Origin of the sequence: Paraburkholderia graminis C4D1M, assembly GCF_000172415.1 — a bacterium.
Classification (GTDB): domain Bacteria; phylum Pseudomonadota; class Gammaproteobacteria; order Burkholderiales; family Burkholderiaceae; genus Paraburkholderia; species Paraburkholderia graminis.
In genome coordinates this window covers 1-57,671 of record NZ_ABLD01000013.1, presented here as the reverse complement: position 1 = coordinate 57,671, position 57,671 = coordinate 1, and the positions used below count along the sequence as shown (strand labels likewise).

General features: G+C 62.5%; 48 protein-coding genes and 2 pseudogenes (1 of these 50 running past the window's edge). 38 read left to right on the top strand and 12 right to left on the bottom strand.

Annotated elements, in window-relative coordinates; genetic code table 11:
* From BGRAMDRAFT_RS20220 to BGRAMDRAFT_RS20100, 25 genes and pseudogenes are all read left to right on the top strand, one after another.
* Positions 1-226 carry the 3' portion of a porin gene (locus BGRAMDRAFT_RS20220; RefSeq protein WP_006050670.1) on the top strand. Its footprint begins 809 nt before the window's first position, so 226 of the gene's 1,035 nt are visible here — the last part of the coding sequence; the start codon falls outside the window, past its left edge; its stop codon occupies positions 224-226.
* 675 nt (positions 227-901) lie between these two features.
* Complete coding sequence (locus tag BGRAMDRAFT_RS33780; protein WP_044021476.1) at positions 902-1,144, top strand: helix-turn-helix transcriptional regulator; 243 nt, start codon at positions 902-904, stop codon at positions 1,142-1,144.
* The gene (locus BGRAMDRAFT_RS20210; protein ID WP_044021475.1) at positions 1,141-1,443 is read left to right on the top strand and encodes a hypothetical protein; all 303 of its coding nucleotides are present in this window, start codon (positions 1,141-1,143) and stop codon (positions 1,441-1,443) included. Before BGRAMDRAFT_RS33780 ends, BGRAMDRAFT_RS20210 begins: the two co-directional genes overlap by 4 nt.
* A gap of 482 nt (positions 1,444-1,925) precedes the next feature.
* On the top strand, positions 1,926-2,774 hold the full coding sequence (locus BGRAMDRAFT_RS20205) for a ParA family protein (protein WP_006050668.1): 849 nt from the start codon (positions 1,926-1,928) through the stop codon (positions 2,772-2,774).
* Positions 2,767-3,342, top strand: coding sequence for a hypothetical protein (locus BGRAMDRAFT_RS20200; RefSeq protein WP_006050667.1), 576 nt, complete (start codon positions 2,767-2,769; stop codon positions 3,340-3,342). Before BGRAMDRAFT_RS20205 ends, BGRAMDRAFT_RS20200 begins: the two co-directional genes overlap by 8 nt.
* Positions 3,339-3,986: a lytic transglycosylase domain-containing protein gene (locus tag BGRAMDRAFT_RS20195; RefSeq protein ID WP_006050666.1), complete on the top strand. Its 648-nt coding sequence runs from the start codon at positions 3,339-3,341 to the stop codon at positions 3,984-3,986. Before BGRAMDRAFT_RS20200 ends, BGRAMDRAFT_RS20195 begins: the two co-directional genes overlap by 4 nt.
* A 36-nt stretch (positions 3,987-4,022) precedes the next feature.
* On the top strand, positions 4,023-4,364 hold the full coding sequence (locus BGRAMDRAFT_RS20190) for a TrbC/VirB2 family protein (protein WP_006050665.1): 342 nt from the start codon (positions 4,023-4,025) through the stop codon (positions 4,362-4,364).
* A gap of 49 nt (positions 4,365-4,413) precedes the next feature.
* On the top strand, positions 4,414-4,734 hold the full coding sequence (locus BGRAMDRAFT_RS20185) for a VirB3 family type IV secretion system protein (protein WP_044021523.1): 321 nt from the start codon (positions 4,414-4,416) through the stop codon (positions 4,732-4,734).
* A gap of 1 nt (position 4,735) precedes the next feature.
* A pseudogene (locus BGRAMDRAFT_RS20180) lies at positions 4,736-7,202 on the top strand (VirB4 family type IV secretion/conjugal transfer ATPase).
* Entirely contained in the window at positions 7,202-8,359 is a 1,158-nt protein-coding gene (locus BGRAMDRAFT_RS20175) for a TrbL/VirB6 family protein (protein ID WP_006050661.1), read from the top strand. Before BGRAMDRAFT_RS20180 ends, BGRAMDRAFT_RS20175 begins: the two are co-directional and overlap by 1 nt.
* Positions 8,356-9,063: a P-type DNA transfer protein VirB5 gene (gene virB5 / locus BGRAMDRAFT_RS20170; RefSeq protein ID WP_006050660.1), complete on the top strand. Its 708-nt coding sequence runs from the start codon at positions 8,356-8,358 to the stop codon at positions 9,061-9,063. The genes BGRAMDRAFT_RS20175 and virB5 overlap by 4 nt, the downstream gene beginning before the upstream one ends.
* Before the next feature lie 190 nt (positions 9,064-9,253).
* Positions 9,254-9,997, top strand: coding sequence for a VirB8 family type IV secretion system protein (locus tag BGRAMDRAFT_RS20165; RefSeq protein ID WP_006050659.1), 744 nt, complete (start codon positions 9,254-9,256; stop codon positions 9,995-9,997).
* Positions 9,998-10,014: 17 nt separating this feature from the next.
* Positions 10,015-10,833, top strand: a complete 819-nt coding sequence (locus BGRAMDRAFT_RS20160) for a TrbG/VirB9 family P-type conjugative transfer protein (protein ID WP_006050658.1) — start codon at positions 10,015-10,017, stop codon at positions 10,831-10,833.
* Complete coding sequence (gene virB10 / locus BGRAMDRAFT_RS20155) at positions 10,826-12,043, top strand: type IV secretion system protein VirB10 (RefSeq protein WP_006050657.1); 1,218 nt, start codon at positions 10,826-10,828, stop codon at positions 12,041-12,043. The genes BGRAMDRAFT_RS20160 and virB10 overlap by 8 nt, the downstream gene beginning before the upstream one ends.
* Positions 12,040-13,191, top strand: a complete 1,152-nt coding sequence (virB11, locus tag BGRAMDRAFT_RS20150) for a P-type DNA transfer ATPase VirB11 (protein WP_006050656.1) — start codon at positions 12,040-12,042, stop codon at positions 13,189-13,191. Before virB10 ends, virB11 begins: the two co-directional genes overlap by 4 nt.
* Before the next feature lie 14 nt (positions 13,192-13,205).
* Entirely contained in the window at positions 13,206-13,607 is a 402-nt protein-coding gene (locus BGRAMDRAFT_RS20145) for a hypothetical protein (RefSeq protein ID WP_006050655.1), read from the top strand.
* Positions 13,604-15,397 carry a type IV secretory system conjugative DNA transfer family protein gene (locus BGRAMDRAFT_RS20140; RefSeq protein WP_006050654.1) on the top strand — a complete coding sequence of 598 codons (1,794 nt, stop codon included), beginning with the start codon at positions 13,604-13,606 and terminating at the stop codon, positions 15,395-15,397. Before BGRAMDRAFT_RS20145 ends, BGRAMDRAFT_RS20140 begins: the two co-directional genes overlap by 4 nt.
* The gene (locus BGRAMDRAFT_RS20135; RefSeq protein ID WP_006050653.1) at positions 15,394-17,292 is read left to right on the top strand and encodes a PriCT-2 domain-containing protein; all 1,899 of its coding nucleotides are present in this window, start codon (positions 15,394-15,396) and stop codon (positions 17,290-17,292) included. The genes BGRAMDRAFT_RS20140 and BGRAMDRAFT_RS20135 overlap by 4 nt, the downstream gene beginning before the upstream one ends.
* A gap of 50 nt (positions 17,293-17,342) precedes the next feature.
* Positions 17,343-18,890: an LPD7 domain-containing protein gene (locus tag BGRAMDRAFT_RS20130; protein WP_006050652.1), complete on the top strand. Its 1,548-nt coding sequence runs from the start codon at positions 17,343-17,345 to the stop codon at positions 18,888-18,890.
* Positions 18,891-18,900: 10 nt separating this feature from the next.
* A complete protein-coding gene (locus tag BGRAMDRAFT_RS20125; RefSeq protein ID WP_006050651.1) occupies positions 18,901-19,422 on the top strand; it encodes a hypothetical protein in 522 nt (173 codons plus the stop codon).
* A 1-nt stretch (position 19,423) separates the two neighbouring features.
* Entirely contained in the window at positions 19,424-20,467 is a 1,044-nt protein-coding gene (locus BGRAMDRAFT_RS20120) for a relaxase/mobilization nuclease domain-containing protein (RefSeq protein ID WP_006050650.1), read from the top strand.
* Positions 20,468-21,232: 765 nt separating this feature from the next.
* A complete protein-coding gene (locus BGRAMDRAFT_RS20115) occupies positions 21,233-21,511 on the top strand; it encodes a type II toxin-antitoxin system RelE/ParE family toxin (protein WP_006050649.1) in 279 nt (92 codons plus the stop codon).
* Positions 21,483-21,806 (top strand): HigA family addiction module antitoxin, encoded by a 324-nt coding sequence (locus BGRAMDRAFT_RS20110; RefSeq protein WP_332309989.1) that lies wholly within the window; start codon positions 21,483-21,485, stop codon positions 21,804-21,806. Before BGRAMDRAFT_RS20115 ends, BGRAMDRAFT_RS20110 begins: the two co-directional genes overlap by 29 nt.
* 911 nt (positions 21,807-22,717) lie before the next feature.
* A complete protein-coding gene (locus BGRAMDRAFT_RS20105; protein ID WP_006050647.1) occupies positions 22,718-22,951 on the top strand; it encodes an AbrB/MazE/SpoVT family DNA-binding domain-containing protein in 234 nt (77 codons plus the stop codon).
* Complete coding sequence (locus BGRAMDRAFT_RS20100) at positions 22,938-23,351, top strand: PIN domain-containing protein (RefSeq protein WP_006050646.1); 414 nt, start codon at positions 22,938-22,940, stop codon at positions 23,349-23,351. Before BGRAMDRAFT_RS20105 ends, BGRAMDRAFT_RS20100 begins: the two co-directional genes overlap by 14 nt.
* A 934-nt stretch (positions 23,352-24,285) precedes the next feature.
* Here the strand turns inward: BGRAMDRAFT_RS20100 and BGRAMDRAFT_RS20095 are convergent.
* The 6 genes and pseudogenes from BGRAMDRAFT_RS20095 to BGRAMDRAFT_RS20070 form a co-directional block, all read right to left on the bottom strand.
* Positions 24,286-26,763, bottom strand: coding sequence for a hypothetical protein (locus BGRAMDRAFT_RS20095; protein ID WP_006050645.1), 2,478 nt, complete (start codon positions 26,761-26,763; stop codon positions 24,286-24,288).
* Between the two features lie 466 nt (positions 26,764-27,229).
* Positions 27,230-27,763, bottom strand: a complete 534-nt coding sequence (locus BGRAMDRAFT_RS20090; protein WP_044021472.1) for a GNAT family N-acetyltransferase — start codon at positions 27,761-27,763, stop codon at positions 27,230-27,232.
* Positions 27,764-27,920: 157 nt separating this feature from the next.
* Positions 27,921-29,080: pseudogene (locus BGRAMDRAFT_RS20085) on the bottom strand (IS30 family transposase).
* A 460-nt stretch (positions 29,081-29,540) separates the two neighbouring features.
* Positions 29,541-30,710 (bottom strand): IS91 family transposase, encoded by a 1,170-nt coding sequence (locus BGRAMDRAFT_RS20080; protein WP_006050642.1) that lies wholly within the window; start codon positions 30,708-30,710, stop codon positions 29,541-29,543.
* Positions 30,711-30,733: 23 nt separating this feature from the next.
* Positions 30,734-31,609 (bottom strand): tyrosine-type recombinase/integrase, encoded by an 876-nt coding sequence (locus tag BGRAMDRAFT_RS20075; protein ID WP_006050641.1) that lies wholly within the window; start codon positions 31,607-31,609, stop codon positions 30,734-30,736.
* Positions 31,610-31,961: 352 nt separating this feature from the next.
* The gene (locus BGRAMDRAFT_RS20070; RefSeq protein ID WP_006050640.1) at positions 31,962-32,864 is read right to left on the bottom strand and encodes a beta-keto acid cleavage family enzyme; all 903 of its coding nucleotides are present in this window, start codon (positions 32,862-32,864) and stop codon (positions 31,962-31,964) included.
* Positions 32,865-33,041: 177 nt separating this feature from the next.
* Here BGRAMDRAFT_RS20070 and BGRAMDRAFT_RS20060 point away from each other — a divergent pair, with 177 nt between their 5' ends.
* Positions 33,042-34,085, top strand: a complete 1,044-nt coding sequence (locus tag BGRAMDRAFT_RS20060; RefSeq protein WP_006050639.1) for a phosphotriesterase family protein — start codon at positions 33,042-33,044, stop codon at positions 34,083-34,085.
* An 18-nt stretch (positions 34,086-34,103) separates the two neighbouring features.
* On the opposite strand, the gene BGRAMDRAFT_RS20055 is transcribed toward BGRAMDRAFT_RS20060, so the two are convergent.
* Complete coding sequence (locus BGRAMDRAFT_RS20055) at positions 34,104-34,991, bottom strand: TetR/AcrR family transcriptional regulator (protein WP_006050638.1); 888 nt, start codon at positions 34,989-34,991, stop codon at positions 34,104-34,106.
* A 272-nt stretch (positions 34,992-35,263) separates the two neighbouring features.
* Between BGRAMDRAFT_RS20055 and BGRAMDRAFT_RS20050 the strand changes: the two genes are divergently transcribed.
* The 4 genes from BGRAMDRAFT_RS20050 (at position 35,264) to BGRAMDRAFT_RS20035 (ending at position 40,677) form a co-directional block, all read left to right on the top strand.
* Complete coding sequence (locus BGRAMDRAFT_RS20050) at positions 35,264-36,349, top strand: porin (RefSeq protein ID WP_006050637.1); 1,086 nt, start codon at positions 35,264-35,266, stop codon at positions 36,347-36,349.
* Between the two features lie 55 nt (positions 36,350-36,404).
* Positions 36,405-37,706 carry an MFS transporter gene (locus BGRAMDRAFT_RS20045; RefSeq protein WP_006050636.1) on the top strand — a complete coding sequence of 434 codons (1,302 nt, stop codon included), beginning with the start codon at positions 36,405-36,407 and terminating at the stop codon, positions 37,704-37,706.
* Between the two features lie 81 nt (positions 37,707-37,787).
* Positions 37,788-39,149 (top strand): aspartate aminotransferase family protein, encoded by a 1,362-nt coding sequence (locus tag BGRAMDRAFT_RS20040; RefSeq protein ID WP_006050635.1) that lies wholly within the window; start codon positions 37,788-37,790, stop codon positions 39,147-39,149.
* Positions 39,150-39,153: 4 nt separating this feature from the next.
* Positions 39,154-40,677: an amidase gene (locus BGRAMDRAFT_RS20035; protein WP_006050634.1), complete on the top strand. Its 1,524-nt coding sequence runs from the start codon at positions 39,154-39,156 to the stop codon at positions 40,675-40,677.
* A gap of 1,232 nt (positions 40,678-41,909) precedes the next feature.
* Here the strand turns inward: BGRAMDRAFT_RS20035 and istB are convergent.
* The 3 genes from istB to BGRAMDRAFT_RS20020 all read right to left on the bottom strand — a co-directional run bounded on the left by istB (position 41,910) and on the right by BGRAMDRAFT_RS20020 (position 45,906).
* A complete protein-coding gene (gene istB, locus BGRAMDRAFT_RS20030; protein ID WP_006046815.1) occupies positions 41,910-42,686 on the bottom strand; it encodes an IS21-like element helper ATPase IstB in 777 nt (258 codons plus the stop codon).
* Positions 42,676-44,202 carry an IS21 family transposase gene (istA, locus tag BGRAMDRAFT_RS20025; RefSeq protein ID WP_044020281.1) on the bottom strand — a complete coding sequence of 509 codons (1,527 nt, stop codon included), beginning with the start codon at positions 44,200-44,202 and terminating at the stop codon, positions 42,676-42,678. Before istA ends, istB begins: the two co-directional genes overlap by 11 nt.
* A gap of 693 nt (positions 44,203-44,895) precedes the next feature.
* On the bottom strand, positions 44,896-45,906 hold the full coding sequence (locus BGRAMDRAFT_RS20020; protein ID WP_006050633.1) for a substrate-binding domain-containing protein: 1,011 nt from the start codon (positions 45,904-45,906) through the stop codon (positions 44,896-44,898).
* Positions 45,907-46,362: 456 nt separating this feature from the next.
* On the opposite strand from BGRAMDRAFT_RS20020, the gene BGRAMDRAFT_RS20015 reads away from it, so the two are divergent.
* The 8 genes from BGRAMDRAFT_RS20015 to BGRAMDRAFT_RS19975 all read left to right on the top strand — a co-directional run bounded on the left by BGRAMDRAFT_RS20015 (position 46,363) and on the right by BGRAMDRAFT_RS19975 (position 53,926).
* Positions 46,363-47,952, top strand: a complete 1,590-nt coding sequence (locus BGRAMDRAFT_RS20015) for a glycoside hydrolase family 68 protein (RefSeq protein ID WP_006050632.1) — start codon at positions 46,363-46,365, stop codon at positions 47,950-47,952.
* 86 nt (positions 47,953-48,038) lie between these two features.
* Positions 48,039-48,290, top strand: coding sequence for a GntR family transcriptional regulator (locus BGRAMDRAFT_RS20010; RefSeq protein WP_006050631.1), 252 nt, complete (start codon positions 48,039-48,041; stop codon positions 48,288-48,290).
* Positions 48,291-48,418: 128 nt separating this feature from the next.
* Positions 48,419-50,017, top strand: a complete 1,599-nt coding sequence (locus tag BGRAMDRAFT_RS20005) for a glycoside hydrolase family 32 protein (RefSeq protein ID WP_232292306.1) — start codon at positions 48,419-48,421, stop codon at positions 50,015-50,017.
* Positions 50,018-50,280: 263 nt separating this feature from the next.
* Positions 50,281-50,568: a helix-turn-helix domain-containing protein gene (locus tag BGRAMDRAFT_RS34595; RefSeq protein ID WP_044021468.1), complete on the top strand. Its 288-nt coding sequence runs from the start codon at positions 50,281-50,283 to the stop codon at positions 50,566-50,568.
* Positions 50,569-50,594: 26 nt separating this feature from the next.
* Positions 50,595-50,969 carry a hypothetical protein gene (locus BGRAMDRAFT_RS34590; RefSeq protein ID WP_157140633.1) on the top strand — a complete coding sequence of 125 codons (375 nt, stop codon included), beginning with the start codon at positions 50,595-50,597 and terminating at the stop codon, positions 50,967-50,969.
* A gap of 1,066 nt (positions 50,970-52,035) precedes the next feature.
* The gene (locus BGRAMDRAFT_RS19985) at positions 52,036-52,488 is read left to right on the top strand and encodes a hypothetical protein (protein WP_006050628.1); all 453 of its coding nucleotides are present in this window, start codon (positions 52,036-52,038) and stop codon (positions 52,486-52,488) included.
* A 9-nt stretch (positions 52,489-52,497) separates the two neighbouring features.
* Positions 52,498-53,202, top strand: coding sequence for a nucleotide-binding protein (locus BGRAMDRAFT_RS19980; RefSeq protein WP_006050627.1), 705 nt, complete (start codon positions 52,498-52,500; stop codon positions 53,200-53,202).
* Positions 53,195-53,926: a hypothetical protein gene (locus tag BGRAMDRAFT_RS19975; protein WP_006050626.1), complete on the top strand. Its 732-nt coding sequence runs from the start codon at positions 53,195-53,197 to the stop codon at positions 53,924-53,926. The genes BGRAMDRAFT_RS19980 and BGRAMDRAFT_RS19975 overlap by 8 nt, the downstream gene beginning before the upstream one ends.
* 343 nt (positions 53,927-54,269) lie before the next feature.
* Here the strand turns inward: BGRAMDRAFT_RS19975 and BGRAMDRAFT_RS19970 are convergent, their stop codons facing one another.
* Together BGRAMDRAFT_RS19970 and BGRAMDRAFT_RS19965 are read right to left on the bottom strand one after the other, a co-directional pair.
* A complete protein-coding gene (locus BGRAMDRAFT_RS19970; RefSeq protein ID WP_006050625.1) occupies positions 54,270-56,531 on the bottom strand; it encodes a ParB/RepB/Spo0J family partition protein in 2,262 nt (753 codons plus the stop codon).
* A gap of 125 nt (positions 56,532-56,656) precedes the next feature.
* Positions 56,657-57,490 (bottom strand): DUF932 domain-containing protein, encoded by an 834-nt coding sequence (locus tag BGRAMDRAFT_RS19965; RefSeq protein WP_006050624.1) that lies wholly within the window; start codon positions 57,488-57,490, stop codon positions 56,657-56,659.
* Positions 57,491-57,671: the final 181 nt, after the last annotated feature.

The window sequence follows — 57,671 nt, the reverse complement described above, 5'->3', positions numbered from 1 at the left end:
GGTGGGGGCGAGCGCCCAGGCCGGCACGGGTAGCATCCTCTTCTCCTGGGCGGGTACACTCCGGCGGCCTGCACAGGGCGCAGATGTTCGCTGGTCCACAGTGGTGCTCGGATACGACTACCCGCTCTCGAAACGCACGGACGTCTATGCCGCGTGGCGGTATGACACGATGACCAGCGTCTCGTCTGGCAACAGCGTGGGTGCAGGCATCAGAATGAAGTTCTAGTCGACCGTTGCAGCATGCAGGCATGCCCGGAAGACCGGGCTTGCGGCAAGGCCGTATGCCGGCGAAAGAAAACTGGCGGGTCGGGCACACCGGAATCCCTCCATAGCGCGCCCGATGACGTCTCGGATCCGGGCGGCGCGGGTTGCAACGCGTCGCAATCACGCCGCGAGCGCAGTCGAAGCGTGACGAAAGATCCCGGGAGCGCAGCCGCGCGGCGTCGCTGGCGATTTCTCTGAGGCGCGCATGAATCGCTTTGGGGGGTGCGCTCGGACCGCTCTGCCGGCCTGCGATGCCCTGTAGCTGTTCCCGTGTCGCATGCTGATGCTCAACTGCCTGCTGACGCAACAATACATCAGGCGCCGTTGCCGTCGTTGTTGCCTGCGGGCAAGCACCCGATCAGACCGGACATGGCCTTAAATTCGTACCCGCAGTCTTCGCACACATATTCCTGGTAGACAGTGCAGGCGGCTACCGCACAAGCCCCCATCGTGACATTGATCGCGAGAATTATCGCCGTCGAAGGCGGATACCGTACGCGTCGCCCGCGCGCCGTTGGCAACCCCCGACGGGAGTTTCCCGTCGATAAGACGGGTTTGGAAACCGCACGCGAGTGCTGCTTGAATTCCCCCATGCACCGGCAAGCCGAGGCCGGCATTTTTTGTCGGGGGGAAGGCCATGTCAACTGCAAACAGTGAGGCACGGAGAATCCTGCGCCGCAAACAGGTGGAAGAGAGAACGGGCCTGTCGCGCTCAACGATTTACCGTCGCATGCAGGCAGGAACGTTCCCGCGCGCGATTGCACTGGGCGGCCGCCTGGTGGGATGGCGTGCGGCAGACATAGATCAGTTTCTGGAGAATCCCGCGCGTTACCGGGCACCTGCGCCTGTGCGCGAGCAGAGCGTGGATGGCGCGTCATGAGTCGCGACCTCGCTTTGGCACCTCTCCGCCAGCGGCTCGAGAACTGGGGTAACGCATCGCGCGGCGCCTATGATCCGGTCGATGCGGCCCGGATCACGAAAGCCTGGCAGACACTCCACATCCGGCATCGCGACATGCTGCGCATGGTCTATCTGTGGCACGCGCCCCGGGAGGTGGTCTGCCGTCGGCTGCGTATTCCGCGGCGCCCCGCCCAATGCTTCGAGCTTGAGCTCGCCGCTGCCCAGGCGGCGCTCGCGCGGGCCCTGGAAGGCGCGAGCCGGGATCGTGGAGGCGGCTGATCGCCGGGACCCAAACAGATAGTGGGCGCATCGCCGGGCCAATTCGTGCAGATGCGCAGCCGGCAGGTTGTGTCAGTGGCTGACGCCGCTTTGTACGGAACATTGGCATGACGGCTGGACGTTAAAATTTTTTCGGGATGCCGTGCGACGACCTGAGAACACGTGGGTAGAGGCAGTTCCAGCGGTGCGCCTGAGGGCACTTGCATAGCGCCCCGCGCTCGCCTAGATTGAAGCCAACAATCTGATCCGGTCAACGTGCGTAGCACGACCGAGTACGCGTTAGCGGCCCCGCAGTTCGATGTCTGTGCGACGACGTGGTGCGTGTGACGCATTCGCAAAAAAGCCTGCATGTGCAGGCTTTTTTGCTTTCTGATGCCGATCCAGTGATCCCCCGTTGAGCCCGCGGTCAGCCTCACGGGCGCCGCGGGCTTCTTTTTCTTCGCAGGTTCATCGACAGAGGGTGCGGCTGAGGATGATGAACCATGAAATCGCTTGCGATGGTTTCTACAAGGAGTAATTCGGGCAGGACGATGCTGACCTGTCTGCTTGCCCGTCACCTGCATCGTGAGAACCACTGGCGCGTGCTCGTGCTGGAGCTCGCTGAGCCGCCGCGCTGCGCACAGATGCTCGCCAGATGCGGACATGACAGGACAGCCTCCGGCAATCGCGTGCCCGGTCTGCCTGAGTGCGCCCAACCGATAACCGGTGGATGCCTTCGCGTCCTCAGCGCCGACGCCATCGACGCTCTGCGCTCGCGTGATGACCCCGCACGCACCCGCTATTACGCGAACCTTCGTCATCTGCTGTCTGCGGTAGCGCCGTGGTTCGACGTGTGCCTGATCGATGCACCCCTCCTGCCGGACCTGCGTGCTGTGTGTGCGGAGGCGCTGGCCGATGCGGTGCTGAGTCCGCTCGCGATATCGCCGGAATGTGTCGAATGCGCGTGCGCGGTGATCAACGGCACATACGGAATCCGCAATGTGCGCGCGCGACTGAATCCGGCCCTGTGCTTTGCCGGGCTTGTGCCGGTGGTCGACATCTCTTCGCCGATGGACGAAGCGTGGGTCAAGGTAGTGGAAACGACGCTGCGTGAATGGCTGATCGTGGACCGGGTCTTTCCCCGCGGATACGCCTGGCTGCCCCGTGTGACGTCCATCCGGCGTAATGCAAAACGTCCGGCGCTGCACAGCCGGGCCGCCGCACAGGACGCGCGGATACCCGAGGCCTCACCGACGGTGACCGCCTGTCTGGATGCGCTCTCACGGCGGCTTGATGCAATCGGGAGCGGTGCGGTGCACACCCTTCACGATACGCAGGTGTGCGATGCGTGACGCGGCCATCTCATTCGACATTGCGATCACCGGTCACGCGCTGCTGCGGGCGTTGCGCCGCTGGGCTACCGTCATCGCTGTATTCGTCGCTGGGTCAACCCTGGTGCCTGGCACTGCCCGTGCCGACGACTGGGGCTGTCAGGTGATCCTGTGCCTGTCCAATCCTGGCGGCCCTGAACAGTACGGCGAGTGCGTCCCGCCAATCGAGAAACTGTGGGCGGCCTTGCGCCGCGGCGACCCTTTTCCGGCCTGCGACTTCCGAGCAGGCGGCTTAGATGCCACATCGGCGGTGAACGTCTTTGCGAATGCCGGTTACTGCCGTGAGGATCTGCTGTACTGGGGTGGCCCTGAGCGCAGCGAGCTGCTGTGCAATGCGCGTGGCGCGATCAACGTCGAGATCAACGGCGCACTGTACACGCGGGTCTGGTGGGATGCGAGAGGCGCGGACCGCACGATCACGGAATTCTATGGGACCGGCAGTTCGGCTGTTCCTTATGACCCGACCCGGTCGGCACGCCTCTTTCTCGGGCGGGACGGGAGTTCTGGCGGACAGGGAGGTGGCCAATGATTCCGCTCGCCGCATTTCTCGCGCTGACACAGCAGTGCGCGCCGCCCGTGGCGCCCTCGACGATGGCAGCCGTCGTGCGGGTCGAGTCAGGCTTCAACCCGTACGCGATCGGCGTGGTAGGGGGACGCCTCGAGCGGCAGCCCGCAAATCTCGATGAGGCTGTTGCGACGGCACGCGCACTGCAGAGCGGCGGATGGGACTACAGCGCAGGGCTCGCACAGGTGAACCGCTCGAACTGGGTCAGGCTGGGGCTGACGCCGCAGGCCGTTTTCGATCCTTGCCTCAATCTCGCCGCCGGTGCTGCCATTCTGCAGGGCTGCTTCGAGCGCGCGAGCCCCAGATATCCGCAGGTGCAGGACGCATTGCGCGCGGGCCTTTCATGCTATGCGAGCGGCGACTTTTCCACGGGTTTTCGTACGGGCTACGTGCAACGGGTCGTCGCTGATGCCGCGCGCCCGGAACTTTTGGTTCCTCCGACGACCGCCCGCGTTCCACCCATTCGCGTGATTCCGTCCGGTCGGCAGGGCGCACCCTCCGATGCGTCGCGCGTCCCGCGTCCAACGCCATCGACCAGGAACGGGGAGCGAAACAGCCCGACCGGTGTAGTGGATGACCTGACGCAGGAAAGTGCCGTCGTCTTCTGACGGAGTAGAGCACGATATGTGCAGCAGGAGTATTTCATGAAATCAGGACTACAGATCAAGTGTGCGGCGATGGCGAAGGCGACGCGGGTTCCCGCGTCGGCGCGAGCCGGCCGGAACGGGCTCGGGATTGCGGCGCTATTGACGGTGACAGTAACACCGGCATACGCGCAGCTCTCGCAGGTCAACACACTGCTTACGACGATCCAGACCACGCTGCTCAGCGTGGGTGCGGTGGTGTGTTCCATCTCGATCATCTGGGCGGGCTTCAAGATGATGTTCCAGCACGCACGCTTTGGCGACATCGCCAACGTGTTCATCGGGGGCCTCTTTGTGGGCTGCGCCACGGTGATCGCAGCGATGCTGATCCCGACGAGCTAAGGCGCAGGCGCATATGAAGCCGCATATGAATCCGGATACGAATCCGCGCATGAATCCACTGTGCGATCCGGTCTTCAAGGGCTGCACACGACCGGCGATGCTCTGGGGGGTGCCGCTCGTGCCGTTCCTGATCGTGGGCGGCAGCATCCTGATTCCCGCGATCTGGGCGCTGCTCGCGAGTCCGCCGGTGGGTGTCGGCATTGTGCTGCTGCTGATTCCCGTCTTCGTCACGATGCGCTCTGTCACGCGCCACGATGACCAGCGCCTCACGCAGCTCGCATTGTGCATCCGTATGGTGTCTCGCCAGCGCAACCGCCGCTTCTGGGGTGCGCACGCCTACGTGCCGTTGCGCATCAGGAGGAGGTGCTGACATGCGCGTACAGCCGCAACTTGCCGACGTGGCCGGACGCGAGGTCGTGCTCGCGGACTTCGTGCCGTTTTCCTCGCACGTCACCGACCACGTGATCCGCACGCGCGAAGGGGACTATCTGCGTGTCTGGAAGATCGCGGGCATCGCCTTCGAAGCGGCTGATCCAGGCGACATCCTTGTGCGTCACGAAGGATTTAACCAGCTGGTGCGCAGTCTGCCGGGTGGCCACACGGGGCTCTGGTCGCACCGGATACGCCGGCGCGTCACCGACCACTTCGCGACGCCGTACGGCAACCGGTTCTGCGAGGAACTCGCGACGCGCTACTACGCGAGCTTTGCCGGCTACCGGATGATGGCCAACGAACTGTACCTGACGCTCGTCTACCGTCCGCACCGCACGCGCCTGGGGCGTTTCTTCAGTCAGGCGGCACGCCGCACCCCCGCTGATATCCGGCGGGACCAGCACGAAGCCCTGAAGGTGATGGCAGAGCTTGCCGCCCAGCTCGAGTCAGTCTGAAGCCCTGGGACCCGGTGGCGCTCGGTGTCTACCGCAGCCGATCCGTTACACGCAGCGGCCGGTGCGTTTCTCGTCGGCACTGGAGTTCCTCGGCTATCTCGTGAACGGTGGATGGGAGTCCGTGCCTGTCCCGTCGGGCCGTATTGCGGAGGCACTGCCGACGTCGCGGCTGTTCTTCCGGACGGAGAAAGTCGAGATCCGCATGCCGGGGGCGACGCGTTATGCGGCGCTACTCGACCTTAAGGACTATCCCGAAGAGACAGAGCCAGGGATCCTCGACGGTCTGCTCTATGGCGATTTCGAGTATATCGAGACCCAGAGCTTCACGATCCTTGACCGGCCCACGGCGAAGGAGGCGCTCGAACGCCAGCGCAACCAGCTGATTGCGGGCGAGGATGTGGCGGTGTCGCAGGTTCAGGCCATGGATCGGGCGCTGGATGACCTGGTCAATGGTGATTTTGTGCTCGGCGAATATCACTATTCACTGGCCGTGCTCGGCGACCGGCCCGATGAGGTCGCGCGGCACGTGGCGAAGGCGCGCACACAGCTCGCGGACGTGGGCTTCCAGACGGCGCTCGTCGATCTGGTGGCGGACGCAGCGTGGTTCGCCCAGTTGCCTGGTAACTGGCGCTACCGACCGCGCGAGGCAAAGCTCACTTCGCGCAATTTCTGTGGGCTCGCAAGTCTGCACAACTTCGCGACCGGCAAGCGTGATCGCAATCCGTGGGGCGAGGCGATCACGATCGTCAAGACGCCGAGCGGCCAGCCGCTGTACCTGAACTTCCATGCGACGCCCGAAAAGAAGGACTCGGGCGACGAAAAGGCGCTCGCCAACACACAGATCATCGGTCAGGCGGGTGCCGGCAAAACCGTGCTCGAGCTTTTCCTGCTCGCGATGGCGATGAAGTATGGCCTCACGGGCGTCGTCTACGACAAGGACCGTGGCACCGAGATCGCGGTCCGGGCGATGGGCGGCCGTTACACGGTGTTCCGGCGGGGGGTCCCGACGGGTCTGAATCCGTTTCAGCTCGATCCTGACGAGGCCGTGCTGGATTTCTGGGAGCGGCTGGTGCGCCGTCTGGTCGACACCGGCAGCCTGCTGTCGGCGAAGGATGAACTCGACGTTTCGCGTGCCGTGCGGGAGGTCGCACGCATGGAACGGCGGCTGCGGCGGCTGTCGATGGTCCGGCAGCTGCTGCCCGCCGTAGGCGAGAACAGCCTGCATGCGCGCCTGACGAAATGGTGCGCTGGCGGGCGGCTGGGGTGGGTGCTCGACAACCCGTCGGACCTGCTCGATTTCAGCGATAACCAGCTGTTCGGATTCGATGATACGGAACTGCTCGACGATCCGGAGGTGTCGACGCCAGTCACGATGTATCTGCTGCATCTGACTGAAAGCCTGATCGACGGCCGGCGCTTTGTGTATGTGATGACCGAATTCTGGAAACGCCTGGGCGATCCCGTCTTCACGGATTTCGCAAAGGACAAGCAGAAGACGATCCGCAAGCAGAACGGTCTGGGCATCTTCGATACGCAGTCCCCGGCCGATCTGCTGCGAAGTGACATCGCGCGGGCCCTGGTCGAGCAGACGGCCACCTTCTTTTTCCTGCCGAATCCGCGCGCTGACTACGATGACTACGTGCGTGGCTTCAAGCTGACTGAGGCCGAATTCAGCATCGTTCGGTCTCTCGGCGAGAACAGCCGCCTCTTCCTCATGAAGCAGGGTCACCGTTCGGCCATCGGCAGGCTGGATCTGGCTGGACTCGGTGATGTGCTCGACGTGCTGTCCGGGACGACGGACAACGTTGAACTGCTCGACGGGATCCGTGCGGAGGTCGGCGACGATCCTCTCGCGTGGCTTCCCGTGTTTCATGAGCGACTGGCGAAGCGTCGCGCGACCGGGCCCACACCCAGCGCGCGGGCCCGGCGTCTGCCGGAAAGAGGTGCGTGATGAGCGGCCTTTTCACCGCGGTCGGCGGCACGCTCGAGAACGGCATGTCGACGTATGTGACGAGCGTGTCCTCGGCCGTGTCTGGCGCGCTCGTACCCGTAGTCACAACGGCCCTGACGATCTGGGTCGTCGCATACGGGTTTGCCGTGGTGCGCGGCGAGGCGCACGAGTCGGTACCGGCATTCGCATGGCGCGGCCTGAAGGTGGCCATCATGCTTGCCTTTGCACTCGGCTCGGGCATCTACCAGTCACAGGTCGTCACAGCAGTGGAAGGCGCGACGACGGGCCTCGCCCAGACGATCCAGACCGCGGCGGCCAATGCCGGCACAGGCAACCCCGGCTGCGGAACAGTGACTGGCAGCAGCGTGGCAGGCTCGAGCGCGTCGGCCATTTATCAGACCCTCGACTGCTACGACCGTCAGATTGATCTGGTGATGGATGCGTACTTCAACAAGGCAACGCACGAAGGACTAAGCATCGCTGGCATCGTCGCAGGCATTGGCGATTTCGCCTGTGGGCTGGTGGCGGCACTCGGCGCTTCTGTTTTTCTGATCGTCCTCGCATTCGAGGTCGTGATGGCGAGGCTGCTGCTGGACCTGGTGCTCGGCCTTGGTCCACTGTTCATTGCCTGTGGCGCGTTCGGCGCGACCGCGCGATTCTTCGAGGCGTGGACCGCGAAGCTCGCCAACTATGCGCTACTGCAGGTGCTCATTGCAGCGTTTCTGGGCATGGCATTGACGGCGTTTTCAGCAGATCTTGCGCCGTTCGGGGTGACGACCGCGTCGCCCGATACGAATGCTTCCGCACTGACAGGGGCTGTTCAGGGTGCGCTCGAGAACGCTGCATCCTGGGGAGCGGGACTTGGGATGTGCGCAACTGGCGTGTTGCTGGCCACCATCGGCTGGCAACTGCCCGCAGTTGCGTCCGGTCTGGCTGGCGGCGCCACGTTGTCCGGGTTCGGCGCCTTCGCTGCGGGATACGTTGCACGGCAGGCACTTCGCGGCGTCGGCACTGCGATGCGCTTCGGACACGGTCCGCCGCAGCCGGGCGGAAAAATTTCCGATGGCGCCGCGCGAAGCGGTTCGATCCCAGCCTACCAGCGCGCAGCTCGTGAGCACCTGGGCGGCCAGGGAAACGATGGAGGGTCAACATCATGATCACTTCAGGTGTACGCCGCGCGCTGGTAGCCGCTGCGGCAGTGACGACCACCGGTCTGTCTCCCGGCGTCCGTGCGCAGGGAATTCCTGTGTATGACGCGCAGAACGTCGTGCAGGCCATCGCGACCGTGGCGCAGCTGAAACAGCAGGTGCAGCAGGAGCTTCAGCTATACCAGTCGCTCAGCGGCACGCGAGGCTTCGGCGAACTGATGAGCAATCCGGTCCTGTCGAAGTCGCTCCCGCCGAACTGGCAGTCCGTCTACGCGGCGATCCAGAACGGCGGCTATGCGGGGCTGACTGGCAGCGCGCAGACGTTGCGCTCGGCCAGCAAAATTTACGACTGCGAGGACCAGAGCGGCATCGACCAGCAGGTTTGCCAGCGCGCGCTGAACAAGCCTTTTCAGGACAAGGCATTCACAACCCAGGCGTACCAGACCCAACTTCAGGAGCTCGATCAGATCGAGGCCCTGATGCGGCAGATCAATGTGACGCAGGACCAGAAAGGCATCGGGGAACTGCAGGCTCGCATCCAGATCGAGAGCGCGGCAGTGGCCAACGAGATGACGAAGCTGCAACTCTTCAGGATGCTGGCCGAAGCAGAAGACCGGCTCATCACCGGGCAGCAGCAGGAACTCGTGCTTAAGCGCGCCGGCAATACGGCACGGCTGCAGGACCAGATGGTGCCTGCGAGTTTTGGCAACTGAGTTTGGCAACCGAGTCCGCAAACCGAGGAGGCTGACATGATCCGGTCCGTCGTTCCAGTCCTGGCAATCCAGTTAGTCGTACTGATTAATGGATGCTCGGGAAGCCTAGCCAAACCTGTGTTGCCGGACGGTTCACACCGCGTTCCGGTGAACACTGTGCCGCCCGTTCCACCATCGGATGGAGGCGGCCATGAACAGTGACCGCGACGTGCGCGAGTCAGGTGATTATCGCCGGGCACTCGATTTCGAGGTGTCGGTCACGCACCTACAGGAGCGCTCGGAGCGTCGGGCATGGCACGTGGCGGCGGCTTCCGTGGTGGTCGCTTTCCTCTGTGCGGTTGCACTGGCCGTGATGGTCCCTTTCTACCGGGTCGTGCCGCTGCCCATCGAAGTCGACCGTCTGACCGGTGAGGCGCAGGTGATCGACGTACTTGACGCGAAGCAGATGCGCATGCGCGACGTCGAGGACAAGCACTGGGTGGAGGTGTACGTGCGCTCGCGCGAGCGTTACGACTGGGGCCTTCTGCAGATGGACTACGACCGCGTGCTTGAAATGAGCGACGACCGTGTGGCGCGGGACTACCGGGCGATCTACAGCGGCCCCGACGCACTGGACCGCCAGCTCGGGGCGAACACGCAGCGGCGCATCCGCATCCTGTCGACGACGCTCGTGCCGAACGAAACTGGGCGTGCCGTCGTGCACGTCGAGCGTACGACGTGGAAGAACGCCATCGATAACGCGGAGCCGCCGCAGCGCTTCGTTATCACGCTCGCCTTCACTTACCGGCCGACCGCCTTCACGCGCGAACGCACGGCGATCGAGAACCCGTTCGGGTTCAGGGTGACGGCATACAGCCGCGATCCCGAATACACGCCTGCGGCGTCGGCACCTGCGGCGTCGGCGACATCGTCACCTGCTGCGGGCGGTGCGTGATGAGAAGGGGCAGGCTAATGCGAACCGTCGCGGTGGCGGCAGTGCTGGGTGGAGGCTCTGCCGGTGCCTGCGCCTATGACGTACCAGGGTGGTCTGGCGACTCGCGCGTGCGGCAGGTCGTGTACCAGCAGGACCAGGTGGTGCGGATTGTGGCGCAGCGAGGTTTTGCTACACACATCGCACTCGACCCGGCCGAGCACATTCTCGTGGTGGCCCCAGGTGACCGGGACGGCTGGCAGGTGGTTGCAAACCGCGGCGACCACGACGTCTACCTCAAGCCGCAGCTCGCCGCACACGATACGAACCTGGAAATCCGCACTGACCGGCATAGCTACAGCTTTGACCTGATCGTGCTGCCGCTTAAGGCCCGTTTCGGTAACGACGACGAGATGTACCGCATCACGTTTGTCTACCCGGACGCGCAGGCAGCGAAGACAAAGGCGGCAGACGATGCGGCGCTCGTGCGCGAGCGCCTCGCCCGGTCGCCGGTGGTACGCAACAGTGCTTACTCGATGCAGGTGATGCCGCACTCGGCGGACATCGCGCCGAGCGCCGCGTGGGACGACGGTCGCTTCACTTATATCCGCATTCCGGACAACCGCCGCATCCCGGCGATCTTCCGCGTGGCCGACAACGACAGCGAGAGCGTCGTTGACCGGCACATGGAAGAGGACGTCATCGTCGTACACGAGGTGGCCCGGCGTTTCGTGCTGCGTCTGGGCGACGAGGTGGTCGGTCTGTGGAACGACGCGTTCGATGTGGACGGCGTACCACCAGCAAACGGCACGACGGTGAACGGTGTGAAGCGTGTCCTGCGGAGCGACGGCCATGAATGAGCAAACGCCGCGCAATGTGATTGCGCCCGGGGTCGGGCCCGGGAGTGACCGTGAAAAACTCCCCGGTGCCATCAACGGTGAACTCCAGAGCCAGCCCGCAGATCGCGGCATGCCGGAGCTTGGAGAGCACAGCGGCCGCCGCCGTGCCTGGTGGCTTGCGCCGCTGATCATCGTGGCCCTCGTGACCGGCGGAGCGGTCTGGACGGTCCACGGCTTCCTCGCACGGCGCGATGCAGCGCAGAAGGCGAGGCGCGATGCCGTCCAGGACCAGCCGGTGCAGGGGCGGGTCTTCGCGGAGGGCAGCCCGCCAGCTTCGGTGGCCGTCGCAGTGGCGAGTGGGCCGGCGGCAGCGACCACGGGTGCGCCGGCTCCCGCTGCCGTGGCGCCCCGCCAGGTGCCGGTACGTTCGCTACCCGCGCGTAGCTACTACGACGCACCGCTGATCGCGGGGCAATCCGGTGGACCGGGCAATGGCGACGCCGGTTCTGCCGCGTCAGCGCCCGGCTCCTCAGGCGGCACGCAGCCAAACCTGATGCCCGCGGCCGGCGGCCTGTCCCAGGGCAGCAGCCCACTCGCCCAGGCGTTGACGCCGACGGTGACGCCCAAAGTGCGCGCGGGGTTTCTCGGCAATCGCAGCCTGATTCTTGCCGAAGGCGCCAAGATCGATTGTGCCGGCGATACGGCATTCGATTCGACGCAGGCGGGCATTTCGACCTGCACGGTGACAAAGAACGTCTACTCGGATGACGGCCATGTCGTACTGATTGAGCGCGGCTCGCAGGTCAACAGCGAATACCGCTCGAACCTCGCGCCCGGACAGAAGCGGGTGTTCATCCTGTCGGCGCGTATCAGGACGCCCGAAGGGGTCACCGTCGAGATCGATTCTCCTGCGGCCGACTCGCTGGGGCGCATCGGCGTGAGCGGCTACGTGAATAACCACTGGAGCGAGCGTATCGGCGCGGCCATGCTGCTCGGCATGACGCAGGACGCGATCGGCTATCTCGCGACCCGCGGCGGCAACAGCAACGGCCCGGTCGTGTTCGAGAACACACAGCAGCAGGGCAATGACATGGCCTCGCGCGTGCTCGACAGCACGATCAACATTCCACCGACGCTGACGCAGAACCAGGGGACCGAGTTCACGATTATCGTCGCCCGGGATCTGGACTTCAGTCCCGTCTATGCACTCCAGCCGGAGGGCGCGCAATGAATGCGTCGCCCGATATTCTGAATGACGCAGCGATGCGGGCCGACATCCCACTGCCGAGGCTGGCAGACGATGCTTCGGTGCGCGAGCTGATGCGGCCGTTTGCAGGACTGCTCAATGACGCGGCTGTCACCGAACTGGTGATCAACCGGCCACAGCGGGTGCTGACCGAAACCCATCTCGGATGGCAGGCACACGACTGTAGCGACCTCGACTTCGAGCGCCTCATGTCATTGGCAGTGGCGATCGCCACGCTTACAAACCAGGAGGTATCCGCGCAGCATCCGGTGCTCTCCGCACTGCTGCCGGGTGATGCGCGCGTCCAGATCGTGATCCCGCCGGTGGTCCCTCCCCGGACTGTGTCGGTGACGATCCGCCGGCCGTCCTCGCGCGAGAAAACCCTCGACGCTTACGGAAGCGAGGGCCTGTTCGCCCAGACACTGTGGCGCCGCCCGGCTGGACTCAATGAGGCGAGGCCGGCACTCCGCCCTTTGGGCCGCGACCTCGTCGGGTGCCTTGAAGCGCGCGATTTCCCTGCGTTCTTCGAGCTGGCGGTGCGCGGCCGGCTGAACCTCGTGATCGTGGGCAGCACGGGCTCGGGCAAGACGAGCTTCATGAAGACGCTGTGCCGGTACATCCCAGCCACCGAGCGCATCGTGACGATCGAGGACGTGCGGGAGCTATTCATCGCTCACATCGAGAACTGCGTCCACCTCATTTACAGCAAGGGCGGGCACGGCCACGCGCGGGTGACGCCTGCGGATCTGATCGCAAGCTCAATGCGCATGCGTCCTGATCGTGTGCTGCTCGCCGAACTGCGGGGCAGTGAGGCCTACGACTTCCTGAAGCTGCTGACGACCGGGCACTCCGGTTCCATCACGAGCTACCACGCGTCGAGCGCATCGGTCGCCATTGAACGGTTCGCGCTGATGGCGAAGGAGCATCCCGAAGCCGCCACATGGGACGACGCGGCGCTGCGCCGGCTGCTTTTCATGACGATCGATGTGGTGGCGCACATGGAGGTCACCGCGCTCTTCGATGAGTCCGGCGCGCAGACCGGCCGGCGCTGGTTGATGACGGAAGTCTGGTTCGATCCGCTGCGTGGCCATCGGGCGGACTATCAGACGGACTGTCAGGCGGACTTCCGGTGAAAGGGGGGCAGGTCATGGACATCGGAAAAGCAAGTGGAACAGGACGGTCCGCCAGCAGTCGGCTCCGGTACCACGCGCTGCTCGCGCTCCTTACCCTTGCAGTCATGGTCGCAGCGGCAGGGGGACTGGCGCTTGCGCTCTGGCTGGCATCGTTTTTCTTCGTCGCGAGTCAGCATGTCAACCCGCTTCATGCGGGGTTTCGCGCGTGGCCCGATGCTGCGTTGGCCTGGCATGACGGACGTCTGCAAGGACAGGGGCGGCGGCTTGCCGGTGCTGCGCTGTTCGGCGTGCTGCTGGCATTCGGCGCACCGGCGCTCGCCCTTTACACACTTCTCGAACAGTCCGGGCGCCGGCGGCTCTATGGCAGTGCGCGGTTTGCAGACGAGGCGGATATCCGCCGGGCAGGGCTGTTATGAGCGCGGCGACGCTTTCAGGCGGAAATCCACGCGGATACGCTGGGCCTGCGCTCGTCGTGGGCATCTGGCGTGGCCGCTATCTGCGGTTCACCGGGCAGCAGTTTGTGCTGCTCGCCGCACCGGCCCGTTCGGGAAAGGGGGTGGGCATCGTGGTGCCTAACCTGCTCAGCTATCCCGATTCGGTGGTGGTGCTGGACATCAAGCAGGAGAACTTCAACCTCACTGCGGGATTCCGTCGTGCACACGGGCACGATGTCTACCTGTTCAACCCGTTTGCGGAGGATGGCCGGACGCACCGGTATAACCCGCTCTCTGCGATTTCGGATGGGGTATTTCGCGTTGGCGACATTCTTGCGATCGGCTACGCGCTGTATCCGGTAGGCGGCCATGACGACTTCTGGAAGGACCAGGCGCGCAACCTGTTTCTCGGCATCGTCCTGCTGCTGTGCGAGTGGCGCGATGCGCGCCGCGGCGGCGACACCGAGGTGCCCGACTATCCGGTCACGATGGGCGAGGTGCTGCGGCAGTCATCGGGCAACGGCATGCCGGTCAAGGCATACCTGCAGCGGGCGCTCCTGCAGACCCGGCGGCTCTTGAGTGGCGCTTGCGTCGATGCGCTCAACCGCTTTCTCGCGAACGACGACAAGGTGCTCGCGAGCATCCTCGCGACCTTCAATGCGCCGTTGACCATCTGGGCCAATCCGGTTGTCGACGCCGCAACGAGTGCCAACGACTTCGACCTGCGTGACGTTCGCAAACGGCGCATGTCCATCTATGTCGGGATCACGCCGGATCATCTGGGCGAGGCGGCGCTGCTTGTCAACCTCGTGTTCTCGCAGCTCGTGAATCTGAATACGCGGCAGTTGCCCGAGGACAATCCGCAGTTGAAGGTTCAGTGTCTGCTGCTGATGGACGAATTCACGTCGGTTGGCAAGATCCACATCATCGCCCGCGCGGTCGCCTACATGGCGGGCTATAACCTGCGGCTGCTCTCGATTGTGCAATCCGTCTCCCAGCTCGAATCGGTCTATGGCCGGGCCGATGCCAGGACGTTTGTCACCAATCACGCGATGCAGATCATCTACGCGCCCCGTGAGCAGAAGGACGCGAACGAATATTCGGAGATGCTCGGTACCTTCACGGAGCGCTCACGCACTGTGAGCCGGTCGAACGCGGTCTTCGGTGGCCGCGGCGGGTCGAGCGAGAGTTTTTCCGAGCAGCGCCGTGCGCTGCTGCTGCCGCAGGAGCTCAAGGAACTCGGGCACGACAGGGAAATCATCCTGCTCGAGAACACGAAGCCGATCCTCGCTGAGCGCATCTGCTACTGGCGCGATCCGGTCTTCACGTCGCGCATGATCGCGGCTCCTGCGATTCCGGCAATGAACCTCGTGCGTTTCACCGCCCAGATTGAGCGGCGGTTAAGGAGTGTGCAACCTGAAGACCTGGATGAGGCCGGCATCGTACATATCTCTCCCGACTATCTGGAAGTGCTGCAGGCCTGGGATTCGCGGGATCTGCCACGGCATCTGGATGACATCAGCGACGACGAGGCGGCCACCTATGTCGAGCGGCACTTCGCCCTGCTGGGCGTGCCGGCTGCGCGCGTTGCCGCCGCAGTGCGTCGGCTGTCGACGTCTGATCTTGATGTTGCGGAGCTGCGCCCGGAATCTGGCGCGCCGCAGCGCGAAGCCTCGCGCCGTGCAGGCACAGTGCCAACGCAACCTGGCCGCGCCGCATCGCGCACGGCTAACGGCTCGAACGTCAAGCCGCTTCACGGAGAACGCCGATGAACAGGCGGTATCTGACTGAAGAAGAGCGTGCCCGTGCAGCGCTGGCAACGATCCCTGCCGAGGACTATATGACGTGGGTCGATATGGCTTTCGCGCTCAAGCAGGGATTCGGCGAGGCGGGCTTTCCCATCTGGGACGACTGGAGCCGCACCGCTCACAACTACAGCGAGAGTGCTGCGCGCGTGACCTGGCGTTCGGCCGGCGAGTCGGGCGGCAAGACGCTCGCGTCTCTGTACTGGCTCGCACAGCAGCACGGCTTCGATGTGCGGGCCTCGCGCGCGGCGTCGGATCCCGCAGAAAGGTCGCGCATGCTGCCCGTCGGTTCGTCCGTGGACAGGGCGCGGCACGATGCGCAGCTTCAGGCTCGCGTGCGCGCGCGACAGGCTGCGGTCGCGCGCGACGCGCTGGCGATCTGGACGTGGGCGCGGCCGGTGGGCCCCGCGCATCCGTATCTCAAACGCAAGCAGGTCAGGGCGGTTGCGACGCTGCGCGAGCTGGAGGCCGAAGAGTTGCGTGCGCTGCTCGGATACGCGCCGCGTAGTCGCGAGGAGCCGCTCACGGGGCGCGTGCTGGTGGTCCCGGTTCGTATCGGCGACACGCTCTCGACACTGGAACTGATCGATGCCGAAGGACGCAAGTCGGCTCTCGCGGGCGGCGCAAAGTCGGGTGGCTCCTGGGTGGTCGAACCGGACGTGTTCCGTGATCGGGCGGTGACGCCGATCCTGATTGCCGAGGGCGTCGCAACGGCACTGGCAGCGTGGCAGGCGACCGGCTGGTTCAGCGTCGCCGCACTGTCGAGCGGCAACCTGAGGCCGGTGGCGGCGATGTGGCGGGGCCGGTACCCGGATGCCGGGATACTCGTGCTCGCCGATTTGGGCGCCGGGTATGAGCATGCGAGGCAGGCCGCGCTCGGCACATCATCGCTGCTGGCCGAGCCACGCTTTTCGCCGCACGCACGCATTGCCGGCGACATGCCGACGGATTTCGACGACATGTTGGTGCTGTCCGGTCCCCGGGTTGTTGGTGAGCTTTTACGGGAGTCGCTAGGTGAAGCGCCGCAACCTGATGTGGCAGGTGGAGAAGCCGACGGACAGCCCGTGGTTGCACAGGGATCGGGGGCCGTATTCAAGCAGGGCCATGCACCGAAGGAGGACCATGCAATGGGCAATGTGAAAGAGAAACTTGTGGCTGATGGAGAAATGCCGGGTCGGCGTCGTACCTGGCGCCGTCGGGCCGGCCATCAGGAGCCGCCGGAACCAGCACTTCCGCAGCCAGCACCGAAGGAAAGCGCCGCGCCGGCAGTGGAAACGGCAACTGCGCACGCAAATTCCCAGCATCCGGACGGCGGTGTGGCAGCGCCGGCGCGGCGGCAGGTAGGCGAACCACTGTACGGACTCGACGAGGTACCGGGAGAGATCAAGGCACTCGCACAGCACCGCTTCGGCGCGCAAATCCGCATGGCGACGCCCCGCGAGAACGGTGGCCCGTACCGCGGCGAGGTTTTCAGCACCGAGCACTACCTGATCCAGGAGGTGTCCACGCGCAGCGTCGTATTCCATGCCAAGTCGGATATGGAGTTCGTGTCGGACCGTCTGCGGTGGATGGATGAGAATCAGCGGCTTAACGGCGCTGACCTGCAGGTCGGGTACGACGGCGCACGGGCCAGGGTGTATCCGTGGGACCGTGCGCGCGAGCTGCTTGAGCGCACGGTGGCATCGCTAAAGAAGTCCGCCCGCGACGTGGGTCTCGGGGGCGAGCTCGACGCGACGCTCGACCAGTTGCAGACGGCATCCTGGAGCCGGGTGAGGGAAGCGCGGGCTGCGGCGCTTGCGCAGTCGAAGGAGCGCGCTGCCCGTGAACAGGAGCAGGGACAGGGGCCGGGGAACCAACGCTGAACGTTTGGCGTCCTGCCGGCCAGTGTGGAGTGATAGTAAGGAGATCCGCGATGGATGACACCACAACTTGTTCCGGACCGCCTGCGCGCGAACCGGTCATCAACGTGATCGAGCCGGACGCACCTCCGCCGCGGGATTCGCAAGGCGGCGCCACAAGCGCAGAAAGCTTCGACGGAACTGCGCCTGATGCACTGGCCGCACGCCGGCGCCGGGATTTCGACGCAGCGCTCACGCGCCTGCGCAATCGCGCCATTGAGGCAGAGCCCCCGTCGCCGGGCGTCGGACCGCGACCGGCGTCTCTGGGGATGCCCCATGGCAGCGACACATCCGCCATGCAATGGACGCCGCTTGGAAGTCCGCCGGACACGGTGCGAAAGCGCTACCTGCGGGAGGGCAACCGGTATTTCCTGAAGGACGCGCCCCATCAGCTTGCGTTCGAGGACGTCGGCCCGTACCTCGTGACGGAACACAACCGCCCCGATGTCGTCGAGTCGATGGTGGACATGGTCCGTGCGAAGGGGTGGGGGCGTATCCGCGTATCAGGTCACGAGCAGTTCCGGCGCGAGGCCTGGGTCCAGGCCATGATGCTCGGCATCGAGGTCAGCGGCTACGAGCCGAAGGCCGTCGACTTTGCGCGTCTGAACGAGGCACATCGCGACCGGATGACGAACCGCATCGACGGCGTCCAAACGCCTGTGGCCGCGCAGGTTCCCCGGAATTCACCGCCCGGCGGCGCGCCGGGCGCCACGGAATCACTGGCGACGAACCCGGCGAGGCGCGATGCTGCCGCGCAGCCACAGGCTCGTGCGCCTGCTCAGCCCGCGCCGGCGGCATCACCGGCAACCGCTCCAGTGCCCGAAACCGCGTCGCGCGCTGCCGAGTCCGAGGGACAGGAGCCGCAGCGCTATATGGGCGAACTGGTTGAGCATGGCCATGCGCCCTATCAGCACAATCCTGCACGCAGCGACTCGTATTACGTCGTTTATCGCGATACAGATGGCACGGACCATGTCGTGTGGGGTGTCGACCTCGAACGGGCCGTAGCCGACTCGGGCGCGCTTGCCGGACAGCAGGTCATGCTCGAAAACCTCGGCCGGCGTCTCGTGACAGTGAAGACTCCAGTTCTCGACGCGGCGGGAAACGTGATCGGCGACGAGGAAAAGGAGGTCTATCGCAATACCTGGCAGGTCGATGTGGTAACGCAGGAACGGAGCCAGTCGCGCCCCGCGGCGTTACAGAGACCGGGCGAAGCACGAAGAAGCGAAACCACGGTGCAGGGGTGGCCAGACCAGGCACAGGCTGCGGGTCAGCGAGAGCGTTCCGCCGCGCATTCCGGGGAGCGTGCGGTGCAGATGGCGGTGCTGACCGCTGCGATGCGGCAGCAGGGTTTCAGCGAGCGATCCATTGCGCGCGTGCAGCAGAGTGCGCAACGGCTGCTGACCGCGTTCGAGTCCGCGGGCGTCACCGTTCCGCGACCCCGCGTGTTCGATCCCGAGGCGCCCTCCGCACGTACTCGCCGCACGCGTCCGGCCGCGAAGGGCGTCCCGACCCGCGAAGTCGAACGTGGGGCGGCGGTACCCGCGCCTCCGGCACTGTAGGAGCACGGGCATGGGCACGCGTGCGCGACTGTGTGTGGATCTCGGACGAATGAAAGCACGCTGGGAGGCCTGGTGTGCTCGTCACGGCGTAACGGCGGCCGATGGCGTCCGGCAACTTATCTACGATGTGCTGAGCCAGAGCGAGTCGCCAGACGGCGTGCCCGGGCCCGAACATCGTCGCGTTCCGGTCGACGGACATCGTGAACGCATCGAAATCCGTCTCACGCAGGACGAACTCGACGTGGCGAGAAGGCGTGCATTGGCTGGTGGAATGAATATCAATCGCTGGATAGTTGCGGTGGTCCGCGCGCAGCTCGGGCATGAGCCGCAGTTGGGTGAGCGCGAGATGCGACTGCTTGCGGACTCGAATCAGCATCTGGCGATGATCGTGACGTTGCTTGGACGGCTGCAGGCGCGCGGTGATGCGCGTGACGTGGCCGGCGTCCTTGACGGAGCGCGCGTCGTGATTGATACGCACCTGCGCGCAGTCACCCAGGTGCTGCGTGCCAATCTCGATCGATGGAGCCGTTAGCATGCCTTTCCCGAAAACATACGTCGACCAGATGCTGCTGAACTGGGGAGACAGGCTTTTTCCGGATCCGCTGCGACACGTGCGTGCGCCGCGCATGTCGCGCGCTGAGCTCCAGCAGGATGTACGACGCATGCGCGAGCAGCTTGCCCGCACGCTCGGACGTACCCCTGAGGTGATGGTGAGGATCACGAACAAGGCGTCGAGCGCGCAGGGCATGAGCGCCGTGCGCCGTCATCTGCGCTACATCTCCCGTAACGGGAAGGTTGAACTCGAGGATCAGGACGGGATGACCATGCTCGGCCGCGACGCACTGCGCGATCTGACGGATGCCTGGCAACTCGGTGGCTGGGGTATCGCGGAGGAAAGCCGCAGACGGGAAGTATTCAACGTGCTGCTTTCCATGCCGCCGGGCACGGACCGGCAGTCGGTACGCAATGCCGCTCGTGCGTTCGCGGCGGAAGAATTCGGCGACGGCAGACGATATGTCTTTGCCGCGCACAATGACGAGGCGCATCCGCACGTCCATCTGAGCGTGCAGGTACGCGGACCGGACGGAAGACGACTCAACCCGCGCAAGCAGGACCTGCAACGCTGGCGCGAACGGTTTGCAGGAAAGTTGCGCGAGTACGGCGTTCAGGCCAATGCGACGCGGCGACTTGCCCGGGGCGAGACCCGGCGCTACGCGAAACAGGCCATCGTGCATATGACGGCGCGCGGTGAAACGACCCGCTTCTGGCGATCGGACGCGGCGCCCAGTCGCGCGTTGTGGAACGCGCACGCCAGGTCGCTGGAAGCATGGCAAGGCGTGGCTCATGCGATGGCCCGCTCGCAAGGTGCCGACGACCGGAACCTGGCAGTAATGGTTACGGACTTTGTGCAGGCGATGCCGATTTCGCGCGATCGGCGCGGCATGCGCCGCACCTACCCGGATGAGCTGGAGCGTCGTCGCATCCCGTTGCACGAGCGCGGATCAGGTGACGCAAAGAGGAGCGAGAAGCAGCGGGAACTGTTCCCCGACGATCCGCATTGGCGAATGGAGCGCTGAGCGGAGGACATGTCAATGGCATGCCGATCGTCCCGTAGATGGCCGCAATCGGCGGCTCGCCGACGTGCTTGTTCCATGATCTGCTCCACAACGAGTGCATCTGGATTGCCGTCGGCATAGACGGTTACCTGCCGTCGATCACCTTCCTGCGCAGCTCTCGAGCACCTGGTGGTACTTGCTGTGAAGTGCAGGCCGGCCGTTGCCCGGCTCAACTGGTGCCGGATAAAGTTGCCCCGTTGATACTGCAAACCTCCATACGCGGGTGCGCATGACCCACGGTCGCGAGCCAGACGGCGCAGCAGGGAATTTCCCCTTGATCGCGATTCCTGAAGAGCCCGATGCCGCTATCTCGCGACCTGGCAACCGGGGCCAACAAAAGCGTGCATGGAACAGTTTGCGGTTGCCGCTGATGCGCCCATCTATGCAACGTCATCATCGCGCGACGGTCGTGAGTGACACCACGGAACCTACGGCGAGAGTCGTCATGCGGCTAGTGGGCAAACGCCGCAAATCCGGTCCTCACGCCAGAGATGAAAAATGAGTGGCAGGACGCGAAGAAGGTTCAGCGCGATCCTCACCACTGCGAGCTTGCAGAGCGGCGCAGGCAATTGGCTGAAAGGAAAAAATGTGCTGCTGCCGGGCTCTTTAGACATGACCGAAGACACACGCCTCCCACCAGGAGGCATTGTCGTGGCCGATCCATTTCCAAATTGAGTAAGTCGCAACTCGCTACAATCAGGATTTCTGTCCGCTCATAAATAAACTATGATCGTCGGCTTTCTTCACCAGGGGCTCGAAGCACTCTATCGCGACAATTCGACTGTCGCCCTGAACAGTGCGCATGTGCCGAAATTGCGCCGGATTTTATCGGCGCTAGATGTAGCTACATCACCCGCTGATCTGAATCATCCGGCGTACAAACTCCAACCGCTTGGCGGTGATCTGGCGGGGCACTGGCCCATCTGGGTACACGGTCAATGGTGGATCACGTTCCGCTTCAGCGGCGTCGGTGTGGATGCGGTCGATTACCGGGAGTATGAGTGACATGCGCAATCCACCGCACCCAGGAGAGATGATCAAGCGCGACGTACTCGTGCCGCTCGGAATTTCCATCACGGAGGCAGCGCAGCGACTGGGAATTACATACGCCATGCTTTCACGCTTGATCAACGGCCACTTCGGTATCAGCGTTGAACTCGCCATGCGATTGGAAAAGGCGGGCGTGAGTACTGCACGTTTCTGGCTCGCCTTGCAGGCGGTTTACGATATAAGCGCAGCGCAGCACCGTGAGCGGCCGGTGGTGATTGCGCTGCAAAACCCGGTCTCTTTCGACGAATGATTGACGTGAGGGGCACCGTACGTCGTGGCGCTTTGCACACTTCCTGCAAGTAGGTGAGGCAATGAATGCGCGGTGTTGCCGGCTTCCTCATCGCGTGAGCAGCAGTCCGAACGGAATCAAAGCGGTCGAGCCAGGCACCATGGGCCACTGACTCGGCGGACTGATCTGGTTGCCCGCCCCGCTTGTCGGCGCTGTGCGCTGCCCCGCGATGGGATGCACCTAGGCTTCTGCGCGGACAACGGAAATCTGTTCAGCAATGGTCAGCCGCACGCGCAATCTCGGAAGGTTCGCGGGAAGCTCCCGATATCGTTTTTTGACCACGAACGCGGTCAGGGAAGCAGGCCAGGAAAACGCATGCGCCGCATGCGTCGTGAAACGGGATTCGATACCACCTCGTCAGGTATTCGCATTAACGCGGCACGAGTGCGAACCGCCTCTTGCAGCTTTTAGCAGACACTCGATATCTATCTTTTCTCGGCACGAAGGCCAACCGGAATGTCGAGCGACCCGGCCAAATCGTGCGTGGCCACATGCGCTACATCTTTTTGGCACGCAAAATGATCTTGGTTTCAGGCACAGATGAGGCGTCGTCTGCCGACAGGCAGGATGCGAATCAATGGTCGGAACAGCCAAGCCTTAATTCCGTCGGGATCGAATTTCTGAACGGTTGTTGTCGCTGAACGCCGCGATCGGATCCGGGGCGGGGTGAGACCGCTGGCGATGCGATGGCTCGTGGATGGCCGCAGCAGTACTGCGCAGTTGGGGCTTCGATGCCGTGCGCCGCACCGGCGTCGCGGATCGAGCTTGACGCGCGACTGTGTCGGCCTGCTTCATCCAGGCTCTGTCCCGAGAAAACTTGAATTTTGGCATGATAGATATACAATTTAATATGTATATCTATGGAGCCAGCCATGCAGGTTGCAAAATGGGGCAATAGCCTCGCCGTCCGTCTCCCTTCCAGCCTTGTCGAAGCGCTGGAACTGCGCGAGGGCGACGATATCGAGATCATCATCGACGCACAGCGAACGTTTGCCGTCCGCAAGAAACCGGGGGCAGACGAGTTGCTGCAGCGGCTGCGCCGCTTCCGGGGCAAGCTGCCGGCCGATTTCAAATTCAGCCGGGACGAGGCGAATGAGCGCGGCTGAGAAAACCAGGGTGTTCCTCGACAGCAATGTCGTACTGTACCTGCTGTCGGCCGACGCGGTTAAGGCGGATCGCGCCGAGTCCCTGCTGCGCCTACGCCCCACGATCAGCGTGCAGGTGCTCAACGAGGTCACGAATGTCTGCGTGCGCAAGCTGGGCATGGCATGGCAGGACGTAGGGCAATTTCTGGAACTGGTGCGCCAGTTTTGCGTGGTTACTCCGCTTACGGTCGAGATGCACGATCTCGCGCGGCGCACTGCTGAACGCTATGGGCTGGCGTTCTATGATGCGTGTATTGTGGCGGCCGCGTCGACCGAGGGTTGCCATGCGCTCTACACGGAAGACATGCATCACGGATTGATCGTCGACGACAGCCTGACGCTGCGTAACCCTTTCGCGTGAGGGAATCTGATCCACTCATGAGGTGATCCCGATGAAGACATTCACAGCACTATCGTTGCAGACGCTGTTGGCCGAGCACTCGGCCGCGCGTGAACGGCATACAGGCGCCAAGAAGGGAAGGTGCTGCAGTGGATGGTCTGGAAGGGGCTGTCTGCGGGTAGCACGAATGTGGTGCTCCGGATGTGTTCAGTGGGGCGTGAGTGACTCGAACACTCGACCTACTGATTAAGAGTCCCGCTTCCCGTAACTAGGTGTCGACATAAAGCGCAGTCAAGTCAACGACTTGCATCGGTGGCCACCATTTTAACTGGCTGCGCTTTTCGATCTATTCGCGGCAATTTCTGCCTACTGCGGTCAAGTTTTGGTCAAGTTGCCTTGCGCGTGTCAGGGATCGGCGTAATGACGCCGGGGATGATCGCCGTAAGGGCGCCAGTTCGAAGTTAAGTAGGCCTCGTTCGAATCGCCTAGATTTCGCGCAGCTTCAACGGGGGGCTTCTGGCCAGTCATCCTTCCTTTGTTCCACGGCGCCCGACGGGTGCTGGAAGAATTAAGCGTTCCCACGTCAACCTCCTCTTCAACGAAGCGGGATCGATTTTGCGCGCTGCGCAGCGGTCGCTCTTCGACCCGCAGCGGCCCTACGGTTGCTGATCGCTCAGATGGCAGCTTCCGGAGATGGAACTGTCATTGACGCGAAGATCGCCACTGCCAGCTCGTCGGGGCGGCCAATCAGTTGAGCACTCGGTAGTGCCGAATCCAGTGTCTGTTTTCACCGCATCCGGACTTATAAGCCGAAGATTCGTAGTTTCGAACCCTACCGCCGACCAAATCCATCGTCTGCCGCGCGATCCTGTTCGCGCAGAAACAGTGCTTTCGGTTAGGTGAGCGTGGAGTTCGGGGCAACAGAATACATGCCGAAGAGTATGACTGAAAACTCTCAAACAGGATTGTCGCCAGCAGCCGCCACTCTACGCTCACGTAGCAGCCTACGCCTTTCCCATTTCGCTCGGTGCCACTCGCCGTACGATTGCATGCCCAAGTACAGCTGCTGTGTCATGTCAGCGAGTACCCTCAGTTTATCGCTACGACCTAACAAACTTTCTGCGATCGCAGCGTGTCGTCCACCGGTCGCTCGCCAAGCTTCCGAAAGTGAAAACGAGGCAAACAATTCGGTGCCGGTCAGCACGATCACTGGGGCCCTTGTCTGTCGTCGTTCGCGGATATATGTACGGCCCCATTCGGCAAGCTTTTTTATTCGGTCGATTTCGTTCGCAGAGAGATCACTTGCTTCCTTCATAGTTGAGAAGACGAGGATGGCACCCGGAAACCGGGACGCCAATCTTTTCATTCGGTCCACGTCCTCTTGTTGAAAAGCGTCCGCAATAGAACGCCTCTCTTCGGCATTTTCACCCCGGAAACTCTTTGCCTCCCCGAATACTAGTTCGGACTGGTAGTTGGGTCCCATGAAGGCCTTGCGTTGATGCCAAAGAATGACGTCTGCCTCCACTCTGTCTGAAGGCGCAAGGTGCAGTATCTGTCCAGCAGACCACGTGAGCCCGGTTTCATGCCCACCGAAAATTCTCGAAAAAAAACGGATCGTCAGGGAGGCCGCGTACCCACCTTTCGCAAAGTCTGGCAATGCGAAAGGTCCCACAAGCCGATACGCCCACCGGGAATTTTGATTTGAACTCGGCTCCACAATCGGAAACCTAAACTGCCTCAGGCATAAACTGCAAGCGACCTCGTGGTTTAGTTCCCTTAGCGGATGCCACCCCCAACTTCCGCACTTCGAACATTTCAACTCCAGACCAAGCTCGACTGCACCACGCTCCACCAGCGTTTCGAAATTATCGTGCCTCCCAGTGTTTCCCTTAACAGCTCGTTCAATCTTGTTCTTAAATTCTTGGTGCTGAATTGATGGTGAAACTGGCCGACGCGAGACTTTGTTAAGGAGCTTGACAATTTCCGCGTGCGCGAAGCTCGAAAGGCCCCAGAAGCCGCCCAGCGTTTGAATTATCTGTTGCGTTGAACGTCCGGCGTCCGATAATTCGGCATCTATACCGTACGTTTTGAGCCATTCTCGAATTGCCGTCGTTCCATCATCCAACCGCCAAACGTTCGGTATGTTCTTAAACTGCGAAAAATAAACGAATCCTTCTGTGGTAGGTAGTATCTCTCCGCGAGGAGAGCCGAATTTCGGAACCTTCGGGTCTCTATAATTGGAGGGGAAGACCGTCGCCACGTGAGCTTTGCCGGACCAGTCTTCCAACTTGACCACATTTGCCCATCTGTACTCCCCGCCACCGTATTGTGCAGCGAATTCTGGATGTAGCGTATCGAATCGAATTTCGGGTTTGTCGCCGTCGATCTGCATATCGAAGCGCTGTTCGCCAGCCGATAACGTGGGCCGAGTTCGTCGAACGGAAAAGCCTGGAGTAGGTCGCCATATCGGCGGATACCAATCCTGACGCACATTCGCGCCCTCCTGATCAACACGCAAATGCCTAGCGTATAAGCCCTCAATGTCAGCAGTCGGGATGGACCGAGAAAACATTACCGTCACGCGTATCATCACGCCGTTCGGGTTGCCTGGCAACGGTCGGTGGTTCAGCTCTATTAGCTCTTTGCAGAATGGCGACATACGGTCAAGCCATTGCACTGGAACGGGCAGTACATCGTGCTTGAACCCCCGCAAATTCCAGTAATCGATCAGGTCTTTCGGGTTTTTCGCATCCAGGACGAAAATCGCAGGATCGCTGTGATCATGATAATTTACCTCGATCGTCGAATGTCCAATACGCAAGGCTGAAGTGAACCTCGACCTGTAAAGTTCAACAAGCGTCTCCGGTGTCAAATTGATCTTCTTCGGCGCGAACGCGTCAGTAAATCCGGCAGCGAAGTACTTGAACCCTTCCTCTTCCGGGAAGCCCCCAAACAGAGATGCGCAAAAAGCCTTAAATGCTTCCTCCTGCGGAACTACGTCTACGATGTCATGCTCGTTGCGTCTTACGAACTGAAATTCTTTCTTATACAGATCACGATATAGATCGAATACGTCCAGGCCTTGTCCGCCGTACCGCTCCCTTTCTTGGCTCAGTAATCTAGCAAGTTGCATCACTCGATCTTTATTGAACCCTAGCCCATCGGCTAAACCTGGTTCTGCTTCGACAAGGAAATCAGGCTCGAAAGAATCTAGATATCCATTGATGATCTGCAATGCAGACTCGAAACTATTGCCGTGCCGATCCCACCATTTTGGAACATGCCGGAAGAACGGGATGATGGGGTTAAATTTCCCACCCCACAAGCAAGTATTGACTTTGAATATCTCATGCACCCGTTTCGCGTCGTCGGGTCTGACAAGAAACGCAAATCGGATAGGTCTAAGCGTGACGACGGCGCTGATAGAAGACATGGTCTTGTTGCCCGTTTTTCTGTAGTTCTATGATGTGCTGTGGCAGAGGCCATGCACACGAAACCGGTTCAACTGCGATGCGCGGCTTTGGTCCTCATCGAGCATCGCGCGCGTCTACTACTACGCGGTACAACTCGCACTTTTCCGGCATTCGCTGGATCGCGCTAACGTCGAGAGATGCCGGTCAAAGCACGATAGCGACGCGAACAAGTAGAAGAGCGGTATTACGTGAAAGGTGCCGTTGGGTTGGGAGTTGGGCGTGGCCGACTCCGGTTCCGAGCTTTTCGCGGAAGCGGCCGTTCGCGGCACGCGGCGCTCCACTTAGCGCTAACAACCGTAAAGGCCGAAATGCACTCGCAAGCTATCTGGCAGGTTTCAGAGCAAACCAGCCCTTCCAGTGACGGCTCCAGGGGATGGGCGAGTGACCGCACCTGGCCGGCGGATGTCAGTTTGTGGGCCGAACCGCTTATACCTCGCGCATGACTGGCGGGCGAGGAATTCGGTAAACGACGGATATGTACTTTGGTGTCACGCGGCTATCCACAATGACGCCGCCCAACGATTCGGCGATGCGCCGGCTGGCGCGGTTCTGTTCGGCAACCGGATAGGTGAAACTGGCACAGCCAATGGTTCGCGTTGCCCAGTGTGCCACCAAGGTTACGGCCTCGCGACCAAAACCATTTCGATGACGATCTTCACGAATCCAGATGCCGAGTTCCGGGCTCTCGGTGCGTACGCGGTGAAGGCCGGTCAGCCCAAGGAAACTCCCGTCAGCGCGTTGCCGGATCGCAAATACATAGTCCGACCCGTCGTTTATTGACGGTATCCAGGACCGCCAAACTCGATCGAAGTCATGCCGGGATGCCGGCGGCTCCCACGCCATGTAACGGGTGAGCGAAGGGGTTATACATGAGAACGTGGCATCCGCGTCGTTGGCCGAGAACGGTTTGATCAAGAGCCTGGTTGATTCAATCCGGATTTCTGTCGGGCGCAGCAGCATCCCAGCTCTTCCGTCGAAGGTTGTTTACGGTCACGAATTGTCGACAAATCAGAAACCTGTGTCGAACGTCTCTTCATGGCCGAACTCTGCCCGATGCCGACGCGCGGCAAGACTCTCAATCCGCACATCGCGCAACGGACCGTAGCCGGTGGCGGATTCAACCGGTCGATGCAACGGTTTGATGAAATCGCTCAGCCGGTGTGTCGAAGTTTAGTGTTTTTCGGGGACGTTCGTTGAGCCGCCTGGCAACGACATCAAGTCTAGCCTGTGAATAGACGGAGAGATCGGTGCCCTTAGGGAAGTACTGCCTCAGAAGCCCATTCGTGTTTTCGTTCGAGCCGCGTTGCCAGGGATGCTGTGGATCGCAGAAATAGACCTTGATGTCGGTAGCCACGGTAAAGCGATTGTGATCGGCCATTTCCGAGCCCCTGTCCCAAGTCAGTGATTTATATAGTTCCCGAGGTAACTTGCTGGCGTGTCGTATCAGCGCGTTGACCACAGCCTCAGAGTCCTTGCTGGCTACCTTTACCAGCATCACGAATCGACTTTGACGTTCGACGAGAGTTGCAATCTGGCTCGTAGCGTTGCCAAACAGCAAGTCGCCTTCCCAGTGTCCGGGTATTGCGCGATCCTCCGCTGTAGCGGGGCGTTCGCTGATCGATACAGCGTCGCGAATGTTCGTGCGGTCTTCAGTTTTCAATGTGTGATGCCGGGACCGGCGCATGACTCGAGAGCGTCGCAAGTGTTCAAGCAATTCCCTTTTCAGGGCGCCGCGAGCTTGAATATAAAGGCTCCGATAGATCGTCTCGTGTGACACCAGATGGTCCTTGTTGACGGCATATACATGCTTGAGCTCACTCAGAAATCTGCTCAGGAGACCACTGCAGCTTCAGCTTTGCAGCGACGACTCGCGCCAGCGTCTGGTTTCCCACCAATTTGCAAACCTTCGGCGACGTGCCCGATCCCAGCGAGCGCCTCCGCCTGACTCGCTCGGTAATCTTGCATGCCTCCGTTGCGCTGCAGCTCGCGGCTGATCGTGGAAGGAGCACGTCCCAGCCTGGCTGCAATAGACCGAATCGACAAGCGGGCTACCAGGCAGCGAGAAATTTCCTCGCGTTCGGCAAGCGTCAATGCCTTCAGTGCGCGATGCCTTTGCGGTGGCTCGATGCCGCCGGCCTCCGCGAGTATCCGCTGTATTGAAGAGTGGCCCCGATCGAACAGTTTGGCAATCTGATGAATTGTTTCGCCTTTGCGCCAGCGGTCCCACATCAGTGCCTTCTGACTCTCAGAATAGTAGATCCTCGGCCTCTGTTTCATTGCAACACCTCCACTGCCTACGCAGACTCTAGTGTGTTGCATCGACCGGTTGAATCCGCCACCCTTTGCGGCCAGTCACATCGTTACAGCCGAACGTCTTATATTGTTTAGATTTGTAGGATGCCTGCCCTCGACCACGGACATGAGCGCGGGCCACAGGCGCATGCGGGCAGGCGTCGTACAAATCCCGATGGAGGAAACCGCGGAGTGTTCCGGCGTGGCCGGAACGTTTAGCGCTATGGGGATTGAAGAGGTCGGGTGCGGCGTTGGAGTGACGGAGCGCTGGGGCAAAGCGGGTTGATGTCGACGGGATGCACGTTGGCGGGGCTGTGCGGCCCGGGTTTGTGACGGGAGGCGGGGCGCACGGCCGCGTGGTGGCTGTGAGGGACGCAAGCGTTCGCTATCGGGTCCCGTTGCCGGAGAGCCGACGGTCGTCTTGAACGTGTCGAAACACCTGTGCTCATGCTGCTGCTCGCTGTACAGGTGGTGCGCGGATCGGTGGGCTGCGCTGGAGGATCTCGATGACGATCATCGGCGCGCCGCAGTGCCGGCAGATGAAGGCGGGGCGCACAGCGGGACCGGTGTCGTCGGGTTGCGTGCGGGGTGTGGGGACGACGTGCAGCAACTCGCGCACCTTCGCGAGATTGGCCCGGCGCACGGGATTGGCCAGCAGGCCATAGTGGCGGATGCGGTGGAAGCCGCCGGGCAGCACGTGCAGCAGAAAGCGGCGCATGAACTCGTGCGCGCCCAGGGTCATGGTCTTGTAGCGGGTGCGCCCCTTCGCGCGATAGTCCTTCCAGCGGAAGGTCACGCCGCGTTCATCGAGCGCAACGAGCCGCTGGTTGGAGATGGCCACGCGATGCGTGTAGCGTGACAGGTAGGCGAGCACGGCCTCGGGTCCCGCGAACGGGCGCTTCGCATACACGACCCATTCACATGCGCGTAGCGGCGCGAGCCACTGGGCGAAGACGGCAGGATCGGCGAGCGCGGCGTACTCGCCGAAGAACCGCAACTGGCCACGACGATGCACTGCAGCGAGTTCTTCCAGGAAACGTCGCCGGAACAGCCGTGAGAGCACGCGCACGGGCAGGAAGAAGCCGGGCCGGCAGGCGACCCACCGCTCACCGTCGGGTGACAGGCCACCACCGGGGACGATGCCGTGGACGTGGGGATGGTGTGTGAGTGCCGAGCCCCACGTATGGAGCACCAGCGTCGCGCCAGTCTGCGCGCCCAGATGCTTCGGATCGGCTGCGATGGTACGCAGGGTCTCGGCGGCAACATCGAACAGCAGGCCGTAGATCACCGCCTTGTTGTACCAGGCGATCGCGCTGATCGTGGCGGGCAGCGTGAAGACCACGTGGTAATACTCCACGGGCAGCAGGTCGGCCTGACGTGCCTCGAGCCACCGGTGTGCGGCGCTCGCCTGGCACTTCGGACAATGGCGATTGCGACACGAGTCATAGGAGATCTCCAGCTTTGCGCAGCCGGAACAGCGCAACACATGTCCACCCAGCGCCGCGGTGCGGCACTGTTCGATGGCCGACATGACCTTCAGCTGTCCCAGGCTCAGCGGTACAGTCTGTCGCCACGCTGGCCCGTGGACGCGGAAGATGTCCGCGACCTCCAGCACGGGGCGCTCCGCGCGGTGCTGGCCTACTCGGAAGGCAGGCGGTCCAGCGGGCTGATCACCTTGCGCAGCAGGTCGGTGGCCACCTGGGTATAGAGTGAGGTGGTCTCGAGCTTCTTGTGCCCCAGCAGCACCTGGATCACACGGATATCCTCCTTCTGTTCGAGCAGGTGTGTCGCGAAACTATGACGCAGCGTATGCATGGATACGCGCTTGCCGAGGTGTGCCTCTTCTGCGGCGGCATGGATGGCGCGGTTCAGTTGCCGCGTGCTGAGCGGGTCCACCGGATCGAGGCCGGGAAACAGCCAGCCGCCTTCGAGCATGCGACCCTGCGCATGGGCCACGCGCCACCAGACACGCAGGCGCTCGAGCAGGACCGGCGAGAGCATCGCGTAGCGGTCGCGGCGGCCCTTGCCCTGCTCGATGCGCAGCGTCATGCGCTGGCTGTCGACGTCGCCGACCTTCAGCGCCACCACTTCGCTCGCACGCAGCCCGGCACCGTAGGCGACCGACAATGCCGTCTGGTGCTTCAGGTTGCCGGCGGCGGCGATCAGGCGGGCCACCTCGTCAGGGCTGAGCACGACCGGTAGCGTGCGGGGCACGCGCACCGGCTGCATCCTCGCCATCAGCCCGGGCTGGTTGAGCGTGATCTCGAAGAAGAACTTCAGTCCGGTGATGGCGGCATTCAGCGACACGGGCGAGATGCCGTGGTCGACCAGATGCAGCTGGTAGCGCCGCAGGTCCTCGACGGTGGCGGTGTCGGGCGGGCGCCCGAGGAAAGCGGCGAACTGACGGACCACGCGGACATAGCCGGCCTGCGTCTGCGGTGCGAGCTTGCGCATGCGCATGTCGTCGATCATGTGCTGGCGCAGCGGACTGATATCCTGGCTGGTGTGAGTCATGGCTCTGCTCCTGTTGAGGAACGAGGCGGATTGCCTCGTACCCAACATGGAAACAGAGTCGGTTTCCTCTCACCTGCCACCAGAGCTCAACCGGAGCCCCATTACCGCGCGAGCGGTTTCGTCCTCTAGAGCGAAGCAGACGTCCGAATGCCCCTGTCTGAGCGAATACGAATGGCGCTTACCGAACGACATCTCGTGATCGACGGTGTCAAGGGAGAGAAAGGCGGAGTTAGATCTCCACACAAACCGGACGGACCATTAGTCGGAGCGATGAGCGGACTGAGCACCGATAAATCGGGTTCCTGCGAATTTTCCGGATCTATATCTAAGGCGCCTAGGCCGACATTTGCGATCAGAGATGCAAATGAGAGCCTGGTCTCAAGCCGATGATGTCGCGAGCCTCCGCCGGCGTGGCCGGCTCGTAACCCATCTCGCGTACGAGCCGCACGATGCGCTCGGTGAGTTGCACGTTCGTGGCGAGTTCGCCGGGACCGTAGTACAGATTGTCTTCGAGACCCACGCGCACGTGGCCGCCAAGCAGGAGCGAATTCATCGCCGAAGGCAGTTGCGCCGGGCCAATGCCACTCACGCAAAAGATACTGCCTTTCGGCAGTAGATCCACCATCGACTGCAAGACGCGCGGCGTATACGGCATGGCGTTCTGAAAGCCACGATGCGCGCCCAGCACGATGTTGACGAAGAACGGTTCCGTGTCGAAACCGGCGGCCGTGAGCGTCGCCACGTCCTGCGCGATATGCGTCGGGCTGAAAACTTCCCACTCGGGTTTGATGCCGCGCTTTTTCATTTCTGCCGCGAGCTGCTTCGAGCGCTGCGGCGATGTATGCATGAGCAGTTCCTTGTCATCGAAACTCGCAATGATGGTGGTCGCGTCGAGCGTGCACATTTCTGCGCCCGCTTCGAGTCCCTTCAGCCGTTCCTCCCAGAGAATCTCCCAATAGCCGTTGGGCGCCTGCGCGATCATGTCGCCGTGCACGCCGCCACCCGTCGAGTTGTTGATGACGATGTCGCATTGCGCGCGAATGCGGGCGTTGATGTCGCGATAGATCGCGGGATTGCAGGTCGCGCCGTCGTCGGGCCGGCGCGCGTGGATCGCCACGACGCTCGCGCCCGCGTTGAAGCAGTCGTACACGTCGCGCGCGATTTCGTCCGGTTGCGTGGGCAAGTGCGGATTCTGCTTCTTGCTCGCCATGCCGCCCGTTGGCGCGATGGTCACGATGACTTTCGGTTTGCTCATGGGTGTCGTCTCCGGGAAAAGTTGCTTCGGCGAAATTTTTTTGACCGAAGAACAGTTTTTTGTTGTTCAGCGTACAATGAAATCTATTCCCGCTTGGCGGACGCATCAACCTGGGGATAACGTGAGCCTGTACCAGTTCACGCTCGCCGCTTCCGCCGCTCTCATGGACGCCGCAACATGAACGAACCTCTTTCACGGAAGGGTCGCATTCAGACCGTGCTCGGTCTGATCGAGCCCGACGAACTCGGTCCCACGCTGATGCACGAGCATCTGCTGATCGACCTCGTGCCGCCGCGCCTTGCCGAAGACGCGGATCACGATCAGACCGACATCGACATTTGCAATTGCTGGAAGATCAACTACGGGCAGGTGCCGTCGCTGAAGAACTATCGGCTCGACCAGAAGGACGTGGCGATCGAGGAACTGGCGGAATTTCGCGCGGCGGGCGGCGCTGCCATTGTCGATTTGACTACGGGCGGGCTAAAGCCCGATCCCGAAGGACTCGCGCAGATTGCGTGCGAAACGGGCGTGCAGGTGGTGATGGGTTGCGGCCATTACGTGCACGAGTATCAGGACCCGGCAAACGCGCAGCGCAGCGTCGACGACTTCGCGCGCGAGATGATCGGGCAGATCACGGAAGGCGCGTGGGGCACGGCGGTGCGCGCGGGCATGATCGGCGAGATAGGCTGCCAGTCGCCGTGGACGGATCAGGAAAAGCGCGTTGTGCATGGCGCGCTGCTCGCGCAGCAGGAAACCGGCGCGGCGCTCAACCTTCATCCGGGACGCCACGCCGATCAGCCGCAGGAGCTCGTCGATACGATCCGGCGTTTGGGCTTTCCGCTGGAGCGCGTGATCATCAGCCATATCGACCGCACGATTTTCGACGACGAGCGTCTGCTGCGTCTCGCTGACTCGGGCTGCGTGATCGAATTCGACCTGTTCGGCTGGGAGCAGAGCGCGTATCCGATGTCCGACATCGACATGCCCAACGACGGCGCGCGCCTGCGCATGGTGCGCTCGCTGTTCGACCATGGTCACGCGGAGCGCGTGCTGATCAGCCATGACATCTGCACGCGCACGCGCCTGGGTCGTTACGGCGGCCACGGCTATCAGCACATTTTCGCCAATATCGTGCCGCGCATGCTGCGGCGCGGCTTCACACAGGACGAAATCGACACGCTGCTTACGCGCAATCCTCGCCGTCTGCTGACGTTCGTTTGACGCGGCTCGATCCCCAACTCACTGCGCGAGCATGCGTTCCATGCCCGCGATGGTGACTTCCACGAAGGTGTCGAAGCTCGAATCGAGCGGCACCTCGCTGCCGCTTTGCCAGCGCACGATAAACGCGCGATTCGCGAGCGCGGGGAGATGACGCGCGAGTGTCGGGTATTCGAGCGCGCGAATATCGTGAACTTTCTCCTGCAACTGGTTGGTCCAGATCGCGAGATCGTCGGTGGGCAGCGGCGCGAATTCGAGCGTGGCGAAGCCGACCATGCTCGCGACCGCCACGTTGTACATGTCGACGAGGCGCGCTTCGTCGCAGCCCGCCTGCAATAGCACTGCGAGGATGCGGTCGATTAGCAGCGGGCTCAGACTGGCGTTCGACACGAGTTGCGCGCCCACGAGTTGCGCCACATTCGGATGCTGCTGCACCGACTTGCGGTAGCGGCGGAACAACTCGCGAAACCAATCCTGCCAGCTGAGCTTGCCGATTTCGGGCGTGACGCCCGCCATGGTCGCTTCGACCACGGCGGCGAGCAGTGCGTCGCGATTGGGCACGTGCCAATACACGGCGGTGGGATAGACGTCGAGCTGGCGCGCCACTTCGCGCAGGCTGAAGGCCGTGAGGCCGTTCTGGTCGATCTGCTCGATCGCCACCGCGACGATGCGCTCGCGCGTAAGCGCCTTGTTGGCAGGTGCCGCTTTCTTTCTGGTCGTGCTGCTGGTGCGTTTCGCGGGCGTTCCCGCCGATGCTTTGGCTGACGTTTTAGCCGCCGATTTGACTGACGTTTTAGCCGGCGATGTCGTTGAATGGGCCGTGCCGTTTGCCGTGCCGTTTGCCGTGGCTTTCGCCGCCGTCTTCGTCGTTTTTGCTGCGGCTTCCTTTGCAGTAATAGCTTTCTTCACATGTGATCCGTTATTCGATGAAGCGCCCAGTGCGCCACCCTGGCCAGTGAGGTCAAGTAGGGCCGGGTCGGACAAGCTTTCATTGTATACCGCACAACTGTCTCTTCACCGCGACGCCAGACGCATCTCCGTTTTTTTCCTGGTTGCGTTTCCATTTTGATCGCCATATAACCCTGTCTTGTTCACTGAACAACAAAACAATGTTCGAAGGACAGATGAGCGGCTGGCAACGTTCAGCCGCGACATTCACACGACGGGTATCGGAGATCGTTATGAAATGGAAACTGTTGGGGAGCGCAATAGGCCTGATGGCGGCGAGCGCCGCTGCGCACGCGCAATCGTCGGTCACGTTGTACGGCGTGATCGACGACGGGCTCACATTCGTGTCGAATCAGGGCGGCCATCACGCGTATCGCATGGACGACAGCATCAGCCAGGGCGACCGCTTTGGTTTTCGCGGCGCGGAAGACCTGGGCGGCGGCCTGAAGGCTATCTTCAATCTCGAAGGCGGCTTCAATCCCAACACGGGCGCGTCGCGTCAGGGCGGCCTGGAATTCGGACGTCAGGCATATATTGGGCTGCAAAGCGACCGCTTCGGCACGTTCTCCCTCGGCCGCACCTACGACCAGATGACGACCACGCTGATCCGCTACCACTCGGGCTACTGGTCCGGAATTTACGCGTTCGACGCGGGCGACCACGACCGCATCTCCGGCAACTGGCTCAACAACGTCGTGACCTACGTGAGCCCGACCGTGCGCGGCCTGCGTTTCTCCGCGCAATACGCTTTCAATTCGCTCACCGCCACGGCGAACAACTACGGCGTGGCGTACAGCCTGAGCGCGACCTACGAGCATGGGCCGTTCAGCATCGGTGCGGCGACCACCAGCATTCACGACTACACGGTCACGCCCGGCAGCAGCCTTGGTGTGGGCAGCTTCCTCGGCACGAACGTGGCGTTCTCGTCGCAAGCCGTGGTGGTCGATCGCTATCGCACGGCCGGCCTGGGCGCGTCGTACGATTTCGGCATCGTCGGCCTCTCGGGCTTGTACACGAATACGCGCTACGAAAAGGGCGCGAACGCCTCGACGATGCAAAGCTTTAACGTGATCGTGCACGGCAATCTGCGGCCGGATCTTGTGCTTGCGGGCGGCTACGGTTACTCGAAGATGTCGCCGTATCAGTGGAACGAATTCAACGCGGTGCTCGACTATCTGCTTTCGAAGCGTACCGATGTGTACTTGAGCGCGAACTACGACAAGGCCAACGGCGGCGCGCGCGCTGTGCTCGTGACGCTGCCGATCTCGGGCAACGACAAACAGCTTGCCGTGCGCGTGGGCATTCGCCACAAGTTCTGATGCTCGCCACTGCGCCAACGCACTCCTATTTCCAGTCTCTCTGCCGGACGCGATCATGAACAGCAGCTCCTCTCACGCAGCTCCCTTCGATACCACCACGCCCGCTACGCTGCGAGCCGAGCAGCGGCGCGCCATCGGCGCAGGTATGGTCGGCTATATCCTCGAGTGGTTCGATTTCGGGGTGTACGGTTTTCTCGCGGCGATCATCGCGAAGAACTTTTTCCCGTCGACAGACGAATTCACCTCGTTGTTGGCCTCATTCGGGGTGTTCGGCGTGGGCTTCGTCGCGCGGCCCATCGGCAGTGTCGTGCTCGGCCGAATCGCCGACGTGCGCGGCCGCCACATCACGCTCGCCACCACCATGATCCTGATGGCGCTCAGTACTGTTGCGATTGGCTTTCTGCCCACGTACGAGAGCATCGGCATCGGGGCGCCCGTGCTGCTGGTGGCGGCGCGTCTCGTGCAGGGTTTCGCGGCGGGTGGCGAGTGGGGCACGGCAGCGGCGTTTCTGGTGGAGTGGGGCGGCGCGAACCGGCGCGGCTTCTTCGGCGCGTTTCAGCAATCGAGCATCGCAGCGGGCCTGCTGCTGGGCTCGCTCGTCGCGGCCATACTTAGCAGCGCGCTCGATTCGAACGCACTCGCTTCGTGGGGTTGGCGAATTCCGTTCTTTCTCGGCGCATTGCTCGGGCCGGTGGGTATGTACGTGCGCCGTCGCGTGCAGGAGTCGCCGTCGTTCGAGAGCGAGGCGGCGCGCGCTCACACATTGAGCGGCGTGCAATTCGCGAAGTCGCTGTTTCACGCGTTTTCGTTCGTGATTTTCTGGGCCGTGAGTTCGTACATGGTGGCGGTGTATATGCCCACGTTCGCGAACAAGTATGCGCATATCTCGCGCACGCAGGCACTCTGGACCAGCACGGCCTCGCTCGCCACGGTGATGATCGTCGCGCCGCTCATGGGCGCGCTGTCCGACCGGATCGGCCGCAAGCCTGTGCTGCTCGCGAGTTGCGTGTTCTTCGCGCTGCTTTCGTATCCGCTCTATGCGTTCATTGTCTCGGGCATCGGTTTCATGACGTTCTTCTGGACGCAATTGCTCATGAACGTGGTGTTCACGATGTATTCGGGTGCGGGCCCGGCGGCGCTCGCGGAGATGTTCCCGACGCGCGTGCGCTCCACCGGCGTGGCGTTCGGCGGCGCGCTTGCGACCATCCTCGGCGGCTTTTCGCCGTTCCTCACCACGTGGACGATCGCCTCGACGGGCGCGAGCGCGAACGCGGGTTGGCTGCTCGCGGGCAGCGCGTTGTTCACGCTTCCCGCGCTGGTTGTGATGAAAGACCGCGCGCGCGAAAAGTCGATTTGATGCGCGCTCCGCTGCGAAATTTACTTGTTCACCGTACAATAAAGTTAAGATCCACCGCTCAACGAAGCAGGAATACACAGAATGACGACGTCGATTCTTCCCGAAACGCAGGTCCACGCGCGCAGCGATGCCGCGACGGTCGGCGAAGCGCTGGCCGCTGCTGCTGCCGCGTTCGCCGCGCGCAACCCGCAAAGCGCGCAGCACTACGAACGCGCGACCGAAGTCATGCCCGGCGGTAACACGCGTTCGGTGTTGTTTTACGAGCCGTTTCCACTGGCAATGGCGAAAGGCGAGGGCTGCCGCCTGTGGGACGCGGACGGTCACGAATACCTCGATTTCATCGCCGAATTCAGCGCGGGTATTTACGGCCACTCGCATCCGCAGATTCGCGCGGCTATCGACGCGGCGCTCGACGACGGCCTGAATCTGAGCGGCCACAATCTGCTCGAATCGCGTCTGGCCAAAGCGGTGTGTGAGCGTTTCGCGTCGCTCGAAACGGTGCGCTTCACGAACTCGGGCACCGAGGCCAACCTGATGATGCTGGCCACCGCGAAAGCCTTCACGCGGCGCAGCAAGGTGATCGTGTTCGTGGGCGGCTATCACGGGGGCGTGCTCACGTTCGGGCGCGGCGCGAATGTTGTCAACGTGCCACACCCGTTTCTCTATGCCGAGTACAACGATCTCGACAGCGTGCGGCGTCTGCTTGACGAAAACGCCAACGAAGTCGCGGCGATTCTCGTCGAACCGATGCAAGGCGCGTCGGGTTGCATCGTCGGTGAACCGGCCTTTTTGCAGGGTTTGCGCGAGCTTTCGAGCGCGCATGGCGCATTGTTGATGTTCGACGAAGTGATGACCTCGCGGCTTGCGCCGGGCGGCTTGCAAGCCGAACTCGGCATCACGCCCGATCTCACGTCGCTTGGCAAGTACATCGGCGGCGGCATGTCGTTCGGCGCGTTCGGCGGCCGTGCCGAAATCATGGCGTTGTTCGATCCGCGCAGGAGCGGCGCGTTGCAGCACGCGGGCACCTTCAACAACAACGTGATGACGATGGCGGCGGGCTGGACCGGCCTCACGCAGATCTTCACGCCCGAGGCCGCGCGTGCGCTCACGGCGCGCGGCGACGCATTGCGCGAAGCGCTGAACTCGCGTTTTGCGGCATCAAACGTTGCGATGCGATTTATCGGCATTGGCTCGTTGATGAATGTGCAGATCACCGGGCGGCCCGTGCGTTCGGTACGCGACATCGACGCCGGGATGAACGAGTTCAAGGACCTGTTGTTCTTCCATCTGATCGAGCAGGGCATTTACATCGCCCGGCGCGGCTATGTGGTGCTGAGTTTGCCTGTGGGCGACGCGGAAATGGCGCGCTTGGAAGCGGCACTCGCGAGTTTCATCGAACGCTACGCACACCTGCTGCCGCGCGACGATAATTCGGATCGCTAGCAAGATGAATATCGTTGAATTGCCCGCGCCCGAGTTGCGCAAAATGATCGGCAGCAAGGCCCTTTCGCCGATCGAACTCACCGAGGCGTGCATCGCGCGTATCGAGGCGCTCGATCCCTACGTGAATGCCATGGCGGCCACCGACTTCGACGCCGCTCGCCGCGCGGCGCAAGCGGCGGAAGACGCTGTGATGCGCGGCGTGCCGCTTGGTCTGCTGCATGGTTTGCCCGCAGGCATCAAGGATCTCGAAGCCACGGCGGGCTTGCTCACCACTCACGGCTCGCTGCTGTATCGCGATCTCTTGCCAGCCGAGGACAATCTGCTTGTAGCGCGCTTGCGGGCGGCAGGCGCGATCGTCGTCGGCAAGACCAACGTGCCGGAACTGGGCGCGGGCGCGAATACGCGCAACCCCGTGTGGGGCGCAACGGGCAATCCGTTCGATCCGAACCGCAACGCGGGCGGCTCGTCCGGCGGTTCGGCGGCGGCGCTCGCATGCGACATGCTGCCTGTGTGTACCGGCTCCGACACGGGTGGCTCACTGCGCATTCCGGCGGCGTTGTGTGGCGTAGTGGGCTTTCGGCCGTCGCCGGGGCTCGTGCCGAGTCCACGAAAGCTGCTGGGCTGGACGCCCATTTCCGTGGTCGGGCCGATGGGGCGCAACGTGGCGGAAGCGCGCCTGCAACTCGCGGCCACGGCCGGCCTCGATAGCGGGGATTTGCTCAGCTACGAGGTGGATGCGGGGGCGTTTCTCGCGCCGCGCGAGATCGACTTGAGCCGCCTGCGCGTGGGCTGGACCGAAGATTTCGGCGTGTGCGATGTCGACGACGATATTCGCCGCACGTTCCGCCGCAAGCTCGAGGCCATGCGCGGGATGTTCGCGGTTTGCGAGCCGATCGACGTGGATTTCGCTGATGCACATCGCGCCTTCGACGTGATTCGTGCCGAGAGTTTCGTTGCGGGTCTGCGCGCGGCGTATGAGAACGATCCCGGATCGCTCGGCCCGAATACGCGCGCCAATTACGAGCAGGGCGCGGCGATGACGCTCGCCGATTCGGCCTCGGCGCACGCGGCGCAAACGGCCATCGCGCGCCGCTTTCAGCAGCTATTCGGCCGCTACGACGTGATACTCGCGCCGACCACGCCGGTTTCGCCGTTCCCGTGGACGCAAATGTTCGCGAGCCGCGTAGGCGGTCGTGCGCAGGAAAACTACTATCGATGGCTCGCGCTGACTTATGTGACCACGCTGTGCACGAATCCGGCCGCAAGCTTGCCGTGCGGGAAGGACGAAGCCGGCATGCCGTTCGGGTTGCAGGTCATCGGACCGTTTCGCGGCGATCGGCGTACGCTGGATATCTGCGAGGCGCTGGAAGCGGCGTTTTCGCGATCATCTGAAATGTGCAGGCCTCGCCCCGACCTACAGCGGCTCTCGAACGCGATTATCGCCCCGCCGTTGCGGTCAATCGTAGTCGTCGCGCAGGGCGATGGACGCACTCACGAGAGCCGAACGGGCGGCACTTCGTTGGTCTGAGGAATTGACGAAATTCTCACGTTGGCGCCTGCCTGCCATGTCGGCGGCCTGCTTACTAGACGGCAGAACTACCGTTGTTGAAAGCCTTCTTCCTTCCGGTTCTTCAGCGAGACACCCAGCTCAGCTGAGTTCCGAACGGCCTTATCTCGCTTGCATCGAGAACTCGAGCGGGGTGAGAGTTTGAGTTTTCTGATGCAAGCAGTTGGCGTCGCGTATCTTGATGTCGCTCACCGTCAACAACACGCCGCATTGCCTGCGGACGATTCAGCTACCCCAGTCATCAAGCGTGCCGATGATTTCGGGCCAGTTCTCGAAAGCGAACGACCGCTTTTGGAGTGGTGGCGCCGCCTGAATGCCTGTGGTAAGGCGCAGACGATAGTCTCCTTGTGGCCGCCTTGAGGCAATACCGCTGTCAATTCGCTCGCCCGAAACCGGCCATTGCGCGGGGGCGGACGAGAGCTCGGCCATGCAAATTGGATCGACACCTCGACCGGCGGCTACTGGCCGCCTTGAGGCAATACCGCTGTCAATTTGCTCGCCGGAGACCGGTCATTGCGCGGGGACGGACGAGACCTCGGGCATGCAAACTGGATAGACTCCTCGATCGGCAGCTCCTGGCCGCCTTGAGGCAGTACCACTGCCAATTTGCTCGCCGGAAACCGGCCATTGCGCGGGGAGGGACGAGACCTTGGATATTCAAATAGGATGGCGACTTGACAACTTTATTTCGCGTCCAGCAAACCCATGCTGAGTATGGATATCCACGCTATCGGGGTGCTTCTAAGTCCCCAGTTGACGACTTTGTAGTCGCAACGGTGACATCTTTAATGCGTTCTACGTCAAACGCGCAAACGAGCTGTTCGCGGGCGAAGTGGAAGATCTCGTTTTCTTCGATGCTCAAAGTCCGGCGCGTGGGCGAATTCCGATGGATCGAGGGAGAGAGAGGAAGCCGGAATCATGGCGGAAGTGTCGGCGGCTGTAGAGCGCTTTAAACCTGCATCGCGCGATGAGATATAGCGGTGATGCGAGATTGCAGCCGGAAGTTCTCGCGGCGAGTCTTGACCAATTTGAGCTGGGCTTTCTTTTTTTGGCTACACGTGTTGATGTCCGTTAATACTGTTAGCGCGTTCGGCGTGTTCTTTCATTCGGCTAATGTGGCTGTTGATTTGCACTGAATCCTGACCCACGATTTGCATTGAATTCTGACCCACCCGTTGGACCAGCTTTGCGGGTTATTCGGTGGGTATCTGGGTCTTCTTTCTCTCCTTTTTGGGCTGTGTCGTGCTGTTTCTGAAACGATAGCTATCGTTGCCTGTTTCTACAATGTGGCAGTGGTGCGTAAGCCGGTCGAGCAGCGCGGTCGTCATCTTGGCATCGCCAAACACACTGGCCCACTCGGCGAAGCTCAGATTGGTGGTGATGATGATGCTGGTTCGTTCGTAGAGCTTGCTAAGCAGGTGGAACAGCAACGCACCGCCGGTCTGGCTGAAGGGCAGATAGCCGAGCTCGTCCAGCACCACAAGATCGGCATACATAAGTCGTGTGGCGAGCTGTCCGGGCTTGCCCACGAGCTTCTCCTGTTCGAGTGCGTTGACCAGCTCGATGGTGGAGAAGAAGCGCACCCGGCGGCGATGATGTTCGAGAGCCTGCACACCGATCGCGGTTGCCAGATGCGTCTTTCCCGTACCGGGTCCGCCCACCAGGACGATGTTGTGCGCCGAGTCGATAAACTCGCACTCGTACAACTGCCGCACCAGCGCCTCGTTGGCATCGCTGCAGCTGAAGTCGAAGCCGCCGATATCGCGATACGCCGGGAAGCGCGCCACCTTCATCTGGTAAGCGAGTGAGCGCACTTCCCGTTCTGCAATTTCTGCCTTGAGCAATCCGGCAAGCACCAGTGAAGCCGCCTTGTAGGCCGGCGAGTCCTGAGCGGCGAGCTCGCCCAGTGCCTGAGCCATACCGTGCAGCTTGAGTGACTTGAGCATCTGCATCATCACGTCAGGCTGCATGATTGTCCTCGCGGTCTCTTAGCCGATCATACCGGCCGACATTGGCCTGCGGCTCGACGGTCAGCGTGAACGCCTGTGGCGTCTGCAGCGGTGGCACAGGCGGGCTGTCAAGCAGGCGGCTCAGGATGTTCAGCACCGTCGGCTTGTTCGGCGCGCCAGCCTCGAATGCCAGCTCGACGGCAGCGAGCACCATCTGTTCGTCGTGCAGCAGCACGAGCGCCAGAATCTCGACCATCTCCCGGTCGCCCCCCGGGCGCTTGAGCAGCACGCCCTGCAGCTTGCGGAAGCCAGCTGGAAACTCGGTGAAGGGTGCACCGTTGCGAAGCGCTCCCGGTTTGCGCTGCAGGACTGCCAGGTAGTGACGCCAGTCGTAGATGGTCTCGCCGTGGTTGTGGCTGCGGTTGATACGCCGTTCGTGCTCGGCGATCACCTGACCTCCGGCGACGAAGACAAGCTTTGCGGCATACACGCGCAGGCTGATGGGCCGGTTGGCAAACGACGCCGGTACGCTATAGCGGTTGCGCTCGAAGTTCACCAGGCAGGTGGGCGAAACGCGCTTGGTATGTTCGACGAAACCATCGAATGGCTGGCCCACCGGCATCAGGTGTGGACGCTCGGCCGCCCACGCATCCCAAATGGTCGTGTCGTGCTCCGGGTGCCGCGTCTGTTGCCACAGCAGCACGCACTGGTCGGCCAGCCAGTCGTTAAGCGCGGCGAGCGAGCCGAACGCCGGCGCTTTCTGCCAAAGCCGGTGACGGCTGTCCTGGACGTTCTTCTCTATCTGCCCCTTCTCCCAGCCCGAGGCGACATTGCAGAACTCGGCGTCAAACAGGTAGTGACTAACCATCGCGCTGAAGCGCGCGTTGACCTCGCGCACCTTGCCGGGTCGCACTCTGTCAACGGCGGTCTTCATGTTGTCATAGATGCCGCGGCGTGGAATGCCGCCCCAGGCGACGAACGCGTGATAGTGCGCGTCGAACAGCATCTCGTGAGTCTGAAGCAGGTAGGCGCGCAGGAAGAAGGCGCGGCTATGGCTGAGCTTGAGCTGTGCGACCTGCAGCTTGGTGCGCTCGCCATTGATAACGGCCCAGTCCTCGCTCCAGTCAAACTGGAACGCTTCGCCAGCGGCAAACCGCAGCGGCACGAACGTTCCCCGTCCCGTTGTCTTTGCCTGCTCGTGCTGCTCCTGCCGCCAGCGCCGAGCGAACGCCGCCACCCGGTCGTAAGAGCCGGTGAAGCCGAGCGCGCACAGATCTGCGTGGATCTGCTTCAGGGTTCTTCGCTGCTTGCGGGGCCGGTTCGCTTCGGTCTTCAGCCAGCTCGAGAGCTTCGCAGCGAACCCGTCGAGCTTGCTGGGACTGTGTCGTTCCGGATAGGCGGGCAGGACCGTACCGGCCCGAATGTAACGCCGGACCGTGTTTCTCGACACGCCCAGTCGTTTGGCAATCTCGCGCAACGAGACATGATCGCGAAAGTGCCAGCGTCGGATGATGCTCAATATAGCCACGTCGATCACTCCGTTCCCCTGCCCGTTCCCGAGCAGGTCAGTGTTCTACGTGGGTCAATATTCGATGCAAATTACTGCGTAGGGTGGGTCAGGATTCAGTGCAAATCAACAAATGTGGCTGCCGATCGACGCGAGAGGTGGCGAGCCACAGACGGCGGCAAACGCGATTGTCAAAGATCAACTATGTGTACATTCAGGCGGTGCAAGTCTCTTTAGTTAAACGAAAACGCTTTCTAGGGTGAGTCTGATATTAGATAGCCATCCTAATTAATAGAGTGTTTTGCCACCAACAACCGAAGGATTGGGCTGGGTCGCCTTAGTCGTTCCGGTCCGACCGTTCGTGTTCCAGTGGAAAAGCCACGCTAGCAGAATTAACGGACGCCGCTAGCGCTACAACGGACAGCATTAGCGGAGTTACGAACTTCAGCATCTGCCAACATCGCGTCGGCTCCGAAGTCGAAATGTTCAGAGGGACCCATCGAGGGAATATCATGGCGAATACCGTGTTTATTCCACCCTTTTGCTGAAAGCATCGATGGCAGAACTCATCTAAAGCGCAGATCCGGCGCTTCGAGATTCATGAGGAAGAGCACTTCGTCATCCTTCTGGAGCGAATGGTGGTGGCTACCGCAGCGACGCGGGCGGCGTGACGTGCTGTGCGCTCTCGCCGGGGAAACGCGTATTGGGTGAGGGCAACGGCCGTCAACGCGGTGGCCCGTCCGTATCGCCTGGCTCGATATGCGCCTGCGCGAGCCGCGGCTCGGGCTTCTTGCCGGCTATCGTCGCCAGAATCAGTTCGGCGATGACCCTGCCAGACGACTCCCCGGTCGACTGCACGACGGATGTCACCGTGTGTGACGAAGCGACGTCCGGCGGCACGCCGTCATAGACGATCAGCGAGATTTCCGTACCCAGTTGCTTGCCGCTTTCGACGATCGCGCGAAACGCGCCAGCGCCCGCGAGGTTGTTGTCCACCACCAATGCCGTCGGCGGCTCGGCAAGTTCGAGCAGCGCTCGCGCCGCTTCATACCCGCCCGTCCGGTTGAGCGGACATTCGATCATGAGCGACGCCTCCGGCTGAATGCCGGCCTCCTGCAACGCGCTGATGAAACCCGCGCGCCGTTGAGCGGCAAAGTTCATTGTCAGCGGCGCACTGAGCAAGCCGATCCGTCTGTGCCCGAATGCGATCAGACGTTGCGCGGCGTCCCGGGCTCCCGCTTCGTTGTCGAAGTCGAACCAGCCATAAGGCGTGGGGCTGTTCGTCCGCCCATAAGCGACGAAGGGAAACTGACGCGCCTGAAGAAACCGGATGCGCGGATCGTCGACGAGCGTGCGCGCCACGATCAAACCGTCGACCAGTTTGCCTTCGATCAGCCGACGGTACGTCTCCAGTTCCGCGTTTTGCCGCGCGGAAACAATGATCAGATCGAGGTCGCTTTCGCCGAGGCGCTCGGTCATGCCGGCCACGACCTCACCCAGACGCGGATCGCCGAGGTCGCCCGTACCGAACGGATAGACCATCCCCACCGCTTCGGCGCGGCCGGTGGCGAGCCGCCGCGCGGTTGGGTCAGGGTGGTAGCCGAGTTCGCGCGCCGCCTCGATCACCCGCAGGCGGGTTGCTTCATTCACGTCGTCATAGCCGTTGAGCGCCCGGCTAACGGTCGTGCGGGAAAGTCCGAGCGAGTCGGACAGCGTCTTTAGATTCACCTTCACATTTCCACCTTCGCATTGCTCTGTTTTCCCCCGGGCGGCCTTGCGTGACGGGGATTTGGCGCAGATTGGGCAAGCGTCATGGTACCTCAAAAGTTACAAATTCTTTGACACTCCAAACCGGTTTGGACTATGATCCAAACCGGTTTGGATGCATCGTGTCTCCGACGCATTTGAGTCACTGCTGCTCCTGTGGGGCCCGCGAGAGACCATTCGCAGTTTCTAAAACAGACGTCCGGCAGGTCCTTGCCCGGTGAGCAACACGGGCGAGGCGGCCGACAAACGTCGTTCATTTTGCTGTTTCCCGCAGTGGGCTTTCCGCAGTCCGGCGCCAGCGTCACCGGGCGTCTCCGGCATCACCAGGTTCTGAAACGGATATTTCGTACCAACAAGTCAAACGGCGATGCTCCGGCGGTTTCCCGCGGCCCTCGTTGCGCACTCTTCCAGGATGTGAACCCGATGAACAGACTTCGATCCCCGCAATTCCCGTCAACTCGCGCTCGCCTGCGCTCGACCGCGGTCTGCGGCACGCTGCTCGCCGCCGCGGCGGCTCCCGCGCTGGCCCAATCGTCCGCGGCGGGCTTCCCCGCGCCGACGCCGCATACGCAACAGGCCTACGACCCCGATAGCAGCTTCACGATGCGCTGGACGCGCGCCGATGTCCGGCAGATCAAGGCGCAATCGCACACGGCGACCGCCGCCGACAAGAACTCGCTGCCCGCGGCGCTGACCATGCCGGACATTCCGGCGGACTTCCCGCTGATCAACTCGAACGTATGGGTGTGGGACACATGGCCGCTGTCGGATGTCAAAGCGGACAACCTCAGCTACAAGGGCTGGGAGGTCATTTTCTCGCTGACCGCCGATCCGCATGCGGGCTATTCGTTCGACGATCGCCACGTGCACGCTCGCATCGGCTTCTTCTATCGCAGGGCGGGGATTCCGGCGTCACAGCGTCCGGCGAACGGCGGCTGGACCTACGGCGGACATCTGTTCCCGGACGGCACGAGCGCGAAGGTCTTCGGCACCGCGCCGATGACGCAAAACGCCGAATGGTCGGGCTCCGCGCGGCTGACGAACGGCAACAACCTCAGCCTCTACTACACCGCGCTGTCGTTCAACCGCTCGGCCGAGGGCGGCCAGGACATCACGCCGCCGATCGCGATCATCACGCGCACCGACGGGCACATTCACGCGGACGACACGCACGTCTGGTTCGACGGATTCGACAAGCACGACGCGCTGCTCGAACCGGACGGCAAGCTGTACCAGTCGCGCGAGCAGAACACGTACTACTCGTTTCGCGATCCGTTCGTGTTCACCGATCCGGCGAATCCGGGCAAGACCTTCATGGTGTTCGAAGGCAACACGGGCGGCCCGCGCGGCGCGCGCACCTGCACCGAGGCGGATCTGGGTTATGCGTCCAACGATCCGTACAAGGAGGATCTCAATGCGGTGATGAACTCCGGCGCGACCTACCAGAAGGCGAACGTCGGTCTCGCGGTGGCCACGAACAAGCAGCTCACGGAGTGGAAGTTTCTTCCGCCGCTGCTGTCGGCCAACTGCGTCAACGATCAGACCGAGCGGCCGCAAATCTATATCAAGGACGGCAAGTACTACCTGTTCACGATCAGCCACCGGCCGACTTATGCGGCGGGTGTCGACGGTCCTGACGGCGTGTACGGTTTCGTCGGCAACGGTATCCGCAGCGACTTCCTGCCGTTGAACAAGGGCAGCGGCCTCGTGCTCGGCAACCCGACCGATTTCGACCAGCCGATAGGTGCGCCGTACGCGCTGGACCCGAACCAGAATCCCCGGGCATTCCAGTCGTACTCGCATTACGTGATGCCGGGCGGCCTCGTCGAATCGTTCATCGACGCCGTCGGCCCGCGTCGCGGCGGCACCCTGGCGCCGACCGTGAAGCTGAACATTCACGGTAATTCGACCGACATCGACCGGACTTACGGCAAGGGTGGTCTGGGCGGCTATGGCGACATTTCCGCCACTCGCGCGGCTCCCGGCCAGGGTGGCGCGAACAACGGTCAGTAAGCCGGACGGTTGGATGCAGTGCGAGCGGAAGCCTTCCGCTTGCACTGCTGACCGGCGACATTCGAAGCGGGTGAAGAACGGCAGCCATGAAATCCTGGATTCCCGACTTGTCCTCATACCGGGGCCCGGTCTATCTCGCCGTGGTCGACGAAATCGAAACGGCGATCGGGACCGGCCGTCTCCAACCCGGTGACATCTTACCTTCGCAACGGATGCTGGCCGACTTCCTCGGCTTGCACGTGAACACGGTCAATCGCGCACTGCGCGAGACCGCGCGCCGCGGCCTGACGATCGGCAGCAGGCGCAAGGGGACCATCATTCTCAGGCTTTCCGCCTGATCGTAGGCCGAGCCGACGACGACTCATTGACTGCACTCGCGGACGTGACGGCATTCGCCGTTCGTTCGCGTGCGTAGATAGGGCAAAGCCATTCCATGTACGACCCGCAACGTCCCTTCGTTTCAAAAATGAGCACGCTGGCGATGTGTCTGCTTGCATCGCTAAGCGTTTCGTTCAGCGCGTTCGCGGCGCAGCCCGCCTCGCAGCACACCGCCGATGCCGGCACGCCGCAATGGCGCCCCGCATTTCACTACACGCCGCAACGAAACTGGATGAACGATCCCAACGGACTCGTCTTCCACAACGGTCTTTATCACCTGTTCTATCAATACAATCCGAACGGGAATTCGTGGGGCAATATGTCCTGGGGCCATGCCACCAGTTCCGATCTCCTTCATTGGACCGAGCAACCCGTTGCGATGCACGTCAATGCAACCGAGGAGATCTTTTCCGGTTCCATCGTGGTGGATACGCACAATACGTCCGGCTTGGGCACGGCGAATTCCTCGCCGCTGATCGCGCTTTATACCAGCGTGTATAAGGCCGGCTCGGGACATCGACCAGGCACGCAGGCGCAATCGCTCGCCTACAGTACGGACGACGGCAAGACCTGGCGCAAATACGCGCGCAATCCGGTGCTGACGCTCGATCCCGAATCGCAAAACTTTCGTGACCCGAAGGTGTCGTGGTATGCGCCGGGGGGTTACTGGCTCATGACCACCGTGGTCGCGGACGCGCACGTCGTCAAGATGTACCGCTCGAATAATCTGATCGACTGGGACTTTCTCAGCGACTTCACTCTCCCCGACATTCCTCATCGAGGGGCACTCTGGGAGATGCCCGATCTGTTCCCCTTGCCCCTCGATGGCGACAGTCGCAAGCAGAAGTGGGTGATGATCGTGAACGTCAACCCGTGGTCGATCGCGGGCGGGTCCGGCGCGATGTATTTCGTCGGCAGCTTCGACGGTCGAACGTTCACGCCGGAAAACGTCGCGCCGGCCGGTTCCGATCCTTCGCGCTACCAGTGGCTCGATCACGGCGCCGATTACTATGCAGCCGGAACATTCGCGAATGCCCCGGGCGGCGAGGCGGTCACGATCGGCTGGATGAGCAACTGGGACTATGCCGAACGCATACCGACCACGCCCTGGAAAGGCGCAACCGCGCTGCCTCGCGTACTCGCGCTGAAAACGGTCGACGGCCTGCCGCGATTGACATCCGGACCAGTGGAACAATACACGCGGTTCGTCAGTACAGGTTCGACCACGCGCTTTAACGAACTCAGCGTTTCCTCGCGTGTGGAAGAACTCGCGCCCTCCACACGTGGTGTGATGCAAAACATCGACGTGACAATCAGCCCGCAGTCCGCGCGGCGTGCGGGCCTGGTCGTCAGAGGCTCGGCGAATGGCGAGGTGGGCACGCGGATCGTCTACGACACCGAGCGTCGGACACTGACGCTCGATCGCTCGAAGTCCGGCGAGAGCAGGTTCTCGAATGCATTCAGCAAAGCGCACATCGTCAACTTGCCGTTAGTGGACGGGAAACTGCATCTCACCGTGGTGGTCGACAGGGATTCCGTGGAAGTATTCGCGGATCACGGCCGCACTGTCATCACGGATCTCGTCTTTCCGGGCGAGGACGATAACCGCGTTTCGGTCTTCGCCGAAGGCGGCAACGCAACGTTCAGCGATATGACGATTACCGACCTCTCCGTTCTCAAGCCCTAACGCGGACGGCGGCAGGCAGCGCTTACGCCTTCCCGGAGCCTTGTCAGGTTGTTGGGCCGGTCGCGTAAGACGGCGTGATGCTGTTGGTGCTCACAATTGCCGCTAGCCGTGTCGAGGAAAATATCTAGCGCCGAATTTGTCGTAAAACGTCGTTGTCAACGACACTGACTGTAGGGGCTAAGTTGTAATGTCCGTTTTGATGCGGCATAAGCTGGTCCGGCGCCGATCGCCTGGCGCCGGAGGCTGCGATGGACCGAATTACCATGACGATGCGCGAGCTGGACCGGTTCAAGGTTGTTCAATCGGTGGCTGACGGTTTGCGCAAACCGTGGCGCGCTGCGCAGCGGCTCGGACTGGCGACGCGTCAGGTCCGGCGGCTGGTCGCACGGCTGCGTGAAGCCGGCCCCGCGGGTCTGGTGTCCGGCCGGTGTGCGAAGCCCAGCAACAACCGGCTCGACGCCGGCACCGCGGCGCGTGCGATCGCAATCATCCGCCGAAGAGCGACTTCAATGTACATCGGCCATTGCGGGACGACGAAGACCTTGACCTGATCCTGACGCACCGGTCAACGCGGTGCGTGTCGAATACGCTGACCGTCCAGTATGACCGGGTGATCTATCTGCTGGACGACACGGCGGCGAATCGTGCCCGGGTCCATCACTACATCGACGTCTATGAATACCCGGACGGCCGCATTGAGATCCGTGCTGACGGCGGCGCTCTGTCCTGCTCTCCCTATGACCGTCTGTCGGAAATTGACCAAGGCACGGTCATTGAGAACAAGCGTCTGCGACACGCGCTCAGGGTTGCGCAGCAAGTACAGGCCGAGCGCGATAACCGGCGTGCCGCGGGCTCCCCATCGCGCACCAACCGGGGGGGAAGAAGTCCGGCCGAAGGTGCGTCCCACCGGCACCCGGAAGCAGCGCGAGCTCACCGTCGGGGACCTGAATGAGATCGTGCGAAGAACCGCCGCAGCCGGCAGGCTCGGTGCTTAAAAGCTCTTCCAGATAGAGATATTTGACAACCTGAAAGCGGACATCTGAACTTGGTCGCAACCCGGACATTTAAAACAGACCCGACCGTAGCGATTTCTCAGCGGCTCCACTCCGCTACAGAGGCGACCTATTCTGGCGACCTCGAATGCAGTTCGCCATATTCTCGGTGATCTGATCAATCACATTGCCGAAATGCGCCCCAAGATCCTGATCGATGCGCAAAGCGCTCGTTAGTAAGCGCGAGACTACCGAGATCACGACCATGTTTATCCGGTAGAACTGGTCGCACATGGCGCCCAAAACCGGCGCAAGCCTATCCTGCAATACCGTGTTTTCAATGCGCATTTTGTCACCCCGCGTAAACGTTTTGCGTTGACGTTTCCGTCGCCGCGTAAACGTCCGTTCAGGCCCCGCACCATCATGTGCGAACGGGTGAGCAAGGGCGTTGCGTAGAGGTCTTCCTCCTAGAGTAAACGGCACGCGTATGCCTGTGCGTTGAAGGATGCGTAACCCGTGCGCGATGCTTTCGCGTTGAGATGTCAATCGCGTGAGTAAAGCGTGCGTGCCGTTGTGTGCATGTCTCGCGAATGGACACGCGTGTAACGTGTTCAGGGGCGGCACGGCTGCTGCGTATCAGCTCCGCTGACGGTGTCGCAGGCTGTGCGCGTGACTGACGCATTGATGTTCGATTCGCTACGCTTGTGTGCGTCCCGAGTTTGTGCCTTGGTTCGATGTGCATACGCTGCGTACTGCTGGTCGACGTCCATGCGTAACCGGGGACGATGCCGGTCGAACAGCATGCGTGTCAGGAGTAAACCGGGATGCGTAACGGAGGTTGTGTCGCACGCGCACGACAGTGCCCCAAAAAGTGGCTCGTTCTCACCGGTTCCCGTCGCGTCCCAGGTGTTCCCATGTGCGCTTGCCCTGCTAAATAAGGTGGTTGACGCGTGCGCGAGCTGTGCGCAGGATGGGTGAATGTTGTGCTTGATGGCGTGTACGATGGTGTGCGCAGGAGGGTGACTCATGCCTGTCGCGAAGGTCTATACAAAATCGCAATGGGAGGCGTTCGCCAGCGCACTCGATGCACTACCTGAAAAACCCGAGGCTGAACATGGCGTCACGGTGCGCGATGCGATGAAAGAGATGCGTGCACGTGTACGCGCGGCGCAGGCGAAGGGCTACACACTGGAGCAGATCGCGCAGCAGGCGAAGCCGCACGGCATCGACATCACGGCGGGAACGATCCGCTACGCGCTGCGCGCAGCCGGGAAGGGCAGCGGTGCTGGGAATGGCGCACGCCCGTCGTCGGGCGCGCGTGCGGCAGCGCAGGCGGGCGGCGCAGCGGTGCGTCAGCGCGATGCTCCGCCACGCACGAATCAGGTCCGCAAGGATAGGGGAAAGACCGTAACCAGACAACCCATGCCGGTGCAGGGCACACTCGGATTTGCGATCCGGCCCGACACCGACGATCTGTAGGGAGTCGCCATGAACACGACAACCGACACCACAGTCAATCCCATCTATCTCGTCGGCGGCGGCAAGGGCGGTGTCGGCAAGAGCGTGGTTGCGCTCGCGCTTGTGGATCATCTGCAACGCCGCGGTGTGAATACCGTGCTGGTGGAAAACGATACGTCGAACCCGGACGTAATGCGCGCGGTGCACGACGAAATTGGTTGCGCATCATTCGACCTGGACAAGGCGGGCGGCTGGATCGACATGGTGAACTACTGTGACGGGCATCGCGATGCGGTCGTGGTGGTCAGTACGGCGGCACGCAATCAGGACGGGGTCACGCGATACGGCGCGACACTGGGCAATACGCTTGATGAACTCGGAAGACGACTCGTGGTTTTGTGGGTCATCAACCGGCAGCGCGACAGTCTTGAACTGCTGCGGCAGTTCTGCGATACATTCCCGGATGCGACGGTACATGTGGTGCGCAACGGCTACTACGGGACGCCCGAACGCTTCGTGCTGTATCACGATTCGAAGCTGCGCAAGACTATCGAGGCGAAGGGCAGGTCGCTGGATTTTCCGGAACTGGCCGACCGCGTTGCCGATGACCTGCGCAGCCAGCGGCTGTCGGTACGCAAGGCGGTTGAGACACTGCCCATCGGGCAGCGCGCGGAACTGCTACGCTGGCGGTCGTGCTATGACGCGATGTTCGCGCAGGTGACAGGCGATGCGTGAGCGAGGTACGCGGCGGGAGCGGTACCCGCGCCCGCCTGATCCGCTCGCGCGGCTGTTCCTTGAAGTGAGTGGCGAGCCGCCGGACGACACGAGCCTGCTGCGTATGCGCCGCGTGTCGGCGGCGCTGAACCTGCATGACAACGACGCACTGTGGTCGGTGCTGGCGGCGCTCGAATACTACGTGCGGCTCTACGAGGCGATACCGGAGCGCGTCCGGCAGGCGGGTGCGGGCGGCGTCGATGCGGCGCGCGCCGAGGCCCAGGCGGCCACGCAGGCGCTGATGGCGCAGCATCGCGATGCGCTCGCACGCTGCAAGGAAACGATCACACTGGCTGAAAAGCTGACCGCCGAGCACGAGGCGCGCTACCGGGCAGCGCTTGCTGCGCTCAACGATGAAGCGCTCGCTGCGCTCACGCAGCGGGCGGCGAACCGGATTGCGCGTGTTGCCGGGAACCGGCTTGTGACGGCGACGGCGGTCGCGGCGCGTGAACAACGCCAGCGGCTCGACGCGGCGCTCGGGTCATTCGAGCGTGTCGCCATGCGGCGGTTCGTGAGGGCGTGCCACGGGCTGGTGGCGGGCGGACTGGTCGTGATGATGCTGGCAGCGGGTGCGGGCGGGGTGGCAGGCTGGTGGGCAGGCCACCATTGTGTTCGGGCAGAGGCCCCGCCGTCCCCGGGAACAGGCTACACCTCGTCGGTATCGTCTTCCGCCAGGCGGCAATGAATCGCGCAGCATGATGAACCCGGCGGCGCGGCGGCGCATGCGAGCCGCCGCGCCGTGCTGGTCGAAGGCAAATCATCGGAGTCCTGTAGCCTTCATCGCGGGCGCGTAGCAATGCCATGTCTTAATGGCGCCCGTGGTGATACTGCGTGCTGTTTGCCTCGACGGAAGTGAGAAAAAGATCGGGCGAACCTACGGCGCTGGTCCGCGAGCACGACCATGCGGATATGGTTGAACATGACGGACTCTCCGGTTCAGGTGCGATGCGCAGGCGGCAGGGCGTGATGGGGTGCCGCTTCGCCTGCGCTGCCCCGTTGCCGGGGCGAGCGTTGCGCAATGGTTACCGTCAGCCGGAGAGCGGGCCGGACTGCGCGGTGCTCACGGTGCCTATGCTGTCAGCGGTCGGGAAAGGCCATGCTGGCTGCGGACCGGCGGCGACGGACGCGTCCTGTGCATCGGGCGGGGTGTCGTTGACCCGTTCTGTACCGTGACCGGCACCGGGTTCCGTGTCGGCGTCCTCGCCTTCCGACGTATCTTCCGTATCGGCTGCGGTGTGCGCACCGTCGGTGCCGTCCTCATCCTCATGGTCGTCGTCATCGTCGCGACTCTCCCATGAGGGTGCGGCAGGAACTTCCCGGCTGATAAAGATTTCGGGTACCCAGGCGACTTTCGCGAGCTGCAGTTCGGCGGCGGCTGCAGCGTCGGCCTTCTTCATCTTTCCGAGGTCGGCTGCGGCCTTTGGCGATACGGCGGCAGCGACGACTTCCGCAATGCGCGCCTTGCTGACATGGTCGAAGTACGTGGCGCGGGTGGGCGTCCAGTACCCCGTCATGTCGAGGTTCAGCGCACCTGCGAGCGCGTTGATTGCATGCGGCCTTTCTTCGCCCGCGATCCCGTCAAGCAGGGCGCCGGTGCAGAACGCGAGCAGATCGAGCAGCGTCGTGCCGGGGTCCTGCCTGACGAGCCAGGGCAGCAGGTCGGCCCGTTTCGTGGGCAGTTCCCTGATCCATCGCGCGCGTTGCATCCCGATGGCGTGCCATGCGGGGCTGGTGTCCAGGTCGTCTGCGGCGCGCAGCAGACTGTCGTGATTGTTCGTGCCGGTCAGGGCGAGGAAGTCACGTGCGCACGTGTGCCCGAAATGCCCGGGCAGCGCCTTCGGGACCAGGTGATGCAGCAGTGCGGCGAGCGCCACGGCGGGCTGTGCGGCGAGTTCCGCGCGCATGGCGGCGGTGCGATGCGCGGTGAGGCGCTGGCAGAGCTTCGCGTTGTGGACCGGTTTGACCTTCGGGACTGTTGCGGACACCGTCTCGCCTGCTTCGGCTTCGGGCGTGCCGGTGATATTCGCACCTGCGGCTTCGAGCGCATCGGCGTTCTCGCGGCGCACGAGGCCGCGCTCGATGACGAGTTCGCCCTGCGGTCCGACGATGACGAACGCACCGGCTCCAGTCATCTGCTGTTCGTCCCATACGAGTGCGACGCTTTCGAGCGCGGTGAGGGCGGCATTGACGCGCCCGATCTCGTCGCTCAGGCGGTCCGCTTCCTCGTAGGCGCTTTCGTCGTCTTCCGGCAGCGCCTCGAGCTTTTCGGCGAGTTCGTCCTGCTGCGCGGTGAGCGCGTCCATCTGCTGCTGTTCGTCGTCGGTGTACGGACGCTGGACCGGACGCAGCCTGCCATAGCGGTTCAGTTCGAGAAAGTCGCGCTCGACACGTGTTTCAATCCAGCCCCATCCTTCTGCGAGCACTTCCTCCGCGGCGGCGTCGAGCTTCTGCGCGACGAGCTTCTGCAACAGTTCGGCGTCGGCAATGTACCCGGCGTTTTCGTCGTCGCTGAACAGATCGCGGCGAACGTAGCCGCCCGCTGCTTCGTAGGCGGTAACGCAGACGAAGCGCACGAGCCGGCTGCGGCTCGCGTCGATCTCGGCGCGCGTGATGGCCTGCCGCAGATAGTTGGGCTGGCGTTGCCAGTCGTTCGCGTCGAACCAGATACGTTCCTGCGTGTCGTGATCGTCCGCGAGCGCGAGGGCCGCAAGCTGGTCGAGCGTGATCGCATCCTCGCGCAGCAGCGCGAGCAGCTTTGGTGACACGTTGGCGAGCTTCATGCGGCGCCTGACGGTGAGCGGTGATGCGGAAAAGAGCGCGGCGATGTAATCGACGCTGCGGCCTTCCTCGGCCAGCATCCGGTACGCGCGCAGCACGTCGAACGGGTCGAGTCCTTCACGTTCGCTGTTCTCGATCAGCGAAATGGCGAGGGCGTCGCCTTCGCTGACGATGCGCACCGGTACCGGATAGTCGGCAGCGATGTGCTTCTGCTCGAACAGCAGGTCGAGCGCGGCCTCGCGGCGCTGGCCCGCGCAGACCCCATAGCGGCGCTGTCTGGTCCGTCCGCCCTTCATTTCGTGAACGACGAGATTCTGCAAAAGGCCCTTGGCGCGGATGTTGGCGGCGAGGCCCGGAATACCCGAAAGGGGTTGGGTGCGGGCGTTGAGTGGCGAGGGCCGCAGGCTGGAATACGGCACGGTGATGACGGGCTGCTCGTTGCCGAAACTGGTTTCGAGCGGCGATGCGCTTTCAGTGGTTTCTGCCACGGCGGTTTCAACTTTGACTTGCATGACTGACTCCAGAAGGTTGGAAAGAAGGTTCCGGGTCGGGTGTTGCCGGATGCGTCAGGACTTGACCCGGAGAGGAGTCCTGATCGAATTTGAGGGGCGGCGCGGAAACGCCGGGCCTGCGGTACTTACGCCTTCATCTGGCGCATGGCCTCAGCGAGCATCCACAGCGCGCGGTTGAGTTTCACGTTCTGGTCGATGCCGGTGATGGGACGGGTGGACATGGAGCGTCCGCTGCGCGAACGTCCATGCAGCCCGCCTTTGGTGAGGTTTTCCTGGACCCGTTGAAACACCGTCCAGAGGTCGTCCCGGCGATCTTCGAAGCGGCGCGGGGCGAGCAGGCTGCTTTCGGTGATGGGAGCGGGCGCTTCGGCGTCGCTCGGGTCGTAGCGCAGCGCGAGTGCGCAGCGTGCGAATGCGTGCTGTTCGTCGCGCCCGAGCGTGAGGGCCTTCATGCCTTCCTTCTGCTCGCGGATCAGGTCGAAGCCGTCAAGCACGTCGAACGCGCCGTTGATGACGTTCTGCACGATGTTGCCCTTGTGGGGGATGCGGATATCGCGCACGGTGTCTCCGGCGACCATGCCGTTCTGGCAGACAAACCGGTAGGCACCCGCCAGCATCTGATAGCTGCTGGTGCCGTCATGCGAGTTGAGCAGGATGATCTCGTTGGCTTCTTCGCCGGTGATGTCGTCGGCGTGCCGCATGCGGATCATGTGCCTGGTGAATTCGCGGCGGTCGTCGTGGCGTACGCGCGTCTGGCAGACCATGAACGGCTGGAATCCTTCGTTGCGAAGGCCGCGCAGCACGTCGATGGTGGGGATGTAGGTGTAGCGCTCCGAGCGGCTTTCGTGCTTGCCGTCCGCGAAGATCGAAGGCGCGACGCGGCGGATCTGGTCGTCCGACAGGGGTGAGTCGGAGCGGAGCATGGGCGAGCCGTAACGGAAAGAGGAAGCGAGTTGCATGGCACTCTCCACAACAAAAAAGGTTGATCGGTGTTGCGCTGACCGGGCTCCAAGATTCCGCCCGCCTCGTAGGGGTTGGGCTCGTCCTGGTGGAACCCGGGGGTTGGCTTTACCGCCGCCAGTCTCCTGAGTTCGCGCCCGTGCGACCCAAGGAGCCGGTGGCGGGCAAACGTCAAGAATC

Coding starts and splice junctions, on each gene's coding strand:
- BGRAMDRAFT_RS33780 (WP_044021476.1), top strand. CDS start 902: ATGTCAACTGCAAACAGTGAGGCACGGAGAATCCTGCGCCGCAAACAG.
- BGRAMDRAFT_RS20210 (WP_044021475.1), top strand. CDS start 1,141: ATGAGTCGCGACCTCGCTTTGGCACCTCTCCGCCAGCGGCTCGAGAAC.
- BGRAMDRAFT_RS20205 (WP_006050668.1), top strand. CDS start 1,926: ATGAAATCGCTTGCGATGGTTTCTACAAGGAGTAATTCGGGCAGGACG.
- BGRAMDRAFT_RS20200 (WP_006050667.1), top strand. CDS start 2,767: ATGCGTGACGCGGCCATCTCATTCGACATTGCGATCACCGGTCACGCG.
- BGRAMDRAFT_RS20195 (WP_006050666.1), top strand. CDS start 3,339: ATGATTCCGCTCGCCGCATTTCTCGCGCTGACACAGCAGTGCGCGCCG.
- BGRAMDRAFT_RS20190 (WP_006050665.1), top strand. CDS start 4,023: ATGAAATCAGGACTACAGATCAAGTGTGCGGCGATGGCGAAGGCGACG.
- BGRAMDRAFT_RS20185 (WP_044021523.1), top strand. CDS start 4,414: ATGAATCCACTGTGCGATCCGGTCTTCAAGGGCTGCACACGACCGGCG.
- BGRAMDRAFT_RS20175 (WP_006050661.1), top strand. CDS start 7,202: ATGAGCGGCCTTTTCACCGCGGTCGGCGGCACGCTCGAGAACGGCATG.
- virB5 (WP_006050660.1), top strand. CDS start 8,356: ATGATCACTTCAGGTGTACGCCGCGCGCTGGTAGCCGCTGCGGCAGTG.
- BGRAMDRAFT_RS20165 (WP_006050659.1), top strand. CDS start 9,254: ATGAACAGTGACCGCGACGTGCGCGAGTCAGGTGATTATCGCCGGGCA.
- BGRAMDRAFT_RS20160 (WP_006050658.1), top strand. CDS start 10,015: ATGCGAACCGTCGCGGTGGCGGCAGTGCTGGGTGGAGGCTCTGCCGGT.
- virB10 (WP_006050657.1), top strand. CDS start 10,826: ATGAATGAGCAAACGCCGCGCAATGTGATTGCGCCCGGGGTCGGGCCC.
- virB11 (WP_006050656.1), top strand. CDS start 12,040: ATGAATGCGTCGCCCGATATTCTGAATGACGCAGCGATGCGGGCCGAC.
- BGRAMDRAFT_RS20145 (WP_006050655.1), top strand. CDS start 13,206: ATGGACATCGGAAAAGCAAGTGGAACAGGACGGTCCGCCAGCAGTCGG.
- BGRAMDRAFT_RS20140 (WP_006050654.1), top strand. CDS start 13,604: ATGAGCGCGGCGACGCTTTCAGGCGGAAATCCACGCGGATACGCTGGG.
- BGRAMDRAFT_RS20135 (WP_006050653.1), top strand. CDS start 15,394: ATGAACAGGCGGTATCTGACTGAAGAAGAGCGTGCCCGTGCAGCGCTG.
- BGRAMDRAFT_RS20130 (WP_006050652.1), top strand. CDS start 17,343: ATGGATGACACCACAACTTGTTCCGGACCGCCTGCGCGCGAACCGGTC.
- BGRAMDRAFT_RS20125 (WP_006050651.1), top strand. CDS start 18,901: ATGGGCACGCGTGCGCGACTGTGTGTGGATCTCGGACGAATGAAAGCA.
- BGRAMDRAFT_RS20120 (WP_006050650.1), top strand. CDS start 19,424: ATGCCTTTCCCGAAAACATACGTCGACCAGATGCTGCTGAACTGGGGA.
- BGRAMDRAFT_RS20115 (WP_006050649.1), top strand. CDS start 21,233: ATGATCGTCGGCTTTCTTCACCAGGGGCTCGAAGCACTCTATCGCGAC.
- BGRAMDRAFT_RS20110 (WP_332309989.1), top strand. CDS start 21,483: ATGCGGTCGATTACCGGGAGTATGAGTGACATGCGCAATCCACCGCAC.
- BGRAMDRAFT_RS20105 (WP_006050647.1), top strand. CDS start 22,718: ATGCAGGTTGCAAAATGGGGCAATAGCCTCGCCGTCCGTCTCCCTTCC.
- BGRAMDRAFT_RS20100 (WP_006050646.1), top strand. CDS start 22,938: ATGAGCGCGGCTGAGAAAACCAGGGTGTTCCTCGACAGCAATGTCGTA.
- BGRAMDRAFT_RS20095 (WP_006050645.1), bottom strand. CDS start 26,763: ATGTCTTCTATCAGCGCCGTCGTCACGCTTAGACCTATCCGATTTGCG.
- BGRAMDRAFT_RS20090 (WP_044021472.1), bottom strand. CDS start 27,763: ATGCTGCTGCGCCCGACAGAAATCCGGATTGAATCAACCAGGCTCTTG.
- BGRAMDRAFT_RS20075 (WP_006050641.1), bottom strand. CDS start 31,609: ATGACTCACACCAGCCAGGATATCAGTCCGCTGCGCCAGCACATGATC.
- BGRAMDRAFT_RS20070 (WP_006050640.1), bottom strand. CDS start 32,864: ATGAGCAAACCGAAAGTCATCGTGACCATCGCGCCAACGGGCGGCATG.
- BGRAMDRAFT_RS20060 (WP_006050639.1), top strand. CDS start 33,042: ATGAACGAACCTCTTTCACGGAAGGGTCGCATTCAGACCGTGCTCGGT.
- BGRAMDRAFT_RS20050 (WP_006050637.1), top strand. CDS start 35,264: ATGAAATGGAAACTGTTGGGGAGCGCAATAGGCCTGATGGCGGCGAGC.
- BGRAMDRAFT_RS20045 (WP_006050636.1), top strand. CDS start 36,405: ATGAACAGCAGCTCCTCTCACGCAGCTCCCTTCGATACCACCACGCCC.
- BGRAMDRAFT_RS20040 (WP_006050635.1), top strand. CDS start 37,788: ATGACGACGTCGATTCTTCCCGAAACGCAGGTCCACGCGCGCAGCGAT.
- BGRAMDRAFT_RS20035 (WP_006050634.1), top strand. CDS start 39,154: ATGAATATCGTTGAATTGCCCGCGCCCGAGTTGCGCAAAATGATCGGC.
- istB (WP_006046815.1), bottom strand. CDS start 42,686: ATGCAGCCTGACGTGATGATGCAGATGCTCAAGTCACTCAAGCTGCAC.
- BGRAMDRAFT_RS20015 (WP_006050632.1), top strand. CDS start 46,363: ATGAACAGACTTCGATCCCCGCAATTCCCGTCAACTCGCGCTCGCCTG.
- BGRAMDRAFT_RS20010 (WP_006050631.1), top strand. CDS start 48,039: ATGAAATCCTGGATTCCCGACTTGTCCTCATACCGGGGCCCGGTCTAT.
- BGRAMDRAFT_RS20005 (WP_232292306.1), top strand. CDS start 48,419: ATGAGCACGCTGGCGATGTGTCTGCTTGCATCGCTAAGCGTTTCGTTC.
- BGRAMDRAFT_RS34595 (WP_044021468.1), top strand. CDS start 50,281: ATGACGATGCGCGAGCTGGACCGGTTCAAGGTTGTTCAATCGGTGGCT.
- BGRAMDRAFT_RS19985 (WP_006050628.1), top strand. CDS start 52,036: ATGCCTGTCGCGAAGGTCTATACAAAATCGCAATGGGAGGCGTTCGCC.
- BGRAMDRAFT_RS19980 (WP_006050627.1), top strand. CDS start 52,498: ATGAACACGACAACCGACACCACAGTCAATCCCATCTATCTCGTCGGC.
- BGRAMDRAFT_RS19975 (WP_006050626.1), top strand. CDS start 53,195: ATGCGTGAGCGAGGTACGCGGCGGGAGCGGTACCCGCGCCCGCCTGAT.
- BGRAMDRAFT_RS19970 (WP_006050625.1), bottom strand. CDS start 56,531: ATGCAAGTCAAAGTTGAAACCGCCGTGGCAGAAACCACTGAAAGCGCA.
- BGRAMDRAFT_RS19965 (WP_006050624.1), bottom strand. CDS start 57,490: ATGCAACTCGCTTCCTCTTTCCGTTACGGCTCGCCCATGCTCCGCTCC.